Below are 57,671 nucleotides of genomic sequence, written 5' to 3'. Positions count from 1 at the left end.
GGCACGACACAGCGACGATCATCAGCGGCATGTTGAATGATCATTCGTTGAAGGTAGATACCGTTTGATCTGAGGCAGAACGACAAAACCCGCCGTCCCGATCATCGGGGCGGCGGGTTTTTTCATGCCTCAGACAGGTGACCCGTGTAGGAGCTGCCGAAGGCTGCGATCTTTTGATCTTGCTTCTAAAAAAGTCAAAAGATCGTCCGATCGCGGCCCGAGCCTTCGGCAGCTCCTACAGGGAGGTATTTGCCCTCAGGCATAAAAAAACCGCCGTCCCGTTCAATCGGGACGGCGGTTTTTTGTTTCATCACGAAACGTCAGGAATCGCGGCGCACAAGCCGGCGGATTCTGGCGTAGCTGTAGGCAACGACGCAAGAATCTGTGGCCGAAATCCGTGTCGGCAGGTTTCCTTTAAACGTTTGTTGTTTATTCCGTGTCGACCTGCCAGTTCGGCGAAATCTCCGACGAGCGGTAGCAATACCTGTAATTTCTGACAGTAGCCGCTTTCTGACGATGCGCGCTAAATGAAGCCAGCCATTCGAAAGTTGTCGCAGTGCGACAGCTTGCGAACCAGCAAGCCTCAACATTCGTCAGGGAATACGCGCGATGTCAGCTCACAAAACGCCGAACGATGAAACGACTCTCCCGAGTGGGCCGCGTGCTGATATTCCAGCCCCCAAGGTGCCCTTGGTGCTGGATCCGGATGATCCTCTGGGGCTGCTGCCGCTGCGAGCATTGGGGCGGGATCTGGAAGTTATGTTCGACGGCCTGGACTTCACGACCATTCCCAATCGCACCGATTTGGTGGAGCTGGGTTTGATGGCGCGCGGCGCTGCTTTCATCCCAGTCAATCAGCGTGAATACCCCTCCAATATTCCTGTGCAACAGCCGCAAACCCTCACTGTTCCCCAGAGCCTTTTAATCCAGGGCGCGTACGATATTTCGATCCGCTTTTCTCGCAGCATGGTCAACCCTGCGGAGTCCCTTAGAAAAAGCATCACTATTGATACCACCAAGCCCAATTTTGGCATCCAGCCCGATGCGGTCATTTTTCCTGACGAGTTGAACGGAACCCTCACAGAAAGTTATCTGACGCAACACGGACAGGTCATCGTCGAGGTGCCGTTTTACTTAGATGTCACAACGGGCGATCGAGCAGTCTATTTCTGGACGGACACGCAGGATCCGAGTGACCGCGAAGTTGAGATCGGCGAGCAGGAATTCAGCGAGCAGGAGATTATCGACGAGCGTTTGCTGATCACGGTGCATGCCGATGAGATCCGCGCGTGGGGACACGGTGATCGCTATATGTATTACCGGCTCAGGGATCGCGCGGGTAATACCGGGCCAAATGCGAGGCGGGCGGCGATCTTTGTCGATCTCTCGCCGCTTCCAGGTGCGCTGCTACCTCCCGAGGTGCCTTTGACGCGCAATTTGCTCGACCGTCAACAGGCCCGCGAAGGCGTTCAGGTGAAAATTGAACGTTATGATTTCGCGGACGCGGCGCATCGAGTCGCCATCGACTGGGACGGCACCGCACTGGCAGAGATACCGGTCGACCCCAGCGGTTTTCCGTTGGAGACCACTGTCCCGTGGACGGCCATTCACGCACGGGGCAATGGCCCTTCACGACCCAAAGTGAGTTATCGCATCCGTCTGGCAGATGGCAGCTACACCGCATCTTCGCCTGACATTTCCGTGGCACTGGACTTGACCATAGCCGGCCAGGATCACGTGGACGCCCCGGCATTGCTCAATGAAACCCTGGTCAAACTGGAAATTCGCGGGCAAAAGTCCGATCTCGCTAACCAGTTGCGCAGTGTGGACTTCGGACTGCCGGCAAGAGCGTTACTGGTGCTCTACGACAATCCTCAGCCTTATGAGGAAATCGATGTGTATTGGGGGCAGATTCCGACGCCCGTGGCGACTTATCCGGTGAAGGCGGGTGATGTATCAGGCAGCCTTGTCGAGGTTGAAATCCCCTGGGAGCACATCCTGCCAGAACTGCAGAATCCGAACTTGCCGGTTTACTACGTCACCCGCAATGGTGTGAACGAACAGTATTCACGCAAGACCGAAGTCAAGGTGTCGATTGTCATCATTGAAAACCTCAAGGAACCGACATTCCCCCATGCAGGAAAACAAGGCGTCTTGCATTGTTGTTCTGTACCTCGCTTGTGGGAGGGCGTTACGGTTCATATACCGGGCAACCCACACTTCGCAGCAAGGGATGAAGTGATTGTGCACTGGCAAGGATGTCGTGGGCTAAACGGAACTGACCCGATTGTGGACGCCTATCACGAATTTTCGAAAATCATTGATCCTGCGGAAGCTGCAAATGGCTTCGATATCGTCGTAGCTGATTACGAGAAGTTGATAGCACCTATGGTGAATAACGGTTCGGCCCTTGTCTGGTACATCTTGTACAAGCGAGATGATGGTATAGGTCGGTCGCGTCCGGATTTTGTAATTATCAATAGAACCATGCCCAGTGGTGAGATCTGTTCGCCAACGAATGAGGTTTTTTGCCCGGAAGTGAATTCCTGAGCAAATAAGCAGTAGGTAAATGCCAGGTGTTACGGATCAGATATTTATTTGATTCGAGAGTGTAGTTTTGTCGTGAGTATGGGTTTGCAAATATCTGCTTTGATAATGAGGAGAACGACAATGACTGTCTATGAAAAAAATACCAATGAAGATCCCGGTAGAGCTGCACTAAAGGCGGTGCGTGCGGCGAAGTCCGCTCGCATGGCAACGGCGCCAGAGTTACAGGGGCTATTGCCGGATGTTACAGGTGATGAAAAGAACAAACTGCCGAAGGCACGACAGGGTGTTGATAATGACGTGATTATCAACAGCGTACTGGAACTCAATCCTCCTCCTGCTCCGGGTCGCCGGGTCGAGTTGCAACTCCTGTGGGACGACGTGCCAGTCGGCATACCTGTTCCGGCAACAACCCCGATCCCCCCCATGCAAACACTAGTGTTGCCCTCTGTTTTTACAACTGCTGAAGGCCCGCACCGGTTGGGATATCAAGTGAAATATGTCAATGATGTTTGGAATTTCGATACCCCGGTCCAGATCATTATTGATAAGACAGCGCCGAATAGAGATGCTCAGGCGGCGGTAATTGAACTGCCAGCGGAGTATGCTGATTTGCGCATTACCAAAGAGCGGCTGGATGCTAATCCAGTGATTGAACTAACTATCCCTTTGCACTCCGACCGAAGAACCGGGGATGTTGCCGGCGTCTTTATGGGGGCAAGTTACCCGGGTGCGTTTATCGGCTCCTATCAGACCCCCGATGACGGCACCAGTGCGATGACGGTAAACCTGAGCAAACATCAGGTAGAAAACGGCCGTGAGGGGGAGCGGATCATTTATTACCAGTGGATTGATCGTGTCGGTAATGAGGCGCAGCAGCCTTCCGTTGGGCTCAGCGTTGTTGTCGAACTCACGGCGGCCCCGGCCAACTTGAAACCACTCGAAGTGCCTGAGGCGCCAGACCCCGACAACCTCATCTCTATTAAGGATGCCTATCCAGATGTCGCTGTAGTTATCCAGGAGTACGACAACATTGGGCCGCTGGACGAAGTGGCTTTGCTCTGGGATGGCATTCCCCAGCCCCGCAAACGATCCAGCGATGGCTTTCCGATGATTTTCGACGTTCCCTATGGGCATGTGAAACGCAACGGTCTGGGGCCAAGGCCCATATCTGTGACCTACTCGATATGGCGTGGTGCTAAGGAATATCCTGAGCTGACAGCTGTGCCGGTAAATATCGATTTGCGCCGTCCCGGTACACTGCCACCTGATCCTGAAAACCCGGAGGTCGGCAATCCGAACCTGGCGCAAGTATCGGTTCAAGCAGCAGTTACTATCGAACCAAACAAATTTGAACTGATTGATGCGGGACAGGATGGTACGGCAACTACGGTCATCGATGCAGTCCGCGAAACCGGCGATATCTATCAGTTGTATTGGGGGGGGGGCGCTGTGCCAGGTGGTCGTTATGAAGTGGACGGGTCTGAACTGGATGATGACCCGGTCATATTTACCATTCCTCACGCGTTCATAACTGCTCAGGGTAATAATCCTGTAATTCCGGTGCATTACGAAATAACTAATCCATTGATTCCGGACAGCAATCCAAACCCCTCTTTACGACAACCAGTCAGTGTCTACGTTATTGCTGTAACGCTTCCTAAACCAAAAGTAAACTTCACTGTAATGAGCGGTGGTGATGAATTTTTAACCTGTTCTTCACTGAAGAATGTTGCTGGGCACGGACACGTCGCTGTTGTAACTGTAGCGGGGGGCGAACCTTTGGCTGCTGGGCTTAAGTTGGAGTTTACTTGGGATGGTGTGGGTTGGGATGGTACGGCTCCTGTCCCATTGCCGTCTTTTAAATTTGATAAGACGTTGTCGGGTAACGAACATATTGATGGGTTTGAGGTGTATTTGCCCTACGCTACAGCCTTGGAGCCGATTCAGGATGGCAGTGGCAGTATTCGATATGTAGCTGAAATAGCCGGACGTGAAGAAAGTTCGGATCAGCACGAAGTGCAAGTCGTTGCGCGTACCAGCAGCGGGGGCGCCTGTCCAATACCTTGATGCTTAACTAAGTGGCACCTTGAAAAAGGAAGGCGTCAGTCTTCCTTTTTTTATTTCTACTGTCGTGTTTGTTTGCGATCTGGAGTTTCTGCAAAGACGTCGTGCGGAAGTAGGACGCCAACTGTGGAGAATTCGCTATTCAGTATCGGACTAATCCTACATTCGGCGGGAAGTTTTCGCATTAAGCTGCCGGCGGCTAAATAGCCATCCTCATCGGGCGGCAAAAAACTGGAGCATGTTGTGAAAATTCTACGAACGAAATTGGTGCTTTTTTCTCGAGGGCCTATAACTTTTATGGCGCTTTCACCTCTGTTGTTTATCAGTCCACCCCTGATGGCATTGACAAACGTGGGAGCGGGCGAAAATGTAACTATTGTTGACAGTACGCCTGTTGATAATTATCTGGTGCGCAACGGCGGGGTGTTAAACACCGAAAATGCGCAAACCCATGAAGTGTTTGTACAGAGCGGTTCAACCATCAACGCTACAGGCGGCGCTTTTGTGGGGCGCAATCGCAATAGCGGCATTACCCTGACCAACAGTCAGGCATCACTGACCGGGGTAACGTTGAGCAGTGATGGGTCGGCGCTGACGCTGAGGCGTGAGATAGGCTCACCCACTGGTTCTTCTGCCGTGGTCACGGACAGTGTCATACGGGGCGGTAAATCGGGTGTACTGATCACTGGATTGAGTACGCTGGAACTTAACGGCGGTGAAGTCACGGGTTTGCTGGCGGACAGCGTCGGAATCGACATTTTCGCAGGCGAGGTTCGCGCCAACGGCACAACCATCAGTGGCGGCGCCAACGGTGTGCGGATGGCTGCAAGCAGTGGCAATCTGACTGACACTCTTCTGACGCTCAATGGTGCCACGCTGGAAGGACGGGAGTCGTCGGCCATTCTCGTTCAGGAAGGCGTTCAGGCACAGATCAGCGTTCTGAATAACTCGCAACTACTGGCTGGCAACGGCATTCTGCTCGATGTTCAAGATGCATCGGCGGCGGCCATGACGGTTATCGGCAGCGCGTTACAAGGCAATATCAACGTTGCTGGCGGCAGCACTGCCAATCTCACCTTTGATCAGAGTTACATGACGGGCGACGTACTGGTCGATGACAGCTCGAAAGCCAGCCTCACTCTGGACAATCATTCGCAGTTCACCGGTCGCCTGGACAATGTCGCCAGCGTCATCCTGGATAATTCTTCCCAGCTCACCGGCCAACTGGACAACGTTGACAGTGTCACTCTGCAAAATCATTCGCAGCTCTCCGGTCACTTGAGCAATGTCGACAGTGTCATCGTGGATAATTCTTCACGGCTCACCGGTGACCTGGAAAATATCGGCAGTGTCACTTTGCAAAATCGTTCAGAGCTCTCCGGTAACCTGGAAAATGTTGACAGCGTCACCCTGGATAATTCTTCGCAGCTCTCCGGTCGCCTGGACAATGTCGACGTCCTCGCCCTGGATAATTCTTCACAGTTCACCGGTCACCTGGACCATGTCGACAGCGTCACCCTGGACAATTATTCACAGCTCACCGGTGACCTGGAAAATGTCGGCAGTGTCGCCCTGCAAAATCATTCACAGCTCACTGGTGACCTGGAAAGTGTCGACGGCGTTACCCTGCGAAATCGTTCACAGCTCACCGGTCGTCTGAACAATGTCGACAGCGTCACCCTTCAAGATCATTCCCAACTCACCGGACGCCTGGACAATGTCGGCAGCGTCAATATCAGCAGCAACTCGAACTGGACGATGACCGCCAACGGTTCGATCGGTGCCTTGAGTCTGGATGGGGGCAGTGTCACTTTTGGCGCAGCGGATGCGCCCACTTCTTATCACCAGCTGAACGTCGGTACGCTTTCGGGCAACGGCACGTTTGTCATGAAAGGCGATTTTGCCAGCGGTGAGCGTGACTTCCTGAATGTGACGGGCGCTTCGGCGGGTGATTTTGGTCTCGCAGTGGCTGCGTCGGGGCTGGATGCAGCCTCGCCACAGCAATTGATACTGGCGCGTACCGCCACGATCGATGCGGCGCAGTTTGCCTTGGCGGGCAGCGGTGTTGTAGACGTCGGTACCTGGTCTTACAGCCTGAACAGCCGAGAGAATGACGACGGCGGCAAGGATTGGTTTCTGGATCCTGCCACCGAGGTGATCAGCCCGGGTGCGAGTTCCGTGCTGGCGTTGTTCAACACCGCACCCACCGTGTGGTACGGCGAGCTAAGTTCGTTACGCAGCCGCATGGGTGAATTGCGATTCAACGGTGGCGAGGCGGGCGGCTGGATCCGCACCTACGGCAATAAATACAACGTGGCCGCCGGGTCGGGTGTGGGCTATCAGCAACAGCAGCAAGGGTTGTCCCTTGGCGCTGATGCCCGGATCGGTGAAAGTCAGGTATTGGTCGGGGTGCTGGCGGGGACGAGCAAGTCCGATCTGGACCTGGACCGTGGCACTTCAGGCACGGTGAAAAGCTACTACGTCGGTCCGTATGTAACCTGGCTCGACAGCGAGACCGGTTACTACTTTGACGGCGTGCTCAAGTTCAACCGGTTCCGCAATGAGTCCAAGGTCAATCTCAGTGATGGCAGCCGCACCAAGGGTGACTATGACAATTGGGGCGTGGGCGCATCCGCCGAGTTCGGTCGGCACATCAAACTGGCTGACGACTACTTCATCGAGCCGTTCACACAATTGTCGGCAGTGCAGATTCAGGGCAAGCAATACACCCTGGATAACGACATGGACGCCGATGGCGACCGCATGCGTTCGTTGGTCGCCAAGGCGGGGGCCACGGTCGGGCGCAACTTCGCGTTCAATGATGGCGCCATCGCCCAGCCTTACCTGCGTGCGGCAGTCGCACATGAGTTCGCGTCGAACAACGAAGTGAAGGTCAACGACAATGTGTTCAACAACGACTTGTCAGGTTCTCGTGCCGAGTTTGGTGCGGGGGTGGCCGTCGCCCTGTCCGCGAAATGGCAAGTGCATGCCGATTTTGATTATTCAAAGGGTGAGCACATCGAACAGCCTTGGGGGGCGAATGTGGGCGTGAGGTTTAATTGGTGAGGTGCAGTTAAAGGATTGGTGTGCTGGCCTGTGACAATAAAAAACAATTTATCGGGACTTTCAAAAACCGCTGCTCTTTGACCTGAGCAGCGGTTTTTTTGTGTTGCCAATGGGGCGAACCATGCCCGCGAGCAGCAGGGGACGAAGCGGGGGGAGCAGTTAAAGGCTTCCGGATGCCGTGTCGCGACTCCTTCAGAGCGGTGTCGGTTGTCGGTGGGGCGGTTTGATTGATTAGACCTTTGCGTGGAGAGTTGCACACCTGTCAGATCTGACAGACGCGTGATGATTTCCGATGAGTGGCGGGGCGCTTGCGGGGATTGTTGGAGAGTGACTCAACGCTTGCGCAGAGTTTTTTGCCGCAAAATGTAGACCGTGACAAGCACTGCGCTGGTCAACATGAACCCTCGCGCCCATGGGAGTGGCACCAGATAGCAAGAGAACAGAATGCTCGCCCACATCAGCCCGATCGCGTAGACCTTGCCCTTGAGTGGAATGCCGTTGCCATCGAGATAATCGCGAATCCATGGCCCGAGCCGGGGATGCTCGACCAGCCAACGATAGAAACGCGGAGAACTGCGGGCGAAACACGCGGCCGCGAGTAGCAGGAAGGGAGTGGTGGGCAAAACGGGGAGAAAAATCCCGATCACCCCCAATGCCACGCTGAGCCAGCCGATGGCCAGCAGGCAGTAGCGCAACATCAGGGGGCGGTTGCCTATGGGGTTGTCCATAGGCTGAATCTTAGTGGTGACGTGGCTTGAGGATCGCCGGTTTTTCGTCTGGCGCCTGGCACAGCAGGTACAGAGCTGTCAGGGCTTCCGGGATCTGCACGATCATGTCGTCCATCAGATTGGCGTCACTGGCGATGTCTTCGAACTCAGGCTGCTCGTCGAACAGGCCCGAACCGACCATGATCGGCAGGAGCATTTCGCTGACTTCTTCTTCGGCAGTTTCGAACCAGGCGGCTTCACGCAGGAACACGCCTTCCATGAAGCCGATGCACCAGCCGCGCAATTCCGAATCGTCCGGATCTTCGCCCAGATCCAGCTCGCACGGCAGTTCGAACTCTTCGTCGGACGCCAGTTGACGGGCGATGTGCGCCTTGAGGCCGATCAGGGTGGCTTCGATCTCGGCACGCTGAGCTTCGTCGCTGTAACGCGGCTCTTCAGCGAACAGGGCGTCGATCCATTCACGCTCCGGGACGTCTTCGGAGCAGATCGACAACGCGGTCAGGTAACCGTGGGCGGCCACGTAATCCAGCGCCTCGTCGTGCAGCTCGTCGGCGTCGAGGAAGACTTGCAGGCGGGTCAGTTGCTCAGCGAAGGACATTACGTTGCTACCTTGGGGAATCAATAATGCGGGAATTCTAGGCCTTCTTGCGTGCTCAAGCCAGCCGCATGGCATTTTTACAGGGCTGACCCCGTGTAGGAGCTGCCAAAGGCTGCGATCTTTTGATCTTGTCTTTAAAAACAGAATCAAAAGATTGTCCGATCGCGGCCCGAGCCTTCGGCAGCTCCTACAAGGGCGCAAAGAAACTGTCGACGGGTGTCGCCCTGTGCAGGGGAGGGCTCGGGTATACTGCCGCGTTTTGCGATCCCTGCCCGCACTGCGGTTGTCGTGCAATGCGTTCTTACGTTTTGTTTAAGCGGCCTTGGCGGTTCTGAACCAGCCTGAGCAGGGATGTATCGGTAGATTTTTGGAGTTTTTATGCTCGAACAGGCACAACGCGTCCTCAAGGACATCTTCGGCTACGACAGTTTCCGTGGCCGCCAGGGTGCAATCATTGAGCGCGTGGCCAGTGGCGGTGACGCGCTGGTATTGATGCCTACCGGTGGCGGCAAATCCCTGTGCTTCCAGGTCCCGGCGCTGCTGCGCGAAGGCCTGGCGGTGGTGGTTTCGCCGTTGATCGCCTTGATGGACGATCAGGTCGCCACCCTCGAAGAGCTGGGCGTGGCGGCCGCCGCGCTGAACTCTACGTTGAGTGCCGAACAGCAGCGTGATCTGGCAACGCGGATCAAGCGCGGCGAAGTGAAGATGCTCTATCTGGCGCCCGAGCGTCTGGTGCAACCGCGCATGCTGTCCTTTCTGCAAAGTCTCGACATAGCGCTGTTCGCCATCGACGAAGCGCACTGCGTATCGCAGTGGGGTCATGACTTCCGTCGCGAGTATCTGCAGCTCGGGCAACTGGCCGAGTTGTTCCCGACTGTGCCGCGCATCGCGCTGACCGCCACCGCCGACAAACGTACCCGCGAAGAAATCGTCGAACGCCTGCATCTGCAGAACGCCGAGCGCTTCCTGTCGAGCTTCGACCGACCGAACATTTTTTATCGCATCGTGCCCAAGGAACAGCCGCGCAAGCAGTTGCTGGCGTTTCTTGCCGAGCGACGCAGCGATGCCGGCATTGTCTATTGCCTGTCGCGCAAGAAGGTTGAAGAAGTTGCGACATTCCTGAGCGATCAAGGCTTCCCGGCGCTGCCGTATCACGCCGGTCTGCCCAACGAGCTGCGCGCCTTCAACCAAAAGCGTTTCCTCAACGAGGAAGGCCTGATCATGGTCGCCACCGTGGCGTTCGGCATGGGCATCGACAAGCCCAACGTGCGTTTTGTTGCCCACCTCGATCTGCCGAAATCCCTCGAAGCGTATTACCAGGAAACCGGGCGCGGTGGTCGTGACGGTCTGCCGGCGGATGCGTGGATGGCCTACGGTCTGCAAGACGTGGTGATGCTCAAGCAGATGCTGCAAAACTCTGAAGGCGACGAGCGCCACAAGCGTCTGGAGCAACACAAGCTCGACGCCATGCTCTCGCTGTGCGAAGAGACCCGTTGCCGTCGTCAGACGCTGCTGGCGTATTTCGACGAGCAGATGGCCGAACCTTGTGGCCATTGCGACAACTGCGTCGACGGCGTGCAGACCTGGGACGCTACCGAGCCTGCACGTCAGGCGTTGTCGGCGATCTTTCGCACCGGTCAGCGTTATGGCGTCGGCCATCTGGTCGATGTGCTGCTGGGCAAGGACAACGAAAAGGTTCGCAGTTTCGGTCATCAGCATCTGTCGGTGTACGGCGTAGGCAAGGCACTGAGCGAAAGTGAATGGCGCTCGCTGTTCCGTCAATTGGTTGCGCGTGGGCTGGCCGACGTCGACCACGAAGGTTATGGCGGCTTGCGTTTGAGCGACTCCTGCCGACCACTGCTCAAGGGCGAAGTGACCCTGGAACTGCGCCGCGATCTCAAACCGCAAGTCACCGCCAAGAGCGGCAGCAAGAGCCAGGCCAGCCAGCTGGTGCGCGGCGAGGAGCGCGAGCAGTGGGAAGCCCTGCGTGCGTTGCGGCGCAAACTGGCCGAAGAACACGGCGTGCCGCCGTATGTCATCTTCCCGGATTCGACACTGCTGGAGATGCTGCGCAGCCAGCCAACCTCGCTGGCGGAAATGGCCCGGGTCAGCGGCGTTGGTGCGCGCAAGCTGGAGCGCTACGGCGATGCTTTCCTCGAAGTGCTCGGCGGCGAGGTCGAGGCACCGAAAGTGGTGGCCGATGTGCGGCACGAGCTCATCACCCTGGCCCGCGCCGGCATGACCCCGATGCAGATTGCCGGGCAGTTGCAGTGCTCGGAAAAGAACGTCTACAGCATGCTCGCCGAGGCGATCGGCAAGCAGCAGTTGTCGCTGGAGCAGGCCCTGGACTTGCCTGAAGAGCTGATGGGCGAGGTGCAGGACGCATTCCTCGACGGCGAAGGCGAATTGCCGCCGGTCGCCGAAATCGCCGAACTGTTCGCCGGTCGTGTTCCGGAAGGCGTGCTGTATTGCGTGCGGGCCGCGCTGCAATCCGAGTTTGAAATGTAATTCGGGCCCGAGCCCCTCATCGGAACGCCGCCCGCCCAGCCCTCTCCCAGAGGGAGAGGGAGCCGACCGAGGTGTCTTGCGTCCGACATCGACCTGAAAGCCTGAGTCGATTACGGATTCAGTAAAGCCCTTTCAGGTCGACGAAATTCTCCAGCATCCCCCAATCAGTCCCCTCTCCCTTTGGGAGAGGGTTAGGGTGAGGGGCTTTTCAAGATGTAACGATTCAGTACAGAGCGACACTTGCCTATAGCTGCAGCTCATGCTTAGCTGACTAATAATTAGTTTTTCTCTATTACATCAGTCTAACCACGAGTGTTTTATGCCGTTAACCGATCAACACCGCTTTGGCATGCAGTTGGCCCAGATGTCCCGCGGCTGGCGTGCCGAGCTGGACCGGCGTCTGGCCGGCCTAGACCTGTCCCAGGCACGCTGGCTGGTGCTGCTGCATCTGGCGCGTTTCGCAGAAGCTCCGACTCAGAGTGAGCTGGCGCGAAGCGTTGGTGTCGAAGGCCCGACCCTCGCCCGCTTGCTTGATAGTCTGGAAAGTCAGGGGCTGGTGCAACGCCAATCCGTGATGGAAGACCGCCGGGCGAAAAAAATTGTCCTTTGTGCACCGGCTCTGCCGCTGATCGAACAAATCGAAACCATTGCTACCAAACTGCGCCACGAATTGTTCGACGGTGTCGACGAGGCGGATTTAAAGGTGTGCATGCGTGTTCACGGGCACATTCTGGCCAACCTGGAAAAATCTTGAGGCATAACCGCGCACCAGTTTTTTGAGAGATCGCACTGAGCAGACTATAAGAACTACTAGGCAATATCGTGTTCGTACCGGATGTGCGAACGCATAGAAGTCGGTTTTGCTTATTTAAGGGATGCTCATGCTCGCAAGTTGGCACATGGTACTGCGCGTTTACGCCAAGGGATTATTGGTGGCTGGCGCATTCGGCTATTCGACCTTGTCGATGGCTTTGGGGCTGGGCGAGATCTCGGTTCACTCAGCCCTCAATCAACCGCTCAAGGCCGATATCGCTCTGCTCGATGTCGGCACGCTGACGCAGAACGATCTGTCGGTGAGCCTGGCCACGGCTGAAGAGTTTGGCCGTGCCGGGGTCGAGCGGGTGTTTTTCCTCAACGACCTCAAGTTCACGCCGATCCTGCATGGCAATCGCCAGATGATCCGGGTGACCTCCAGCAAACCGGTCAACGAACCTTTTCTGAATTTTCTGGTGCAGCTCAATCAGCCCAATGGCCGCTTGCTGCGCGAATACACGGTGCTGATCGATCCGCCGGGCTCACCGGGTATCGTCCCGGCTACCGATGAGCCAGACCCGCGCGCGCAATCCTCTGCATTCCCCACCGTCGAACCCGTGAGCGCGCCACCACAGGCAGCACAGGGCAAACGCGTCATGCCTGCCGCGCCTCAAACTGCATCGACGCCATCCAACGATGCACTGGCCGAACAACTGGCCGCCAGCGTGTTGCAGAACCAGCAGTTGCAAAAGTCCCTTGATGAGCTGAACGCCAGACTGCAGGCGCAGGATGTGCAGATTGCCGACGGCAGGAAGCAGGTCAGTGATCTGCAAACACGCTTGATCGAGCAGCAAAAGGCACCGCCCGCGCCCGCAGCGACACCGGCGCCAACACCGATAACTGCCGCTGCGCCAATCGAGTCCGCAGAGGACGGTTGGAATTGGCCATTGCTCGGTGGCTTGGTGTTGCTGGGGGCATTGGCCGGGTTGCTCGTGCACCGTCGACGCCTGCAACAGCAGCAGGGCGATGCACCGATGCCGTTGTTACCGTTGCGCAATGAGCCCGATGTGGACGAAACCGATTCCTCACAAGAATCGGCCGAACCGGTCAGGACGCAGGCCTCCGCCGATCACCGTGAAGAGCCAGCGGCGGGTGATGTGCTGGAAGCCGTGGCGATTTACCTGGCCTATGGGCGCCTCGGCGAAGCCGCCGGACTGTTGCGCGATGCGCTGCACAAAGAGCCGGAGCGCACTGATCTTGGTTTGCAGCTACTCGAAGTGCTAGGGCGTCAGGGCGATAGTGCCGCGTTCGAGCAGCAGGAAAGTCATTTGCGTGAGCAGGGGGTTGGTGCACAAGCCTTGCAGGATATCCGCGCTCGGCATCCGAAGCTGTTGGGCACCGCGCCGTTGGCGGCAGTTTCATCAGCGGCGATAGGCATTGCTCCGGTCATCGTCACCGCCCCCGCGTTGCCCGAGGACAATTTCGAGTTGAATCTGGATGCGTTGTCGATGGACTCCAGTTGGGATCTGGAAGATAGCCGTCCGGCACAGGCTCAGTCCGCAACAGACGACTCCAGCTTCTCTTCCAGTTTGGAAGTGTTGCCGCAGGACTTTGACCTGCCGGAGACCGCGGCCAGTGAAGACGCGGAGCTTGAATGGATTCCGGAGCCCGAGGCGCAGCCGCTGGACGATGACTTCCTTGAAGCATTCACCGATCCGCTGCCGTCGCTGGCGTTGGAGCCGTTGGATTTACAGATGCCAGCGCCAGACGAGGCGGGGGCGGGGAAGCTCGAACAGGCGCAGACCTGCATCGATGACGGAGACATCGACAGCGCGATTGCGTTGCTCAATGAGTTGCTCAAGGACGGGGATGAGCCATTAAAGCAAACCGCGCGGACCCTTCTGGCAGGGATCCGCTGATCCCTTGTAGGAGCTGCCGCAGGCTGCGATCTTTTGATCTTGATTGTAAAAAGCAGGATCAAAAGATCGCAGCCTCGTTTCACTCGACAGCTCCTACAGGGTTTTGTCAGCAACGCTGAAACCTGTGGGAGCGGGCTTGCCCGCGATGGCAATAGTCCAGGCAACGTCCATCCTCAATCTTGATCAAAACGTCTGCCCCAGATTCAAATACACCGCCTGCTCATTCGCATCATTGAGCCCGTAACTGAAATTCAACGGCCCCAGCGGCGTATCGAAGCCGATAAATACACTCGCCGCATTGATGTAACCACTGTCGAACTCGTTGTCGTTGTTCCACGCTCGCCCACGTTCCAGCGATCCGCCGGCGTACAGCGGGAAGTCCAGCGGCAGATACGAGCGCGGTGTCAGTCTGCGGTAATACACCGCCCGCATCAGACTGATGTTCTGCCCGGAAATAGCATCCTCGCGGAACCCCGACAGCTGCCGCGCGCCACCGAGCAGGAAGCTCGACGTCACCACATTGGTGTCGTCGAGGGTACGGCCATAGCGACCGCCCAGAATCAATGTGTCCGGTCCGCGGCTCATGGCTTTATCGAATTTGAACTCCCACTGCCGATAACGCGTATCCGAGCCCAGGCTTGGGTCGAATTGCAGGAATGTCAGGCTGACGTCCTTGCCCTCATGGGGGTAGTAGACGTTGTCCAGTGAATCGTAGGAATACTTCAGCGAATAGAAGCCCTCGTTGAAATTCTCGCTGGGCAGATCCTGGTCGCCAATGCGCACATCGGCCTTGCCCCAGGCCTCACCGACGCCGAAGCGCACTTCGCCGTTATTGCCGATTTGCCGGCCGACATTCAGGGCCATGCCGTAACGCTCGACGCGGTACTGGGCGACCGGATCATTGTCGAGCACCGCATCGACGTTTTGCGCCTCGAACACCACCGACGGCGCGATGAAGTAACGCGAGCCAACGTCCAGCGGCTGATAGAACTCGCTGTACAGTTCCTGCTTGTCACCAATCTGCACCCGCGTCAGCCATTCCGCGCCGAGACGATTGATGCCGTTTTTGCGGTAACTGGCACCGAGGTTGAAAGCGCTGCTGCCGCGCATGTCGTCTGACAGGTTCAGGCCGACCCTCAGGTAATCGGTGCCACTGCGTTTGCCGCGGGCACTGATGACCAGGGTGTGATCCTGCCCCTTGTGCGCCACGCGGTACTGCACCTGTTCGAAGTAGTCGAGGCCGTACAAGGTGCCCATGTCCGAATGCAATCGACCCAGATCCAGCGGCTCGCCGATGTGTTGGCGAATGTAGTAGCGGATCACGTCGTCGTCGACTTTCGAATCGTTCTCGACCTTGATCGCGGTGATGATCGGCGTGCGTTGCCCCGGCGCGCGAGCGGCATTGAGTTCGGCGTCCTGGGACTCGGCTGGCTTGAGACTGGCGAGGCGCGCATCAAGGATTCGGGTTGCGCGATAACCCGCATCGATCATTTCCTGGGCGCGGCCGAAATCAGTCACGCCGAAGCTTGCCAGCGCCGGCTGGATCAATACGTCCGTCGGTTTCAGCGCGGCCAGTTGTTCTTCCGAGTTGCGCCGGGTCATCAGGGTGATCGACTGGTTCAGCACATCGACCACGGTGTTCAGTTGCTTACGGCTGCGTAGCGGCGTACCGATGTCGACCACGATGGCGATGTCGACACCCATTTGCCGCGCGACATCGAGCGGAATGTTGTCGGTCATGCCGCCGTCCACCAACAGGCGGCCGTCGAGTTCGACCGGCGCGAACACCGCCGGGATCGACATGCTGGCGCGAATTACCTGGGGCAGATGGCCCTTGCGAAACACCACTTTTTCGCCGTTGGCGATGTCGGTGGCCACAGCGCGGAAGGGGATCGGCAGCTTGTCGAAGTCTCGCGTGTCGCTGGTGTGAGCCAGCAAGCTTTCCAGCAGCAGTGCCAGATTCTGCCCCTGAATCACGCCCAATGGCAGGCCGAGGCTGCCGTCGTCGCGAAAGCTGAGTTTCTGTTTCACCAGAAAGTCGCGGTCATCCTGTTTGCGCCGAAACGGCACGTCTTCCCGGGGCGGCGCATCGGACAGCGCCTGCTGCCAGTCGATGCCAAGGGCGAGTTTTTCCAGTTCATCAATCTTGTAGCCCGACGCATACAGGCCGCCGACCACCGCGCCCATGCTGGTGCCGGCAATCGCATCGATCTTGACGCCTTGCTCTTCCAGCGCCTTGAGCACGCCGATGTGCGCCAGTCCACGAGCAGCGCCGCCGGACAGCACGAGGCCGACTTTCGGTCGCGGCGCTTCGCTGGCAATCACGAACAATGGAAGAAAACCAAGCAGCAGGCAGAACAGCAGACGGCGCATTGTGAGTCTCGGGGCAAGCGATAAAGCCGAGTATTATAGCGGCGCCCTCTGTCTCAGGAGTTTCATTGAACATGACTGTCGCAAAAGCAGAAGTTGTCATCACCTATTGCACCCAATGCCAGTGGCTGCTGCGCGCTGCGTGGCTGGCGCAGGAGCTGCTCAGCACCTTCGGCGACGACCTCGGCAAAGTGTCACTGGTACCGGGCACCGGCGGGGTGTTTCACATCACGTGTGATGGCGTACAGATCTGGGAGCGCAAGGCTGATGGCGGCTTTCCGGAAGCCAAGGTGTTGAAGCAGCGGGTGCGCGATCAGATCGATCCTGACCGCGACCTCGGTCATAACGACCGCCCTCAGTGAGACGCGGCTTCGGCGGCGACGGTTTTTTTGTCGGCATTGCCTGACATTCGCGCAGACACCACGATGGCGACGATGATCAGCGCACCGCCGAGCAGCATGCGTAACGTCGGGTTCTCATCGAAGAGCAGCCAGGCGATCGTGATGCCGTAAACCGGTTCCATGGCGAACACCACAGCGGCGGTGCGTGCCTTGATCACTGCCAGACTGGCAACGAACAGACTGTGCGCGACGCCGGTGCAGAACACGCCGAGCAGGGCGATCCACAACCAGTCCAGCGCGCGCACTTCGCTCAGTTGCGGCGCCGCCACCGGCAGCAGACACAAAGCCACCACGACGTTTTGACAGAGCGCTGCCTGCACCGCCGGGATTCGCCCGGAGCTGGCGCGATTGGTCAGCGACAACAGGGAAAACAGCAGCCCGGACAACACCGACCACAGCAAGCCTATGGTCGCGCCGCTACCGAGGTCGAACGCGGGGGTGACCAGCACCAGACCGACGCTCACCAGCACCACCAGCAGAATCTCATTGGCGCGGATGCGCTCGCGAAAGATCAGCCCTTCGAGAATCACCGTGAACGCGGGGAAACTGGCAAAGCCAAGCGTCGCGATGGCTACACCTGCGACCTTCACCGAAATGAAAAAACTCACCCAGTGCCCGGCCAGCAATACACCGCTGAGCACGAGACGCCGCCAGTCCACGGCCTGAATTTTCTGCCAGCCGTGCTGGCTGGCGAATCGGGCAAAAAATGCCAGCGCGATGACGGCGAAAGCGGCACGTCCAAACACAATCACGGCAGGGGACGCGGCGGCGAGTTTGCCGAACACGCCGGTCAGGCCGAACATCAAAGCGCCAATATGCAGGGCGCCGAGGGCGGTACGCGGAGTCATCGCAATCCTTCTATTTCAAACCCAGTCTCAATGTAGGAGCTGCCGAAGGCTGCGATCTGTTGATTTTGTTTTTCCGATCAAGATCAAAAGATCGCAGCCTTCGGCAGCTCCTACATATTGAAACGTGTAGAAGCCAATAAATCTGTCGGCAAACTATCGTCCTTTGTCGCCAGCCTCGCGCCGCAACTGGCCCGGCGATGCGCCAAATTCGCGCAGCACCGCGGCCGCAAATGCGCTTTGCGAGCTGTAGCCGACCCGACTGGCGATTTCGCCAATCGGCAACGCGGTCTCACGCAGCAACGCCACGGCCTTGTGCAGCCGCCGACTGCGGATGTAATCCATCGGGGTCTGCCCGCATTCGGCCATGAAACGTGCATGCAGACGCGCACTGGACAACCCGGCGACCCGCGCCAGATCGGCGACTTGAAGCGGATAAGCGGCGTTTTGCTCGATGTGCGCATCCAGCGCCGCGTAAGGGAGGCGCCGGGCGACGAGTTCGGCAGGTTGCGCATGATTGAGGCTGGCCAGCAGCAACACCGCGCCTTGCTGTGCAATCAGCGGATCGCTGACCGGGTTGTTCGCCAGCCAACTGACCAACTGGCTTTGCCCGGAATTCAGCGACAGGCGCGCAGGGTTGTCGAGCAAACGACGGCTGGCCTCGGCATGGGCTCCGAGTGAGTCCGTCAGCCATTGTCCGTCGGGGATATCCAGTACCAGACAATGGCTGCCTTGCGGACTGCCGCAAGCGTGATGAGCGCCGGATGGAATCACCACGAAACTCTGCTGACGCACCTGACTGCCACAGCCCTCGACCTCGAAATCCAGCGCACCGGACAAGCCGAACACCAGTTGCGCATGGTCGTGGCTGTGGACGATCAGGTCGTGAGTGTAATGACGCAGGGTGAGGATCGGTCGCATGGCAGGTCGTCTCCGAAGTGACCGACAGTCTACACCGACGCCCCCTGAGTACGTTGTCACAGGACTGACTCGCGCCTGTCATGGTCGATTAACCCGCCCGGTGCACTCTTGCGAAAACATCGCAGAGGGTTGCCCATGACCAGCGCCGAGCTCGCCAGACCCAGCCGCAAACAACGGGTGCGAACCTTGTGGATTTCCGACGTGCACCTGGGCACGCGGGATTGCCAGGCCGAGCATCTGTCGCAATTTCTCAAGGGCTATCACGCCGACAAGGTTTATCTGGTCGGCGACATCATCGACGGCTGGAAACTGCGCGGCGGCATGTACTGGCCGCAGGCACACACCAACGTGATCCGCCGCTTGCTGACCATGAGCAAGCGCGGCACCGAGGTGATCTACGTCACCGGCAATCACGATGAATTCCTGCGGCGTTACTCGAAGCTGATTCTGGGCAATATCCAGTTGGTCGACGAGGCCGTGCACGTCACGGCGGACGGTCGCCATTTGCTGGTGATACACGGTGACCAGTTTGATGTGATCACCCGCTATCACCGCTGGCTGGCCTTCCTCGGCGACTCGGCCTACGAAATTACCCTGACGCTCAATCGCTGGTTGAACCACTGGCGCGCGCGATATGGCTACGGTTACTGGTCGTTGTCGGCGTACCTGAAGCACAAGGTGAAGACGGCGGTGAGCTTTATCAGTGATTTTGAAGAAGCCATTGCCCATGAATGTGTGAAGCGCGAGTTGCACGGTGTGGTGTGCGGGCACATTCACCATGCCGAAATTCGCAAGGTCGGCGAGGTGGATTACCTTAACTGCGGCGATTGGGTGGAGTCGTGCACGGCGCTGATCGAGCATTGGGACGGCACGATCGAATTGTATCGACTGGCGGATGCGCAGGCGCGGGAGGCGCAGCTCAAAGCTGCCAAAGTTGCCGAACTCGCCTGAAAAGCAAAAGATCGCAGCCTTCGGCAGCTCCTACAGGGGGACACATTCCAATGTAGGAGCTGCCGAAGGCTGCGATCTTTTGATCTTAGGCCGTGGTGTGTTCTTCCATCGCCGCCTTGTAGATCGAATTCTTCGGCTGGGCAAACAAACGCTCCATCATCGGCTCAAAGAAGCTCAACGGCAGCGTGTCGTACTCCGGATCAAACGCCGCCGCATCGTATTTGGCGCAAAACTCGGCGGTCGCCTGAAACTGCGGGTGCTCCTTGAACTGCTCGCGCAGATGCCGATCCATGCCCAGATGATGAAAGAAGTAGTAACCCTGAAACACCCCGTGTTTCTCGACCATCCACAGGTTCTCGGCACTGACGAACGGCTTGAGAATCGCCGCCGCAATGTCCGGATGGTTGTACGAGCCTAACGTATCGCCAATATCGTGCAGCAGGGCGCAAACCACATATTCCTCGTCACGGCCATCGCGAAAGGCGCGGGTGGCGGTTTGCAGCGAGTGGGTCAGGCGATCCACCGGGAAACCGCCGAAATCACCTTCGAGTAATTTCAGGTGGGTGGTAATGCGTGCTGGCAACTGTTTGGCGTAGGCGCTGAAGTCTGCGGCGATAATCGCCCAGTCTTCCTGGGTGCCATCCTGCATATGGGTGAAGCGGGCACTGGCGTTCATTGGCAATCCTCGTTGTTGCTTGTTTTTCAGAACGCCACGCGACCCAGAATCATGTCGCGGTACATGACGAAGTCGCCGAGCAGGCTGTAGAGCGGATGCTGGAACGTCGCCGGTCGGTTCTTTTCAAAGAAGAAATGCCCCGCCCACGCGAAGCTGTAACCCGCCAGCGGCAGGGCCAACAACAGCAGCCACGCGCCTTTGGCGATGGTCAGCGCGAGAATGAAAATAACCAGGGTCGTGCCAATGAAATGCAGGCGACGGCAGGTGCTGTTGCTGTGTTCGCTGAGGTAATACGGATAGAACTCAGCGAAGCTGTTGAATTGTTTGATGTTTTCCACGACTGCGTTCTCTGTGGTTATTGTTCTGGCGACGAGTTGTGCTGCGGGTAGCTTATTTGAGTCTAGAGTGAACATTGGTGTGGGCCAGTGACAATCGGCGCCACTTTAGTATCCTTCGCAAATCAGGCCGTAGCATGCGGCCCCTCATGTAAAAGAAAAACACCATGAGCGAACGAACGACTTCTGCAAGCTGGGCGATGGGGATTGTCAAAGCATTGGAGATGGACGGCCTGGATTGCCGGGTTCTGTTCAAGCAACTGGGGCTTGATTACTCGGCTCTGGATGATCCGGATGCGCGTTTCCCGCAAGACTCCATGACCCGGCTCTGGCAACGGGCGGTGGAGGTATCCGGCAATCCGGCCATCGGTCTGAACATGGGCAAAGTGGTGCGCCCGGCCTCGTTTCATGTCGCCGGGTACGCGCTGATGTCCAGTAATACCCTGGTTGAAGGCTTTCAACGGCTGGTGCGTTATCAGCGAATCATCGCCGAAAGCGCCGACCTGAGTTTTCGTCTGCTGGATGAAGGCTACGCGCTGATTCTGACGGTGCACGGCGATCACCTGCCGCCCACCCGGCAAAGCGCCGAAGCGTCGCTGGCCTGCGCGCTCGCCCTGTGCGGCTGGCTGAGCGGGCGCACGCTGCATCCGGTCAAAGTGTTGCTGCAGGGCGATGAGCCGGCTGATCTGCAACCCTACAAACACGCTTTCCATGCGCCGCTGGTGTTCAGCGCGCCTTACGATGCGCTGATCTTCGAACGCGCTGACATGGAGGCGCCGCTGCCCACCGCCAACGAGGCCATGGCGCTGCTGCACGATCGCTTTGCGGGAGAGTACCTGGCGCGGTTTTCCGAAAGCCGCGTGACCCACAAGGCGCGGCAGGTGCTGTGTCGGTTATTGCCTCAGGGTGAGCCCAAGCGCGATACGGTGGCGCAGACTCTGCACCTGTCGCAACGCACGCTGCAACGAAGGCTGCAGGAGGAGGGCACGAGTTTTCAGCAGTTGCTCGATGACACCCGCCGCGAACTGGCCGAACAGTACCTGGCGCAGCCGAGCATGACCCTGCTGGAAATCGCCTATCTGTTGGGCTTTGCCGATCCGAGCAACTTCTTTCGTGCCTTCCGTCGCTGGTTCGACAGCACGCCCGGTGATTACCGGGCGCGGTTGGCCAAGGCGCCCAACGCCGTCAGTGACGCCAAAAGGCCGGTATACACAGTACAAACACCGTAATGATTTCCAGTCGGCCGAGCAGCATGCCGGCCGACAGGATCCACTTCGCGGCATCCGGCAGGGTGGCGAAGTTGCCCGCCGGGCCAATGGTCTCGCCAAGGCCGGGGCCAACGCCAGACACGGTGCTGGCGGCGCCGGTCAGCGCGGTCATCCAGTCCACGCCCAGCAGCGACAGGAGCAGGGCGATCACGCAGATGGTGATGGCGAAGAAGAACGAAAACGTCAGAATCGAACGCACGATCTCTTCGTCGAGCCGGTGACCGTTGTACTTCTGCTTGATCACCGCACGGGGATGGATCAGCTGATTAAGGTTGGCCTTGAGCAGGATGTAGGCGACCTGGAAGCGGAAGATCTTGATCCCGCCCGCCGTCGACCCGGAGCAGCCGCCGACAAAACCCAGATAGAAGAACAACATCAACGAGAAGTTGCCCCACAGGCTGTAGTCGCCGAGGGCAAAACCGGTGGTGGTCAGCACTGACGTCACGTTCAGCGCCACATGGCGCAGCGCATCCAGCCAATGCAGTTGGGTCGTCCACCAGTACCAGGTGCCGAGCACCAGCCAGGTCACCAGCAACATCGCCAGCATGCCCTGCACCTGCTGATCCTTGATCAACGCTTGGCGATTGCCGCGCATCGTCGCCACGTACAGGGTGAACGGCAGGCTGCCGAGAATCATGATGACGATCGCCACCCAGTGCACCGCCGGTTGCGTCCACTTGGCCAGGGATTGGTCGGAGGTCGAGAATCCACCCGTGGAAATAGCCGACATCGCATGATTGATAGCGTCGAACAGGCTCATCCCGGCCCACCAGAACGCCAGGCTGCCGAGGATGGTGATGCCGACATACGCCCCCACGATCAGCCGCGCCACCATGTGCGAGCGGGGCATGACCTTTTCCGAGCGATCCGACGATTCGGTCTGGAACAGGCGCATGCCACCAATTCGCAGCAGCGGCAGAATCGCGACGGCCATGCCGATAAAGCCGATGCCGCCAATCCAGTGCAGCAGCGAACGCCACATCAGAATCCCGGGGGACATGTTGTCGAGGCCGTTAAGCACGGTAGCGCCGGTCGCGGTAATGCCGGACATGCTTTCAAAAAACGAGTCGGTGTAGCTGATGTGCTGAGTCAGCAGGAACGGCAGCGCGGCAAAAATACACACCACCAGCCAACTGCTGACGGTCAGCAGGTACATGTCACGCGGGCGCAGGTGAATGTGTTCCGGACGACCCGGAATCACCAGTGCGAGGCCGGCAACGAAGGTGATCATGCTCGCCCAGAGGAACGACGGCAGATCGCCGGTGCGGTCGAAAATCACCAGGGTGGCCATCGGCACGACCATGGCAATTGCCAGAGTGATCAGGAAGATGCCGATGATGAAACCAATGATCCGTAAGGTCGGCAACGCCATGAAGTCTGCTCGGGCTGATAGGGGAAGGGCGCCATTCTACCCGTGGGGCAGGGCATGTAAACCGGCATCCTTTTGGCAGATACCGCTAGAATAGCCGCATATTTTTTTCAGGAGGTGGCCGATGCAGGCTCTCGACGCTTTGCTCAACCGTGTTTCCGTTCCACGACTGGTCGAACCGGCCCCCACCGCGCAGCAGCGCGAAGCCCTGTTTGCCGCCGCGTTACGTGCGCCGGATCACGGGCACTTGCAGCCGTATCGCTTTTTGACCGTCGAAGGCGCTGCGCGCGAGCAGATGGGCGAACTGTTGGCTGAAGCTGCGCAAAAGCAGGAAGGCGAAATCACCGAAGCCATGATCGACAAGGCGCGCAACGGCCCGCTGCGTGCGCCGCTGGTGGTTGTGGTGATCGCCAAACTGCAGGAACACGTCAAGTACCCGAAGGCCGAGCAGTTGCTGGCAGCCGGGTGTGCGGCTCACGGGATTTTGCTGGCGGCGTATGCGCAGGGGATTGGTGCAGTCTGGCGCACCGGGGATCTGGCGTATTCGCAGCATGTAGCGAAAGGCTTGGGGTTGGTAGAGGGCGAGGAGGTGATTGCGTTCCTGTACCTCGGCACACCGCAGAAAGAGCCGCGGGTGGCGGAGAAGGTTGATCTGGCCGAGTTTGTCAGCGCTTGGCCTGCCAGTTCCTGACACACCCCGATCATCTGTAGGAGTGAGCCTGCTCGCGATCGCGCTGTTTCAGTCACCTTTTGTACGGGCTGACACACCGCAATCGCGAGCAGGCTCACTCCTACAGGTTTTAATCAGGGCTGGACGACAGCGCCCGGCACCAACGGCAATTCCAGACTGGCCACAAACCCGCCGTCAGGATGATTGGCCAGCACCAGACTTCCGCCATGCCGCTCCGCCGCACGCCGTGCAATCGCCAGGCCCAGCCCATGACCCGCCGCCGTCTGCCCCGGCGCTCGATAAAACGGCTCACCCAACTGACTCAGGTGTTCGGCCTGAACCCCCGGGCCATGATCGCGCACACTGACCACAATCCGCTCACCCTGACGCGAGGCCTGCATTTCAATCGGCTGACCCTGCGGATTGAAGCGCTGCGCATTGCGTAGCAGGTTGTCCACGGCGCGCTCGATCATGGTCGGCCAGCCTTTCAGACTCAACTGCGGCTCGATATCCAATCGTACGGTCTGTTCCGGCGATGCCAACTGCGCATCCTTTTGCAGGGCGCTCAGCAACGTATTCAAATCCACGTCTTCAGCGCTGGCGTTGTCGGCATCGACCCGTGCGAGCACCAGAATTTCACTGATCAGCGCTTCCAGGCGATCGCACTCGCGGGTCAGTCGGGGCCAGAGTTTTTCGCGTTCTTCAGGATTGGCCCGTTCTGCCAGTGCCAAGGCAATTCGCAGCCGCGCCAGCGGAGAACGCAGTTCATGAGAGACGTCGCGCAACAACTGACGCTGACTGCCGATCAGGCTTTGCAGGCGCGCACCCATGCGGTTGAAGTCGTTGGCGAGGACGCCGAACTCATCTCGACGGTTGGCCAGTTTGGCCAGGCTGTTCTGCTGATAAGTAGCCTGCCCCAGATCATGCACCGCGCCGCGCAAACGGCTGAGCGGACGTGTGATGGAGAAAGTCACCAGCAAGCTGAACAGGGTCAGTACCACCAGCGCAATGCCCAGCGCACTCAATGGCCAGAGCAGGCTTTCGCGGTGCCAGGAGTCGAGTTCGGGGTGTGGGATGCGGTAGATGAACAGGTAGGTGTCACCGGTTTTTTCACTGGTGAACTCATCGGTCAGGCGCCGCCACGGCAGGCGTCGGTCATCGTTGTTCTGGCGGGCTTCGAAGGCTGCGGCGCGACGGGGAAAGGTACCGCGCACCACCGGGTCCCCGCTTTCGTTCAGCACTTGAACGTCGATGTGGTACTGGCGTTTGCGTTGCTGGAGGATGTCCTGAGCGGCTTCTTCGCCTTGTGCTTCGTAGCTCTGCGTCCACTCAGCCGCGAGGGTGTTGAGGCCCGGATGGCGACTGAGGATCCACGCGTCCTGATTGAGCATGTGCCCCAACAGAATGGACAGCCCGGCAACCAGAGCAATGGCCAGCCAGAAGCTTGCGAGAATACGCCAGAACAGTGACCGCACAGAAAATCCTCAATCAAACGCGTAACCCCTGTAGGCGCTGCGGCACGCTGCGATCTTTTGATCTTGTTTTTCAAAAGCAGAATCAAAAGATCGCAGCGTGCCGCAGCTCCTGCAGGGGGCGGATGTGAACAGGCCCGACGGTGTTAGCCGTCGGGCCTGTGGTTAAAACATTATTGCGCTTTTTGCGGCTGTTGCGCTTTCCACGCCTTGAACTCAGCCCATTCGGCGCGACGCTCGGCCTTTTTCTTCTGAATCTCGTCGAATTTCTTCTGTTGATCCGGTTTCAGCACGGCGCGGACATCGGCCTCGGCTTTCTTGTGATTGGCCGCCACCTCGTCCTTCATGGCTTTCTGGTCAGCCGGCGAGAGTTTTTCCAGGTACTTGTCGACCACTTGCTTACGCTCGTGCATCTGCTCGCCCATGATCTTGCGGATCTGCTCGCGTTGTTCGCGGGACAGGTCGAGTTGGCTGTACGGGCCTTTGCCGTGCATGCCGTGCATCTGACCGCCGTGGCGTGGGCCGTCGAGCGGGCCACCCATCGGACCGCCGTCTTGCGGCATGGCCATGGCGACGGTTGGCAGAGCGGCAGCGAACATCAGAGCGATAAGAGTCTTGCGCATGGTGTATCTCCTTGTCTCGTTCCCGGTACGTTCCGGATGAGTTCAGATTACGCAGATCAAGGTCAGCGGCGGTCAGCGCTATGTAAAGCTTGGGTAAACACGATTTGTCATCAGCCTTACAAACATCCCCCTGTGTAGGAGCTGCCGAAGGCTGCGATCTTTTGATTTTGCTTTTCACAAACAAGATCAAAAGATCGCAGCCTTCGGCAGCTCCTACAGGGGACGTCGTTTTATCGAGCATCCTCGTTTGTGGAGGTCAGAGGCAGTAGAAGTAACCGCGGCTGCGCAGGGCAACGATGCGCGGGCGACCGTCGGGGTGCGGGCCGATTTTTTTGCGCAGGTTGCTGACGTGCATGTCGAGGCTGCGGTCGTACAGGGTCAGCTTGCGGCCGAGGGCGATCTGCGCCAGTTCCTGTTTGTCCAGCGGCTCGCCGGGTTGCTTGAGCAACGCTTCGAGCAGACGGCTTTCGGAAACGGTGAGGGTCAGTTCTTTCTCGTCGATGCTGACCACGCCGCGCACCGGGCTGAAACTCAAGTCGCCCAGCTCAAGCTGCGTCGACACGGCGGCCGGGTGGCTGCGGCGCAGTACGGCGCGCAGGCGAGCGGTCAGCTCACGCGGATCACACGGTTTTGCCAGGTAGTCGTCAGCGCCCAGTTCCAGACCGAGGATCCGGTCCAGCGGTTCGCCACGGGCCGAGAGCATCAACACCGGCAGATCGGCGTGATCGTTGCGCAATTGCTTGAGCAGTTCCAGACCGCTGCCATCGGGCAGCATCACGTCCAGCACCACTGCCGCCGGGGCCGCTTCGGCCAAGGCCTTGCGGGCGCTCTGGCCATCGTGGCAGGCACGTACCTGGAAGCCTTCCTGGCTCAGCCAACTGCTCAGGAGCTCACACAGCTCCTGGTCATCATCAATAATTAACAGCTCGCTCATGACTCACTCAATTTAACCATTGCCGACGTTTTCGGCTTGCGCCACTGGCAAAGATACCGCAGAGCAGCGCCAATAGCGCTACTCCGGCGCCAGTGACGAACCACTGCTGCTGATCGGTCAACAAGCGCGGCAGCGGGCTGGCCTGGGCTTCCTTGAGTTGCAGCTTGAGGCGCTGGTTCTCTTGGCGCAACCGGGCGAACTGAGCGCTTTCACGTTGGTTGTCGGCATTTTGCAGTTGTTTGCTCAGTTCTTCCCGCTGCTGCTCGCTTGTTTTGAGGCGCTGTTGCAACTCGGTGATCTGGCTGCCGGCACTTAATGACAATGGCGTGGAGCTGCCGCCTTCGGTGGTTTCATCACCATGGGCGGGCGCCATGATCGACAACGTGACCAACATCAGACACAACGGACCCTTGCGCATCGCGACACCTGTTTCCAAATGGATATTGGGCAGGTTGTCGGCAGGCAAACGAGAATAATGAGCGATTGAGAGCTGCAGGAACCAGGAAGGTTCATTGCGCCGGAGCAGACGTGTTTTTGGTGCTGGTGATTTTGTGATGCAGGGGGCTTGGCAGGGCAAGGGACTTGGGGGTGCAGGTGACTTTGTGGTGCAGGTGACTTGGTGGTGCAAGGGAATTGATGGTGCAGGTGACTTTGTGGCGAGGGGATTTATCCCCGATGGGCTGCGAAGCAGTCCTGAAAAAGGAGTATGCGGTGTGTCAGGCACACCGCATCGAATGGCTTTTGGGGCGGCTTCGCCACCCATCGGGGATAAATCCCCTCACCACAGGAATCCCCTTTGCAACAGGGCTCTCCCTTGCCAAAGGAATCCCCTTTGCAACAGGGCTCTCCCTTGCCAAAGGAATCCCCTTTGTCACAGCAATCCTGTAAGGGCCTGACTCAGCGTTAGGGCAGGACTTGCTTGAACGGCTTCACGACCACGTTGGCATAAACGCCTGCCGCGATGTACGGATCGGCATCTGCCCAGGCTTGTGCGGCGCTCAGGGAGTCGAACTCGGCGACGATCAGGCTGCCGGTGAAACCCGCTGCGCCTGGATCATTGCTGTCGACGGCCGGGTGCGGGCCGGCCAATACGATGCGGCCCTCGCCCTTGAGCACTTGCAGGCGTTCCAGATGCGCAGGGCGCGCGGCCAGGCGAGCTTCCAGTGAATTGGCGACGTCGGTGGCAATGATGGCGTAGAGCATGTCAGTCCTCGGTTTTTGGTGTTGTGGTATCGGCGTCATGCAGGTGACGGGACAGGTAAATGCCCTGTGCGACCAGGAACAGCACGGTCATGCCCAGGCTGCCGAACACCTTGAAGTCCACCCAGATGCTCTGGAAGGTAAAGGCGACGAACAGGTTGGCGGCCCCGCAGAACAGGAAAAAGGCGATCCAGGCGATGTTCAGACGGGTCCAGACCGGATCCGGCAGGGTCAGCGCGTGGCCCATGATGCGTTTGATCAGCAGGCGGTCACCGATGAAGTGGCTGCCGATGAAGGCGACGGCGAACAGCCAGTTGACCACCGGGGCTTTCCATTTCAGGAAGGTCTCGCTGTGGAAGGCCAGCGTCAGGCTGCCGAACACGAGGCAGGCGATCAGGGTCAGCCATTGGCTCTTTTCCAGCTTGCGCTGTTGGATGAAAAGCGCGCCGTAGACCACCAGGGAGCTGATGATCAGCATCGCGGTGGCGCTGTAAATACCGCCTACAGTCACCTCATGGCCAGCGATGTCGACGACCCGTGGATCAAGTTTGTAAACGATGAAGAACAGCAAAAGCGGGATGAAATCGATGAATTGTTTCACAGTGAGAGCCAGAAGCTGGATGTGGCGGCATAATAACAAACATATGGGCGCGCGATAGCGCCCGCTGATTTGAGGTTACAACTCCCCGTGAATGTTGATTTGCACTGCCATAGCACGGCCTCCGATGGCGCCCTGGCGCCTGCGGTTCTGGTTGCGCGTGCGTTCGAGAACGGCGTGCGAGTCCTGGCCCTGACCGACCACGACACCCTCGAAGGCCTCGCCGAAGCGCGCACGGCCGCTACCGAACTGGGGATGCAACTGGTCAACGGCGTCGAGTTGTCCTGCACATGGGGCGGGGCGACCATTCATGTGTTGGGTTACGGTTTCGACGTCAATGCTGCACCGTTGGTCGAGGCGATCGCCAAATTGCACGATGGCCGCTGGCTGCGGTCGGAAGAAATAAGCCGCAAGCTCGCCCTAAAGGGCATGCCCGGTGCCCTTGATGGCGCCCGGCAGATCCAGCAGGAACTGGGCGACAGCGGCAACGCCCCGGCCCGTCCGCATTTCGCCGACTGGATGGTGCGTGAAGGTTTTGTAAAGGATCGCGCCGAAGCCTTCCGCAAGTGGCTCGGCGCCGGCAAGCTGGGCGACGTCAAGCAGCACTGGCCAACGCTTGAAGACACCGTTGGCACACTGCGCGCTGCTGGTGCCTGGGTCAGCCTGGCGCATCCGTGGCACTACGATTTCACCCGCAGCAAACGCCGAAAGCTGATTGCCGACTATATTCAAGCAGGCGGGCATGCAATCGAGGTGGTCAATGGCCATCAGCCCGCGGAACAGGTGGGCAGCCTGGCAATCCTTGCCCGTGAGTTCGGTCTGCTGGTCAGCGCCGGCAGTGATTTTCATGGCCCTGGAGGTTGGTCCGAGATCGGCCAGTACCGGCCGGTTCCGGAGGACCTTCCACCCCTGTGGTGTCGGTTCAAACATGACACAGTTATTGCCGCCGTCTGAACAGGTAGAGAACGTGAGTCAATTTTTCCAGATACATCCGGAAAACCCGCAAGCGCGCCTGATCAAACAGGCGGTCGAAATCATCCGCAAGGGCGGGGTAGTCATTTATCCAACGGACTCTTCCTACGCCATCGGTTGCCAAATCGGCGACAAGACGGCCATTGAGCGCGTTCGACGCCTGCGTCAGCTCGACGAAAAGCACAACTTCGCGCTGATCTGCAGCGACCTGTCGCAACTGGGCAACTACGCCAAGATCGACACCGGTACCTTCCGTATTCTCAAGGCGCATTTGCCGGGGCCGTACACCTTCATTCTCAACGCCACCCGCGAAGTGCCGCGCCTGTTACTGCACCCGAAGAAGCGCACCATTGGTCTGCGCGTTCCCAGCCATCCGATCGCGCTGGCGCTGCTGGCCGAGCTCGGCGAGCCGCTGATGAGCGTGACGCTGATCATGCCCGGTGATGAAGATCCACTGACCGATCCATACGAAATGCGTCAATTGCTTGAGCATCAAGTGGACCTGATCATCGACGGCGGTTTTGGCGGCATCAAGGCCTCCACCGTGATCGACCTGACCGGCGACGACCCTGAAGTGGTCCGCGTCGGTTGTGGCGATCCGACCCCGTTCATGGTCGAGGCCTGAATGTCCGCAGTGGAAACCGTTGCCGATCCCCAGGCCGGCGCGCAGCAGGAGCTGCCGTTCGCCATGGTCTATGGCCAGGCGGTCATGGAAATGCCGCTGGACCTGTACATTCCGCCGGATGCGCTGGAAGTCTTTCTTGAGGCCTTTGAAGGCCCGCTCGACCTGCTGCTGTACCTGATCCGCAAACAGAACATCAACATCCTCGACATCCCGGTGGCGGAAATCACTCGCCAGTACATGGGCTACGTCGAGTTGATGCAGTCGGTGCGTCTGGAGCTGGCCGCCGAGTATCTGGTGATGGCCGCGATGCTCGCCGAGATCAAATCGCGCATGCTTCTGCCACGGGCCGAAACCGTCGAGGCGGAAGAGGACGACCCGCGCGCCGAACTGATCCGTCGCCTGCAGGAGTACGAGCGTTTCAAGGCTGCTGCTGAAGGCATCGACGGCTTGAGCCGGGTTGGCCGTGATGTGGTCGTGCCCAAGCTCGACGCCCCCGAAGCCCGGGCGCGCAAGCTGTTGCCCGACGTGGCGCTGGAAGAGATTTTGATGTGCATGGCCGAAGTGCTGCGCCGTGGCGACATGTTTGAAAGCCATCAGGTCAGCCGTGAAGCGCTGTCCACCCGCGAACGCATGAGCGATGTGCTGGAGCGGCTCAAGGGCGGCGGTTTTGTGCCGTTCGTCGAGCTGTTTACCGCCGAAGAAGGTCGCCTGGGTGTGGTGGTGACCTTTATGGCGATCCTTGAACTGGTCAAGGAATCCTTGGTCGAGCTGGTGCAGAATGAGCCGTTCGCCGCGATCCACGTGCGAGCCCGAGCCGAATAACGAGTCGAAACATGAACCTGACTGAACCCCGCGAGCTGGCGCCCCTGCTTGAAGCCTTTCTGTTGGCCTCGGGAAAGCCGCAATCCCTTGAGCGCCTTTTTGAACTGTTCGAAGAAGGCGAACGACCTGAACCGGCAGTCTTCAAGAAAGCCCTGACCTTGCTGGGCAAGTCCTGCGAGGGCCGGGCGTTCGAACTCAAAGAGGTCTCGTCCGGCTATCGTTTGCAGATTCGCGAGAAGTTTTCGCCGTGGGTAGGGCGCCTGTGGGAAGAGCGGCCGCAGCGTTATTCCCGGGCCTTGCTGGAAACCATCGCGTTGATTGCCTATCGCCAGCCGATCACCCGTGGCGAGATCGAAGATGTACGGGGCGTGGCGGTCAACAGCAACATCGTCAAAACCCTGCTTGAACGCGAGTGGATCCGCGTCGTCGGCTACCGCGACGTGCCCGGCAAACCGGCGATGTTCGCCACCACCAAGGGTTTTCTCGATCACTTCAACCTGAAAAATCTGGAAGACCTGCCACCGCTGGCCGAATTGCGCGAGATGGAAGCCGACCCGATCCTCGATTTCGACGATGCCCCGGTGCCGCAAGGCTTGCAGGAACTGGCCGACGCCAGCGCCGAGCCGGAGGAAGAGAAAGAGGAGACCAGTTTCCATACGCTGTTGCTGGAGCTGGACAGCATGGAGGAGGGGATCAAGACCGACTTCGACGATTTGTTGCGCGATGGCGCCGATGTCGAAGCACCGTCAACCGATGCAGAAACCCAGATCGAGCCCGAGATCGCCGAGCCGACGATTGAAGTTGAACTCGAAGAAGAGCCGCAAGCCGAACCTGAAGAGGACATTCTGGGAGTAGCCGAAGCACGGGAAAAACTGCTCGCTGCCGTGGCGGCTCTGGAACAGTCCGCGCCAGAACCCGAACCGGAACTCAGCGAAGAAGAAGCCGAAGCCCGCGCCCTGGCCCAAGCCATCGAGGCCGAACGCCGCGAGTTCGAGGACTGAGGTGAATCTGAAAAGATCGCAGCCTGCGGCAGCTCCTACAGGGTTACGCATTCCAATGTAGGAGCTGCCGAAGGCTGCGATCTTTTGATCTTTCAACGGTGCCCTGATGAGCTCAACCAAAGACCCCTGCATCAGCCTCTGCAAATTCACCGACGACATCTGCCTCGGTTGTGGGCGCAGCAAGCGCGAAATCAAGGCCTGGAAGAAACTCGACAAGGACGACAAGCGCACCGTACTGGCCGAAGCCGCGTTGCGCCTGATCAAACTCGGTGGCGCCGGTCGGCGGAAAAAGAAATAACCTTGGTCTGATCGACTAGTCTCTGATGCGCGATGCCGCACATCCGCGTATGATTCGCGACCCTTCGCCGATCCCTTCGGTGGAGAACCCAGATTTTTATGCTTCAGACGCCCAGCTCAGGACGGCTGAACAGACCACACCGGGAGGTGCCCAGATGAGTGACATCAATCAGAAAGACGACCAGGAAATCGGCCCAGCAGGCGAAAAACTGCAGAAAGTCCTCGCCCGTATCGGCGTCGGCTCGCGCCGTGACGTGGAAGCCTGGATCACCCAGGGCCGGATCAAGGTCAATGGCAAAGACGCCACCCTCGGTCTGCGCGTCGACATTCTCGACGCCATCACCATTGATGGCAAAGTGATCAAGCGTGAAGAAGCTGCCGAATCGGTACGCCGCGTGATCATGTACAACAAACCCGATGGCGAGATCTGCACCCGTGACGACCCGGAAGGCCGTCCGACCGTGTTCGACAAGCTGCCGCGTCCGAAAGAAGGGCGCTGGATCAACATCGGTCGTCTCGACATCAACACCACCGGTTTGCTGATGTTCACCACTGATGGTGAGCTTGCCAACCGTCTGATGCACCCGTCCTACGAGATGGATCGCGAGTACGCCGTGCGTGTACGCGGTGAAGTCGATGACGAAATGATCGAACGTCTGAAGGCAGGCGTGGTGCTGGAAGACGGCCCGGCCAGGTTCACCGACATCAAGCAGGCGCCGGGTGGCGAAGGCTTCAACCACTGGTATCACTGCGTGGTGATGGAAGGTCGTAACCGTGAGGTTCGTCGTCTGTGGGAATCCCAGGGCCTGGTGGTCAGCCGTCTGAAGCGCGTGCGTTTCGGTCCGGTGTTCCTCAACTCCGATCTGCCGATGGGCCGCTGGCGCGAAATGAGCCAGTACGAAGTCGACATTCTGAGTGCTGAAGTGGGTCTGACACCGGTTGCGATGCCGCAACTGAACGCCAAGAGCAAAGACAAGCTTGAGCGTCTGCAGCGCAAATCGTCGCGCCCGATGGGCAAGACCGAGCGCGTGCGTACGCTGCGTCCAGCCGCTGGCGCTCCGACCGGCCCACGTCCATCGCGCGAGCCGCACATCGAAGGCGAGCGTCCGGCCCGCAAGCCGGTTGCCCGTGACGGCGAGCGCGCTCCGCGTCCGGCCAACGGTCGCACCGAGCGTGGCGAACGTGGTGCACCTGCCGGTCGTGGCACGCCAGTGGCGGATCGTCCAGCGGACACCACCAACAAGCGTCCGGCCAAGCCTGCACCGAAGCGTCCGGGGATCAAACTGGCCGACGACAAGCCATCGGGCAAGCGTCGCGGCGCACCGGCCGGTTCCGGCCAGCGTCCGGGTTTCGGTCGCAAGAAACCGGAATAAGGCAGCTGTGAGTTTCTAGCGACAAGCTTCAAGCTGAAGCAGAAACGCCAACCGCAGGGTTGGCGTTTTTTTTCGTCTGGCGAAAGGTATGTGGTGCTTTTGAGGGCCTCATCGCTGGCAAGCCAGCTCCCACAGGTTTTTGTTGCGTTGCATAAATCCTGTTAACACCGCAGATCCCTGTGGGAGCTGGCTTGCCAGCGATTAGGCCAATGCAGCCCGATGATTTCCAGGATCAGAACACAAACCGCCCATCAAACACCGGCTTGTCATCCAGCGCCAACACACCTCCGGAGAAGATCAGGTCCAGGTGATGGCTGCCCTTGGCCCCGCCACCGAGCCCCAGATGCAAGCCACAATGGCGTTCCTCGAACCCGGCGTTGCGCGCATACAGGTCTTTCACGCCTTCGTTGGTGCCAATCCCCAGTTCCTCGATGCGCCGGTTCGACGGATTCGCATCCAGGTATTTGTTGAAGTCATGCTCCAGGCCCGGCACATCCGTGGCGATGCGGCTGATGGTCGAGTTTTCGATCCACAGTTCCAGCGGCGACTCCAGCACGCCGTACTTGCGCGCAAACGGAATGGTGCTGAGGAAGGTGCCCTTGAATTTCACGTGGCCGTTGATTTCTTCGCTGTGGGTGGCGATTTCACCGGGGGCCAGGTCGAAGTTGCCGACGCCGTTGATGTCGGTCCACTTCTTGATGCTGCTCAGCGGCGCTTCAAACCGTGAGCCGTGGTCATCGGTAAAGCTCAGCGTGGTGGCATGCGACATGCGCTGGATCAAATGGCTGTTCAGGCCCGCGATGCGTTGCGGGGTAACGCTGAACGTATCGTAAAAATAATCGCCGTAATCCTTGAACAGCAGCGACTTCTTCCAGTTTTGCGCCATGACCGCTTGCAGCGCGCGGACAAACTCCGGGCCGTCGGGGCGCGGGTTGGGCAGGGTGGAAGAGTCGTAGAAGAAAATGTACAGATCGCTGTCGGTAATCGCCGAAGTCAGCGCTGCGGTGCTCTCCAGGTCCAGTCGCCGGGCGCTGAAGCTGAAACGCGGATGATCGCCGGCCTGTTCGGCGATCGCGCCGGTCAGGGCTTCGTAATCAGCGGTGTGGCCGAGCAATACCTTCGCCGAGTCGAGGCCGGCGAGGGCTGGATGATGTTCGAGGTAGTAAAGGAAATGCGAGATCGCGCGGGGCTTATCCATGAGTCCTCCCTGACTGACCGTGAAGAAAGTGGCAGGCACGACCGGCCGGATCGTGCCTGCCCGGTGATGTCTTTACAGAGGCCACATCGCCGTGCCGAACGGAACGACCGCGTCGGCTTGCATCATTTCTACGGCGGCCTCGTGGGTCGGTGCTTCAAACCATTCGTCCAGTTGCAGTTCGCTATCCAAGTCTTTTTCCAATGCTTGCATGGTCGATCTCCTAGATGACTTTCACGGTTGTGACTGGCCGGTCGAGTTGGCCGGCAAGACGTGAAGAACCTAGTTCAGGGATTTTTATAATGCAAAAAATCATTCATTTAATTTTTAAATAGACTTTTTATTCTGTTTTTTGACAGCGGTTTTCTTATTTAAAAACAAAAAACTAAGGCAACGGATTCGTTAGCAAGCTAGCGACCGTCAATTTGCAGACGTCTGACAGAAATTTCTGAAATGGAAACTCTTCGTTACGGACTGTAAATAAATGTTTACGAAAACAGCGATAAAGCCCAGTGAAAGGAGGCTGTTATCAAGGCTGTAAGGAAAACCTGCCGAAACCCCATCGGTCGCGGGCTGCGCAAGGCTCTGGCGCGCTTGTTTCAGAGGCGTTTGAAGGGTGAGATGCGCCTCATGCCTGCCGTGCAGGTGCATAACAAGAAGGAGGCGCAATGAACGCCGTGACTGATTTCCACTTCTCACCGTGGGACGATTTTTCCACCGTTCCCGTCGATGGCCCGCAAAGGCCTGACTCAATTTTTGCAGCCGCTCGAGCGTCTCGAGGCGGACACACGCAATCCCGGCAACCGACACGCTGATCCAGCGGGGTCTGGCGGCAGGGGGTTAGCGGTGTACAATGCGCCGCGTTTTAACTGTGACCCTCTGCGTAATCGCATGAATCTCAAGGCTATCCGCCTTGTTCACTCCGCCGCGCCACAAGCGTGTCGGGTTCGATTTCGTCACAGATAAAAACAAACAGGTGACGCATGACCGTTGTAAAAAAGCTGAACTCCTGGTGCCTGCGCTGGGGTTTGATCGGGGCTGCCTGAAATCGCAACCTTGCAGCAACGTCTACTGAACATCATCAAACCTTGCGTGAGACCTTTTTCATGAGTGGACAACCCTCGCAATCAGGCGAGCTGAAACGCGGCCTGAAAAATCGACATATTCAACTGATCGCCCTCGGTGGCGCGATCGGTACCGGATTGTTCCTCGGCTCGGCCGGGGTCCTGAAATCCGCCGGCCCGTCGATGATCCTCGGCTACGCCATCTGCGGCTTCATCGCCTTCATGATCATGCGCCAGTTGGGCGAGATGATCGTCGAAGAGCCGGTGGCCGGTTCCTTCAGCCATTTCGCACACAAGTACTGGGGCGGCTTCGCCGGTTTCCTGTCGGGTTGGAACTGCTGGATTCTGTACATTCTGGTGGGCATGTCGGAGCTGACCGCGGTCGGCAAGTACATCCACTACTGGGCGCCGGATATCCCGACCTGGGTGTCCGCTGCCGGTTTCTTCGTGCTGATCAACCTGATCAACCTGGCCAACGTCAAAGTCTTCGGTGAAGCCGAATTCTGGTTCGCGATCATCAAGGTCGTGGCGATTGTCGGCATGATAGCCCTCGGCAGTTACCTGCTGGTCAGCGGCAACGGTGGCCCGCAAGCCTCGGTCAGCAACCTGTGGTCGCACGGTGGTTTCTTCCCCAACGGCGTCAGCGGTCTGGTGATGGCCATGGCGATTATCATGTTCTCGTTCGGCGGCCTGGAAATGCTCGGTTTCACCGCGGCCGAGGCCGACAAGCCGAAAACCGTGATCCCGAAAGCGATCAATCAGGTGATCTACCGGATCCTGATTTTCTACATCGGCGCCCTGGTGATCCTACTGTCGCTGACCCCATGGGACAGTCTGCTGGCAACCCTCAACGCTTCCGGCGATTCCTACAGCGGCAGCCCGTTCGTGCAGGTGTTCTCGATGCTCGGCAGCAACACCGCCGCGCACATCCTCAACTTCGTGGTGCTGACCGCTGCGCTGTCGGTATACAACAGCGGCACCTACTGCAACAGCCGTATGCTCCTGGGCATGGCCGAGCAGGGTGATGCGCCGAAAGCACTGGCGAAAATCGACAAGCGCGGCGTGCCGGTGCGTTCGATTCTGGCCTCCGCGGCGGTAACGCTGGTGGCGGTGCTGCTCAACTACCTGATCCCGCAGCATGCGCTGGAACTGCTGATGTCGCTGGTTGTGGCGACCCTGGTGATCAACTGGGCAATGATCAGCTTCTCGCACTTCAAGTTCCGCCAGCACATGAACAAGACGAAGCAGACACCGTTGTTCAAGGCGCTGTGGTATCCGTACGGCAACTACGTTTGCCTGGCGTTCGTGGTGTTCATTCTCGGCGTGATGCTGTTGATCCCGGGCATTCAGATCTCGGTGTACGCGATTCCGGTGTGGGTCGTGTTCATGTGGGTCTGCTACGTGATCAAGAACAAGCGTGGCGCGCAGCAGGCGCTGCACGCGGCGGGTTCAGCTGCGAAGTAAGCAAGCGGCACAAACAACAAACCCGGCCAATGTGCCGGGTTTTTTGTTGCCTTTGTAGGAGCTGCCGCAGGCTGCGATCTTTTGGCTTTTAATCACCAAGATCAAAAGATCGCAGCCTTCGGCAGCTCCTACAGGGTTGATGGCGTATCCTGCACGCTCTGAATACGGACGCTTTTCCATGCTGGTGATTTCCAACAATGTGCATCTGCCGGATGCCGAGATCGAATTGACGGCCATTCGCGCCCAGGGTGCTGGTGGGCAGAACGTCAACAAGGTCTCCAGTGCCATGCACTTGCGCTTCGACATTACGGCCTCGTCCTTGCCCGAGTTCTACAAGGAACGGTTGCTGGCGCTGCGCGACAGTCGCATCACCAGCGACGGCGTGTTGATCATCAAGGCCCAGCAATACCGCACGCAGGAAGCCAACCGGGCCGATGCGCTGGAGCGTCTGGTGGAGTTGATCCTCAGCGCCACCAAAGTCGAGAAGAAGCGTCGCCCGACCAAGCCGACCCTCGGTTCAAAGAAGCGCCGGCTCGAATCGAAAACCAAGCGCGGCAGCATCAAGGCCGGGCGCGGCAAGGTGGATTTCTAGTCTTCGCGGTATTTCGCCGTGTGCTTGTACAGGTACACGCTCAGCGCCAGGCCACTCAGCGCGGCTAGGGCGGCGAACAGGAAGATCGAGGCGAAACCGAATCCGGCAGCAATGGCCCCGGCCAACGGCCCGGTGATCCCCAGCGACAAGTCGATGAACAGCGAGTAGGCGCCGACTGCCGCGCCACGGCTGGAGGCTGGTACCAGATTTACCGCTTCCACGCCCAGCGCCGGAAATACCAGCGAGAAACCGAAACCGCTCAATGCCGCGCCCGCCAATGCCCAATGCGCATCGGGCGCCATCCACAGCAGCAACAGTCCCAATGTTTCTACCGACAAACAGGCAATCGCCACGCGGAAGCCGCCGAGGCGGTTGATCAGGTTGCCGAACAATAGCCGCGCGCCGATGAAACTGGCGCCGAACAGGCTCAGGCACAACACCGCGTTGTCCCAATGCTGCGTGGCGTAATACAGGGTGATGAAGGTGGCGATGGTGCCAAAACCAATCGAGCCGAGTGCCAGTCCGCAGCCGTGCGGAAAAACCCGCCCAAGCACATGCATGAACGGCAAGCGCTCACCGGCCACCACCGGGGCGGCGGTTTTCGGCCACGCCAGCAGCAAGCCCAGCGCGGCCAGCAAGATGATGCTTACGCCCATGCTCCACAAGCCCAATCGACTGACCAGCCACACGCCTAACGGCGCACCGATGGCGATGGCACCGTAACTGGCGATGCCATTCCACGAGATGACTTTGGCGGTGTTCGCCGCGCCGACGCGGCCGATGCCCCAGCCAATCGAGCCGGAGCCAACCAGGCTTTCCGCGCTGCCCAACACCAGGCGTCCGATCAACAGGCTGATCAAGCTGAGCATCGGCAGGTTCGGCGTCCACGCGGAAATCAGCATGAACACGCCGCTAAGGCCACAACCGGCCAGGCCATACATGACGGCCAGTTTGCTGCCCTTGTTGTCGATGATCTTGCCGGCATACGGGCGGCTGAGCAGGGTAGCGAGGTATTGCACGCTGATCACCAGCCCGGCGACGACCGCGCCAAAACCCAGATCGCTGTGGACATAGCCCGGCAGCACTGCGAGCGGAATGCCAATGTTCAGATAACCGATAAAGGTGAAGAGGACGATGGAAACGACTTGCAGCGTGACCGCCAGGGGGCGCTGGGGCTCGGACATAGAGGACGACATGGGTAAAGATCCACGGGAGCAGCACAATAGATAGGCTGCTCATGATACCGGCGAGAAATAATCTGGGGCGGGAAAAGTAAAACTATTTGCCGGGCGGCGACTTCAGGGTTTGGCGGGAGCCACCAGTTGGGTGGTGACCAGTGCAGCGAGGGCATTTTCTTCGCTGCCGAAACGGGCGAGCAGGGCGGCTTGTTTCTCGGGGGAGAGGCGGCTCCAGATCTCGATCATTTTCTCGGTGGCGCCGATCAGGACAGCGGCTTGGCTTTCGGAGAATTCGTCGGTCATGGCGGGCTCGGTTCAGGCAGTGTGGAAAGCGCATATTAGCGCTTTCCACACGGTCTGTACGGCGGGTGTTGCTTACTCGTCGCTGTCGGCCGGACGGCTTTCAGCTGCTTCTTTGGGCTCGGCCTGTGCGGCGCCGGCTTGTTGCATGGTCGTCTGCTCAGGCTCGTGCAGGCTTGGGAAGGGGAGATTAGGAATCTCGTGCATGGTTGCGCTCCTCGCTAAGTCTGTTGATAGATCTGGTAGATCCGCGCTTTCAGAAAGCCTGCGCAGGATACAGCAGGAAAAATGACAATCAGACTTTTAATTCAATTTATTGCGACAAATGGCCGCAGGGGGGCGGCGGAAAGCAAAAGGCTGCTGCAAAAACACATGTAGGAGCTGCCGCAGGCTGCGATCTTTTGATCTTGTTTTAAAAGCAAGATCAAAAGATCGCAGCCTGCGGCAGCTCCTACATTGGATTGATCGTTCCCAGGCGGAGCGTGGGGACGGTCAGTACAGGGTGTTGCGGTGTCTCGCCTAGTTGCAGACTTCGGCGATGGCCTCGGCCAGCAGCGCCAGGCGTGTCGCATCGATGCCGGCAACGTTGGCCCGACCCGAACTCACCATGTACACACTGTGATGCTCGCGCAGTTGTTTCACCTGCTCCGGCGACAAACCGGTGTAGGAGAACATCCCGCGCTGCACGCCAATGTGTGCAAAACGCTCGCGCAACCCGTGCGGCTCCAGCGCTTCGACCAGGCCGCTGCGCAGCTGCGCAATACGCAAGCGCATGGCTTCCACTTCATCGGCCCAGCGGGCTTTCAGCTCTGGATCGGCGAGGATAGTCGCGACCACAGCTGCACCATGATCCGGCGGCGTCGACCACAGATTGCGGGCGATGTTGGCCAGTTGGCTGCGGATGTCGATGAGCTTGTCAGCGCTTTTCGCGCAGACGATCAGCGCACCGGTACGGTCGCGATACAGGCCGAAGTTTTTCGAGCAGGAACTGGTGATCAACAGCTCAGGCAGTTCAGCGGCGAATAACCGGGTTGACCACGCATCCTGCTCCAGACCATCGCCAAAGCCCTGATAGGCGAAGTCGATCAGCGGCAGCAAATCACGACTGCGCACCACGTCCAGCACACGCTGCCAGTCGTCGTGGCTCAGATCGAACCCGGTCGGGTTGTGGCAGCACGCATGCAGCAACACCACGTCGCCCTTGGGCACATCATTGAGCACCGCGAGCATCGCTTCGACGTCGAGACGGTTGTCGCTGCCCACATAAGGGTAGTGACTGACCTTGACCCCGGCCGCCGCGAAAATGGTTTCGTGGATCGGCCAGGTCGGATTGCTCAGCCATACGCCTTTGCCCGGCAGGCATTGGGCGATGAAGTCGGCAGCCAGACGCAGGGCACCAGTGCCGCCCGGCGTCTGAGTGGCGCCTGCACGCTGTTCGGCGAGCAGTTTCGAGTCGGCGCCAAGCACCAGCTCGTTGATGACCTTGCCGAACAACGGATTGCCGTGGCCACCGATGTAGGTCTTGGTGTCTTGGCTTTCGACCAGCCGCGCCTCGGCGATTTTCACCGCTTCCGGGATCGGCGTCAGGCCTTGGGCGTCCTTGTAGACGCCAACGCCCAGGTCGAATTTGCGCGGGTTAGGGTCCTGCGCATACGCCTCCATCAAACCGAGGATAGGGTCGCCGGGTACCCGGCCGATGGCGTCGAAGTGCATTACTTGCGCCCTTCAGCGGTCTTGGCCACTTCATCCGTGCGCGCAGCCATGATGAAGTCGTTGCGGTGCAGGCCTTTGATCGAGTGGCTCCACCAGGTCACGGTGACTTTGCCCCACTCGGTCAGCAGGCCCGGGTGGTGACCTTCGGCCTCGGAGATCTCGCCGACGGCGTTGGTGAAGGCCAGTGCGTGCTTGAAATTTTTGAACAGGAACAGTTTTTCCAGTTGCATCACGCCATCGCGAACTTCGATGTTCCAGTCAGGGATCTGCTTGATCAGGATCGGCAGTTCTTCGTCGCTGACTTGTGGCGCATCGGCGCGGCAGGCTTCGCAGTGGGCTTGGTTCAAAGTAGACATGGTGGGCTTCCTGAAATCTGGAGGTGTTTTTTTATATTGGCCGTCAATGCCGCCACGCTAAAGCAAAGTGGCGGCAACTGACAGACTCACTTGTCAGCAAAAGTGGCGGGTCACGCCGCTTTCGGTTTTGGCGGAAATTTCGGCGCATGCAGACCCAGCTGCATACCTTGTCTGACCATGGCCATGATGTCTTCATGGGCCACATCGAACAGGCGCTTGAGGTTCGGCAGGACAAAGTACAGCGGTTGCAGGATGTCGATGCGATACGGCGTGCGCATCGCTTCCAGCGGGTCGAATGCCTGATGTTCGGGCTCGTCCGACAGCGAATAAACAGTTTCTTTCGGCGAAGACAGGATGCCGCCGCCGTAGATGCGTTTGCCTTGCGGGGTGTCGACCAGGCCGAACTCGATAGTCATCCAGTACAGGCGCGCAAGATAGACGCGCTCTTCCTTGGTCGCTTGCAGGCCAAGTTTGCCGTAGGTGTGGGTGAACTCGGCGAAATACGGGTTGGTCAGCAGGGGGCAGTGACCAAAAATCTCGTGGAAAATATCCGGCTCTTGCAGGTAGTCCAGCTCTTCGCGGGTACGAATGAACGTGGCCACCGGAAATTGTTTGCTGGCGAGCAATTCGAAGAAGGTCTGGAAGGGGATCAGCGCCGGGACACGGGCAACCTGCCAACCGGTGGTCTCGCCGAGCACTTTGTTGATCTCGCCCAGTTGCGGGATGCGGTCGTGGGGCAGACCGAGTTTTTCGATACCGTCCAGGTACTCCTGGCACGCACGACCCTCGAGCACTTTCAGTTGGCGAGTGATCAGCGTGTTCCACACCGCGTGTTCTTCGGCGGGGTAGTCGATAAAACCTTGCGCATCGGGCTCGCGGGCCACGTATTGCGTCTGCTTCATACTGCTCTCCTGCTAGGGGAATTCGTTCTTGTTATGTCCAGCGATGGACTCAGAATTACCTGAGAGTGTGGCGGTGTGCAGTAGGTTGAATCGTACGGTCGTAGGAAATTTCTGTGGATTTCGTAAAGTATTCGTTACGGTTTTGCGGATATCTCGCAATTACGGCGATTCTCAGGTTTGAAAAGGTCAGCGGCTGTCACATAATCTTGACAACTATCTGCGCGCCTCGACAGAAAGTCTGGCGCCGTCCCCTGTAGGAGTGAGCCTGCTCGCGATAGAGGTGTGTCATTCAAAATCAATGCTGCCTGATGTATCGCCATCGCGAGCATGCTCACTCCTACAGGTTTCTCATCGTTAATCCGGGCCTTTTATATGCGTATCAAAGTCCACTGCCAGAACCGCATCGGCATCCTGCGCGACATCCTCAACCTGCTGGTGGCGTACGGGATCAACGTCGCGCGCGGCGAGGTCGGTGGTGAGCATGGCAACGCGATCTATCTGCATTGTCCGAACCTGATCAATATCCAGTTCCAGGCGCTGCGGCCGAAATTCGAAGCGATTGCCGGGGTGTTCGGCGTCAAGCGCGTAGGGCTGATGCCGAGCGAGCGCCGGCACATGGAATTGAACGCATTGCTCGGTGCGCTGGAGTTTCCGGTGCTGTCGATCGACATGGGCGGCTCGATCGTCGCCGCCAACCGCGCGGCGGCACAGTTGCTCGGCGTGCGGGTCGATGAAGTACCGGGGATTCCACTGTCGCGCTATGCCGAAGATTTCGATTTGCCGGAACTGGTGCGGGCGAATAAATCGCGAATCAACGGCATGCGGGTCAAGGTCAAAGGCGATGTGTTTCTGGCCGACATCGCTCCGCTGCAATCGGAACACGACGACAGCGAAGCCATGGCCGGTGCGGTATTGACCCTGCACCGCGCCGACCGCGTCGGCGAGCGCATCTATAACGTGCGCAAGCAGGAGTTGCGCGGGTTCGACAGCATTTTCCAGAGCTCCAAAGTCATGGCGGCAGTGGTGCGTGAAGCACGGCGGATGGCGCCGCTCGATGCACCTCTATTGATAGAAGGCGAAACCGGCACGGGCAAGGAGTTGCTGGCGCGCGCCTGTCACCTCGCCAGTCCGCGCGGGCAATCGCCGCTGATGGCGCTCAACTGCGCGGGGCTTCCGGAGTCGATGGCCGAGACCGAACTGTTCGGTTATGGCCCCGGTGCTTTTGAAGGTGCGCGCGCCGAAGGCAAGCTGGGTCTGCTGGAATTGACGGCGGGGGGGACGTTGTTTCTCGATGGCGTGGGTGAAATGAGTCCGCGCTTGCAGGTGAAACTGTTGCGCTTTCTGCAGGACGGCTGCTTCCGTCGCGTCGGCAGTGATGAAGAGGTTTATCTGGATGTACGGGTGATTTGCGCGACGCAGGTTGACCTGTCTGAATTGTGCGCGCGGGGCGAGTTTCGCCAGGATCTGTATCACCGCTTGAACGTGCTGTCGCTGCACATTCCACCGCTGCGCGAATGCCTCGACGGTTTGACGCCGCTGGTAGAACACTTCCTCGATCAGGCCAGCCGGCAGATCGGCTGTCCTCTGCCAAAACTGGCGCCGGCGGCGATGGATCGGCTCAGCCATTACCACTGGCCGGGCAACGTGCGGCAGTTGGAAAACGTGCTGTTCCAGGCCGTTTCGCTGTGTGACGGCGGCACGGTTAAAGCCGAACATATTCGTCTGCCGGATTACGGCGTGCGTCAGCCACTTGGCGATTTTTCGCTGGAGGGCGGGCTGGACGAGATCGTCGGGCGCTTCGAAAAAGCGGTGCTGGAGCGATTGTATTCGGAGCACCCGAGCAGTCGGCAATTGGGCAAGCGACTGGGCGTTTCGCACACGACCATTGCCAATAAATTGCGTGAGTATGAGGTGGGCAAGAACATCGAGTCCTAGGGACAAAAGATCGCAGCGTGCCGCAGCTCCTGCATTTGAAATGTAATCCCCCCCTGTAGGAGCTGCGGCACGCTGCGATCTTTTGATCTGTTGCCGCGAAGCGGCACAACACCGCCGGTTTTTCGACTTCGATACATTTCCCCTTTCCCCGCAATCCCCCTCAAGTCCTTTGTTTACCGGGCTTCGCCCTGCCAGAAAAAAGTTGGTCTGCAAATTGCTTATGGCTCAGCAGTACAGCAGTGGGCGGCAAACGTCCGGCATGCAGAGGAAAGAGCGTGGACAAGTACCTTTATGTGGCAATGACCGGCGCGAGCCAAAACGCGCTGGCGCAAAGGGCTCATGCCAACAACCTGGCGAACATTTCCACCAACGGTTTTCAGCGCGACCTGGAGCAGGCGCGTTCGATGCCGGTGTTCGGTGACAGCTTTCCGGCGCGCGCGTTTGCCATGAGCGAGCGGCCCGCCACCGACTTCACTCCGGGCTCGCTGGTGCAGACCGGGCGTGACCTGGACGTCGCCGTGACCGGCAACGGCTGGATCGCCGTGCAGAACCCGAGCGGCGGCGAAAGCTACGTGCGCACCGGCAGCCTCAACGTCGATGCCCTCGGTGTATTGCGCGCCGGCAACGGCATGCCGGTGATGGGCAATGGCGGTCCGATCGCCGTGCCGCCCGAGCAGCAGATCGAAGTCGGTGAAGACGGCACCATCAGTATTCGCGCGATGGGCGAAGGCCCGCGTGTGATGGCCGAAGTCGACCGGATCAAACTGGTCAACCCGGACATCAAGAGCATGAATAAAGGCCTCGACGGCTCGATCTACACCAAGGACGGCCAGCCGGCGCAGGCCGATGCCAACGTCAAACTGGTGTCGGGTTTCCTTGAGTCGAGCAACGTCAATGCCGTCGAAGAGATGACCTCGGTGCTGGCCCTGGCCAAGCAGTTCGAGTTGCACATCAAGATGATGAACACCGCCAAAGACGACGACCAGGCCATGGCTCGGGTCTTGCAGATCAGCTAATTATCAGAACGTCGCGCCGTAAAACAGGCGCACGAGGAGAATCGAATGCTTCCGGCTCTATGGGTTGCCAAAACGGGTCTGTCCGCTCAGGACACCAACCTGACTACCATTTCCAACAACCTGGCGAACGTCTCGACCACGGGTTTCAAACGTGACCGCGCCGAGTTCCAGGACTTGCTGTACCAGATCAAACGCCAGCCAGGCGCCCAGTCGACTCAGGACAGCGAACTGCCGTCGGGTCTGCAAGTGGGTACCGGTGTGCGCATCGTCGGCACCCAGAAAAACTTCACCGCCGGCAGCCTGCAAACCACCGAGCAGCCGCTGGACATGGCCATCAACGGTCGCGGTTTCTTCCAGATCCTGCAGCCGGACGGCACCACGTCCTACACCCGTGACGGTACGTTCCACCTCGACTCCAATGGCCAGATCGTCAACGCCAGTGGTTTTGCTCTGGAGCCAGCGATCGTTATCCCGAACGACGCGCAAACCTTCACCGTCGGCAATGACGGCACCGTTTCCGTCACGCTGCCGGGCAACGCCGCCTCGCAAGTGATCGGCAACCTGCAGACCGCTGACTTCATCAACCCGGCCGGTCTGCAAGCCGTGGGCAACAACCTGTTCCTGGAAACCGCCGCTTCCGGCGCGCCGCAGGTCGGTACTCCGGGTCTGGCCGGTTTCGGCACCACGCTGCAGAACACCCTGGAAACGTCCAACGTCAGCACCGTTGAAGAGATGGTCAACATGATCACCACTCAGCGCGCTTACGAGATGAACTCCAAGGTGATCTCCACCGCCGACCAGATGCTCTCGTTCGTAACGCAGAATCTGTAATCAAGTCTATGAGGCGGCCATGAGGTCGCCTGCAACACCGTGAGGTAGGGTCATGAATCGCTTTGTATCTGTTCTGGCATTGAGTGGGGTCGTCTCGCTCGCGGGCTGCGTCGCCCCGACGCCCAAGCCCAATGACCCTTACTACGCTCCGGTGTTGCCGCGCACGCCGTTGCCGGCGGCTGCCAATAATGGCTCGATCTATCAGGCCGGTTTCGAGCAGAACCTGTACAGCGACCGCAAGGCGTTCCGGGTCGGTGACATCATCACCATCACCCTGAACGAGCGCACCCAGGCGAGCAAGAACGCCAACTCGCAGATGGACAAGAACAGCGACAACTCGGTCGGTCTGACCTCGTTGTTCGGTTCCAGCCTGACCACCAACAATCCGATTGGTGGCGGCGACCTGAGCCTGAACGCCGGCTACAGCGCCGACCGCTCGACCAAGGGGGACGCCAAGTCGGGACAGAGCAACAGCCTGACCGGTTCGATCACCGTGACCGTCGCCGACGTTTTGCCTAACGGCATCATCGCTGTGCGCGGCGAGAAGTGGCTGACGCTGAACACTGGCGATGAGCTGGTGCGAATTGCCGGCATGGTCCGCGCCGATGACATCGCTACCGACAACACCGTGTCGTCGACTCGCGTCGCCGATGCACGCATCACCTATTCGGGTACTGGCGCATTTGCCGACACGAGTCAGCCAGGCTGGTTCGACCGCTTCTTCCTCAGCCCGCTGTTCCCTTTCTAGGTGGCTACGTTGAATTTCAAGAGCCTCATGCTGGCCGCGCTGTTGTTGCCGGTGGCCTTCACTGCACACGCCGAACGGTTGAAAGACATCGCCAGTATTTCCGGCGTGCGTTCCAACCAGTTGATCGGCTATGGCCTGGTGGTCGGGCTTAACGGCACCGGTGACCAGACGACGCAGACGCCGTTCACCCTGCAGACCTTCAACAACATGCTCTCGCAGTTCGGCATCAAGGTGCCGCCGGGTTCGGGCAACGTGCAGTTGAAGAACGTCGCGGCGGTTTCGATCAGTGCCGATCTGCCGGCGTTCGCCAAGCCGGGTCAGCAGGTCGACATCACCGTTTCGTCGATCGGTAACTCCAAGAGCCTGCGCGGCGGCACACTGTTGCTGACCCCGCTCAAGGGTATCGACGGCAACGTCTACGCCATCGCTCAGGGCAACCTGGTTGTCGGTGGTTTCGACGCCGAAGGTCGTGACGGTTCGAAGATTACCGTCAACGTTCCGTCGGCCGGTCGCATCCCTGGCGGTGCGTCGGTTGAGCGTTCGGTGCCGAGCGGGTTCAACCAAGGCAACAGTCTGACGCTGAACCTCAATCGCTCCGACTTCACCACCGCCAAACGCATCGTCGACAAGATCAACGACATGCTCGGCCCTGGCGTCGCACAAGCCATTGACGGCGGTTCGATTCGCGTGACCGCGCCGCTCGATCCGAGCCAGCGTGTCGACTACCTGTCGATCCTGGAAAACCTCGAAGTCGATCCGGGTCAGGCCGTCGCCAAAGTCATCATCAACTCACGTACCGGCACCATCGTCATCGGCCAGAACGTGAAGGTTTCGCCAGCCGCCGTGACTCACGGCAGCCTGACCGTGACCATCACCGAAGACCCGATCGTCAGCCAGCCAGGCCCGTTGTCCAACGGCCAGACCGCTGTCGTGCCGCGTTCGCGAGTGAATGCCGAACAGGAAGCCAAACCGATGTTCAAGTTCGGCCCGGGCACCACCCTCGACGAGATCGTTCGTGCGGTGAACCAGGTCGGCGCGGCACCGGGTGACCTGATGGCGATTCTTGAAGCACTGAAGCAGGCCGGCGCGTTGCAAGCCGACCTGATCGTGATCTGAGGACGGCCACTATGGATATGCGCAAAAGCGGTGTGGTCGGCAGCAGCGATTCGGGTTCCTACTCCGACCTCAATCGTCTGAATCAGCTCAAGGTCGGCGACAAGGACAGCGATGCGAACATGCGCAAGGTTGCGCAGGAGTTCGAATCGCTGTTCCTCGGTGAAATGCTCAAGTCGATGCGCTCTGCCACAAATGCGTTGGGCGAAGACAATCCGCTGAACACGCCGGCGGCCAAGCAGTATCAGGAAATGTACGACCAGCAACTGGCCGTTTCCATGTCCCGCGAGGGTGGTGGTATCGGTCTGGCCGACGTGCTGATGCGCCAGATGTCGAAGAACAAACCGATGGCGCCGGGCGAGGCTGAAGCCGCCTCCGCTGCCAAGCAGGAAGCCGCGAAAGCCGCTGCCGCCAATGTCGCCACACCGATTGCTGCCGGCACCGTCGGCACTGGCCCGTTGTCACGCCTCAATGGCGAGCGTCCGCTGTGGGCCTCGCGTTCGGTGCATGCGCCGAACACCCAGCTTGCGCACAGCAATGACATGGCGCTGATCAATCAGCGTCGTCTGGCCTTGCCGCCGAAACTGGCTGATCGTTTGCTCGCAGGGCTGGTGCCGTCGGCCACGCCTGCCGCGACAACTCAATTGCCGCAACGCGCCACGACTGCTGCCGTCACTGGCGCAGGCCCGCTGTACAACGGCGACTGGCTGGCGCGTGCCGAGGCCGAAAAAGCCTCAGGCGGCCAGATGCAGGTTTACGGCCGTGCGATGGCGCAGATTCCGCTGGCGCCGGCAAAAAAAGCCTTCAGCTCTGCCGACGAATTCGTCAACACCATGCTGCCGATGGCCAAGGAAGCCGCCGACCGTATCGGCGTCGATCCGCGTTACCTGGTGGCGCAAGCCGCACTGGAAACCGGTTGGGGCAAATCGGTCATGCGCGCGCAGGACGGCAGCAGCAGCCACAACCTGTTCGGTATCAAGGCGAGCAGCAACTGGCAGGGCGATTCGGCCCGGGCAATCACCAGCGAGTTCCGCAATGGCGCGATGGTCAAGGAGACGGCCCAGTTCCGTTCCTACGCCTCGTACAAGGACAGCTTCCACGATCTGGTGACTTTGCTGCAGTCCAATAATCGCTATCAAGAAGTGCTGAAGTCGGCCGATAACCCAGAACAGTTTGTACGCGAGTTGCAGAAGGCCGGTTACGCAACCGACCCGAACTACGCGAGCAAGATTTCGCAGATAGCCAAGCAGATGAACAGTTTTGAAAACTACGCTGCGGCGGGCGTTTCCACCACGCCTTTATAGGCACAAGGTATAAGGTCTGAACCATGAGTTTGCTCAATATCGGGATGTCGGGGCTGTCGGCTAGCCAGTCCTCTTTGGCTACGACAGGCAACAACATTGCCAACGTCGACACCGCCGGTTATTCGCGCCAGCAAACCGTGCAGGGCACCAAATCCTCGCAGCAGTACGGCAGCGTTTTCATCGGCACAGGCACAACCCTGGCCGACGTGCGCCGGGTCTACAACTCGTACCTGGAAACCCAGTTGCACACTGCGACTTCGCTCAACAGCGAATCGGCGTCGTATCTGGCGCAAGCCAAGCCATTGGATGGCACGCTGTCGGACGTCAACACCGGCCTGACCGGTGTGTTGCAGAAATTCTTCACCTCGATGCAGGGTGTATCGACTTCGGCCACCGATGACACTTCCCGTCAATCGGTGCTGACTGGCGCACAGGCGCTGACCGGTCGCTTCAACTCCATCGCAAAGCAGTTGAACGACCAGAACACCACGATCAACGGCAGCCTGAGCGACATGACCGCCCAGGTGAACAAACTGGCCAACTCGATCGCCGCGCTCAACCAGAAGATCGGTGAGATCTCCACCAGCGGCGGTGCGCCGAACGATTTGCTCGACAGCCGTAATGAGGCCGTGCGCCAGTTGTCCGAGCTGACCGGCGCGCAAGTCGTCGAGCGTGGCACCAGTTTCGATGTGTATGTCGGCAGCGGCCAGCCGCTGGTCATCGGCAACACCACCAACTCGCTCAGCACCGTGCCGAGCAAGGATGACCCGACACGCATGGGCATCCAGATGGATCGCGGCTCGAGCACCATCGACATCACTTCGGTGATCAGCGGTGGCGAAATCGGTGGCTTGCTGACTTATCGCAAAGAAGTGCTCGACCCGTCGCTCAACGAGCTGGGGCGTGTAGCGCTGGTCATCGCCGATCAGATCAACAGCCAGCAAGCCCAGGGCATCGACAAGAACGGTGACTTCGGCGCGGCGATTTTCAACAACATCAACAGTGCCGCGCTGATCAGCCAGCGCAGCATTGCGCAGTCGGGTAACAGCGCAGGCTCGGGCAACCTTGACGTCACCATCAAGGACACCGGCAAGCTGACCACCAGCGATTATCAGGTGACGTTCACCAGCGCCACCGATTACACCGTCAAGCGCTCTGACGGTACCGAGATGGGGACGTTCAGCACCAACACGACGCCACCGCCGGTGATCGACGGCTTCAGCCTGGCCCTAAAGGGCGGCGCATTGAGCGCGGGCGACAGCTTCAAAGTGACGCCGACCCGCAACGCGGCAGCGAGCATTCAGACGGTACTGACCGATCCGAAGAAAATCGCGGCAGCGGGTCCGTTGACTGGTGTGGCCAGCGCCAACGGTCTGGGCACTTTTACCCAGCCGACGCTCACCAGCAAGATCGATATCTACAACCCGACTGCCCAGGCTGACATGCAGGCGGCGCTGAAGAATTCGACGCCGGTCAAGCTGGTGTTCGGTGCGGTCTCCGGGGGCAGCCAGTCTTACACTTTCGTGGATGCCAAGGGCGGTCTCATCAGCAGCGGCACTATCGTTCCTGGTCAAGCGAACACGCTGGACCTGAAAGTCGGCATCGTTGATGCCAGCGGCAACCCGGTGCTGGACACCAGCGTTACGCCGAACGTACAGAAAACCTTCTCCATGCAGACCACCGTTGGCGGTACGCCGAAGCCTGGCGAAACCTTCACCATGAACCTGACCGGTGCGGCGTCCTCGGACAACCGCAATGCGCAATCGCTGGTTGGCCTGCAAACTGCGCAGACCGTCGATACTGGTTCCGCCAGCAAGGGCATCAGCCTGACCGACGCCTACAACAAGCTGGTGACCAACGTCGGTACCAAGACCGCCCAAGGCAAGTCCGACGTTGAGGCCACCACGGCGATCCTGACACAGGCCGCCGGTGCGCGTGATTCGCTCTCCGGGGTCAACCTGGATGAAGAAACCGGCAACCTGGTCAAATACCAGCAGTACTACACCGCGTCTTCGCAGATCATCAAAGCTGCGCAGGAAACTTTCGCCACGCTGATCAACAGCCTTTAAGGAGTCGTAATTCATGCGCATTTCCACCGCCCAGTATTACGGAACGCAAGCTGCGGACTATCAGCGTAACTTCAACAAGGCGCTGGCCAGCGCCAGCGAGGCGAGCAGCCTGCAACGCATCAACACGGCCGCCGATGATCCGGTCGGTGCCGGTCGTTTGCTGCAGCTTGGTCAGCAGGCCGCGCTGCTTGAGCAGTACACCACCAATATCAGCAGCACCAAGAGTGCGTTGACCGTGCAGGAATCCACGCTGGATGCCATCACCACGGCGTTGAGCCGCGCCAAGGAAATCTCCCTGGCCGCCAACAACGGCACGATCACCGACAAGGATCGCCAGGCTTACGCGTCGGAACTGGGCGAGATCCAGAAACAAGTGCTGGGCCTGATGAACTCCAAGGATGCCGACGGCAACTACCTGTTCTCCGGTTCGAAAACCGACACCGCACCGTATTCGCAAAACACCGACGGCACCTATTCCTACAACGGTGACCAGACCACCATCAATCTGGGCATCGGCGATGGCCTGGCGGTCGGCACCAATACCACCGGTTGGGATGCATTCCAGCAGACCATCAACACCGGTCGCACCAACACCACCATGACCGCACCTGCGGTGGATGACGGTCGCGTTGTATTGTCCAACGGTACCGTTGGCACCGCTGCCACCTATAACTCTACGTTCACCAGTGGTCAGCCGTACACCGTCGCCTTCGTCAGCAGCACGCAGATGAAGATCACCGACGCGCTGGGTAACGACGTCACTGCTGACGCCAGCAAGAACGGCGTGATCAGCAACACCAGCGGTAGCAACCAGAGCTTCAGCTTCCGCGGTGTCGACATGAAGCTGAACCTCAACCTGAAGGCCGGTGATACCAACCCGGATGCGGTCATTGCCGGGCACAGTTTTCAACTGGCGGTGACCCCGGACACGTTCACCACTTCGCGTAGCCCGGGCAACTCTTCGACGGCGGTGATCACCGGTTCCAGCATCACCGATCAGGCGGCCTACACCGCGGCATTCCCGCAGGGTGGGGCGATCCTCAAGTTCACCAGCGCCACTGCGTTCGATCTCTACGCGGCGCCGGTAACCGCTGACAGCAAGCCTGTGTCTTCGGGCACTGTGGCCGGTAGCAACGCGACGGCAGCCGGTGTGACGTTCGCTCTGGGCAGCGCCCCGGCAGCCGGCGATCAATTCTCGATTCAGCCGAATAACCACCAGACTCAGAACGTGCTCGACACCCTGGGTCAGATGATTACCGCGCTGAATACGCCGATCGATGGCGACCCGGTGGCCAAGCAGAAACTGCAGGGCGCCATGGAAGCCGGTATCGGCAACATCGACGCCGCCACCAATCAGATCGGCACTGCTGTCACGTCTATCGGTGCGCGCGGCCAGTCGCTGGATATGCAATCCGCCACCAACGACAGCCTGAGCACGGCGAACACCACGACCCAAGGCTCGATCCGTGATTCGGACCCGGCTGAAGTCATGACCCGCCTGACCTTGCAGCAGACCATGTTGCAGGCCGCGCAACTGGCGTTCAGCAAGATCAGTCAGTTGGGGCTGTTCAACAAGATCTGATCCTCAACGGGCGCATAAACGCCCGTTTACCCTGTCCCTCAGTCATGTTTTTTTGCGGTATCAAGGGCTCGCTTTTCCGGGCGGGCTCGTACCGCCTGTGAGCCCGCCGTGAATTCACTTCCTCTTGTCAGCCTTGTTATTCCTGCCTTCAATTCGCGCTTTTTCGAGCGGGCATTGCGCAGCGCCGTCAGTCAGGGCTATGGCAATCTTGAAATCATTGTGTGCGATGACAGTCGCGGCAGTGAGATCGAAGACATCGTTGCGTCGGTTGTCGAGCAGTCCGGCGTCACCGTGCGTTATGTGCGTAATCCGCACACGTTGGGAATGATCGGCAATCTGAAAGCCTGCCTCGATCAGGCGCAGGGCGAGTTCATCAAGTTCTTGTGTGACGACGATCATCTGTTTGCCAGCTGTATCGAGTATCAGGCTCGCGTGCTGGCCGAACGTGACGAGGTCAATCTGGTGCTGGCCCAGCGTCTGTTCTGGGACGCCGACGACATGGTGCTGCCTTCACGTCTGGAAAATACGCCACTGTCACCAATCAGTGGCTTGTTCAAGGGTGACGACTTGCTGGCAATCTTCGAGGCGTTCCCGGCGAACATCCTCGGTGGTTTCAGCAGTGCCATGTTCCGTCGCACCGATGTTCTGGAGTTGTTGCCGGCGCTGACGCAGCCCGAGCACTGCTTTGTGGCGAGCCTCGATTTCGCGCTGTTTGTGTGTTTGATGCGGCGCGGCAACGTGGTCGTGTCCAACCACGTGTTGAGTGTCGAACGCCTGTATCCCGATCGTCTGAGCGGCCAGCAAGCCATGAAAGACGCGCTCGAAATCGAGCGGCAATGGCTGATGCAAATGCTCAAGGCGCGCAGCGGAGAATCTGCGCCAGCAAAGGGTTGGGTACGTTATGTGCCGTTGCCCAAGGCAGATGATTCGCCACGGGTCTGGGAAGAACTGCCGCTGAGCCGCACGCTCGGCACCAAACAGAGCGCTCAGATATGGGCGGTTGGCAGTAGCAGTCTGAGTTTTTCCGAACTCTATACGCAATGGCTGGAGTGCCGCACGCTCAGTGACGTTCAGCGCAGACTGTTGCCGGACACGCTGGCAGGCTGGCCGTCCACGCCGCGAATCGTGCCCATCGTGGTTGATGATCAGGGCAGTTCTGCAGCGCTGGAACGTACGCTGGAGAGTCTCGCCGCGCAGGTCTATGCGCCCGAGCTGACACTGGTGTTGTCTTCTACTTGCGCTGAGCCGGTACTGGACGGACGTGTATTCCATTTGCCGCTGCAAGACGATCGCCTGCAGCAGATCAATGAATTGCTGCCACAGCTGCAGGGAGCCGACTGGTTTTATCTGCTGCGTGCCGGTGATCGTCTGGTGCCCCCTGCCTTGCTGATGATGGCCGAGCGAATCGCCTTCAACAGCGATTTGCAGTGTCTATACAGCGATGAAGGCAGTTTGCGGGCGGGTGAGTCGGTGGAGCCGGCGTTCAAACCCGACTTCAACCTCGACCTGATGCGCACCTACCCTTATGTCGGCCGCACCCTGGCGTTCCAGCGTAATGCCTTTGTGGCGCTCGGCGGATTCGATTCGACGTTCACTGAGTTGGCGCCTCACGACCTGTTGTGGCGGATGGTCGAAGATCAGGGCACTCAGGTGGTCGGGCATCTGGCCGAGATTGCCATCGAGTCGACATTCGATTTGGCCGAGTGGCTATCGCTGCCGCAAGTGACTGAAAACAACCCGCGATTGCTGACGGCCCATCTTGATCGTCTGGGGATCGCCCACGACATGCGTCGCGGCAGCGTCGAGCTGCTCAATCGAGTCGATTACCGGCATGTGAGCCGGCCGTTGGTCTCGATCATCATTTCTACCCGCGACAAGATTTCGGCGCTGCAGCGCTGTGTCGAGAGCCTGCTGGAGAAAACCGCGTACAGCGAGTACGAGCTGTTGCTGGTCGACAACGGCAGCGAGACAGCCGAGGCCCAAGCCTGGCTGGCCGGTATGGCGCAACTGGGCAGCGAGCGAGTGCGGGTGCTGACATACCCGCAGCAAGGCAACGTCGCAGCCTTGCGCAATTTTGCCGTTGCCCAGGCGCGGGGCGAGTACGTGCTGCTACTCAACCCCTTTGCGGTGATCACTCAGGGTGACTGGCTCGACGAGTTGCTCAACCACGCCCAGCGTCCGGAAGTGGGCATCGTCGGTGCCAAGCTGTTCAATCCCGATGGCTATGTCTTGCATGCCGGGCTGGTGCTGGGCCTGCAGGGGCCGGCCGGTGTGCCGTTTTATGGTCAGGCGATGCAGTCCGCCGGGTACATGTTCCGATTGCAAGCGGTTCAGGACCTGAGTGCCGTCGGGGCTGATTGCCTGATGGTGCGCAAGTCGGTGTTCGATGCGGTTGACGGTCTGGATGAGCAGAGTCTGCCGCGCACGCTGCATGAAGTGGACCTGGCCCTGCGCGTCGCCCGGCAAGGTTATCTGGTGGTCTGGACCCCTTACGCGGTGCTGGCGCTCGGCGCGCAGCCAGTGGAGTCGGTCATTGATGAAGCAGCCATCTCACACAGCGAGCAGGAAAAAACCTTCTACAAGCGCTGGCTGCCGGTGGTTGCCCGTGACCCGGCCTACAATCCCAACCTGTCGTTGAACGGGGCCACCCGTTCGAGTTTCACGCTCGAGCCGGGCCTGCGCAGTGGTTGGAGTCCTTTCAGCAATAGCTCCTTGCCGAAAATTCTCGGGCTGCCGATCAATGCCTCCGCCGTCGGGCACTATCGTGTCACCCAACCGCTGATCGAACTCGAAGCGGCAGGCAGGGTGCAGGGGCAGATTCGCTATAGCGTGAACCTGCCGCCAATTGTTGAAATCGAGCGTCTGTCACCTGATGTGATTGTTCTGCAGGGCCGTTATTCCGAAGCGCCGATCAACGAGATGCCAGTGCTGCGCGACTACTTCAATGCGCGGCGAATCTATGAGCTGGATGACTACGTGATCGATGTTCCCCACCGCAATGCGCATATCCGCAACATGCCGGACAAGCATCAGATGGAGCGTCTGGTTCGCCGTGCGATCGGCATGTGTGATCGCGTCGTCGTCTCGACTCAGCCGTTGGCCAACGCATTGTCGGATATGCATCACGACATTCGTGTAGTGCCCAACATGTTGGCCAAGGAATTCTGGAGCAACCTGCGCAGCCAGCGCCGGACCTCGAAAAAACCTCGCGTCGGCTGGGGCGGCGGCACCAGCCACCACGGTGACCTGGCGGTGATCGCGGATGTCGTGCGCGAACTCGCGGATGAAGTCGACTGGGTGTTTTTCGGCATGTGCCCGGACGACCTGCTCCCGTACATGCATGAGTTCCACGGGGTAATCGCCCTCGACGCGTATCCGGCGAAACTGGCCAGCCTCAATCTCGATCTGGCCTTGGCGCCGCTGGAATTCCACATTTTCAACGACTGCAAGAGCAACCTGCGTCTGCTGGAGTACGGCGCCTGCGGTTACCCGGTGATTTGCACCAACACCGAGGCCTACCAAGGCTATCTGCCGTGCACACGGATCAAGACCAACACCACGGACGAATGGCTGCAGGCAATCCGCATGCACCTGGCCGACCCGGACGCCAGCTATCGCATGGGTGACGATTTGCGCGAAGTCGTGCTGCGCGACTACATTTTGCGCGGCGATAACTTGCGTTATTGGGAAAACGGTTGGCTGGCGGATTGATCGATTTGCGTTGGCCACCATGAAGAAAACAGGCGACTTGGCAGTCGCCTGTTTTTTTTTGCTTGTGCGGTTCGTGTTTGCATCAACCTCGATACATTTTTATTACCACAGCTAAAGCTGTAATCGTTTCCTGTCGATATCAACACATTCGGCTCTTTTTGACGTTCGCTGCGACGACGTGATCGCCACGCGAATCGGTACCGGTTTCACAACAAGGCAAGGAAGAAATAATGGCTGTAATAAACGGGACAAACGGCGCGGATACGCTGACGGGTACCAGTGGTGATGATGAGATCAATGGGTGGGCCGGCAATGACATCCTCATTGGCGGCGCCGGTGCGGACAAATTAAATGGCGGTGAGGGGTTCGATACTGTCGATTACTCGGCTTCCTCGGCCGGCATCAACGTCGACATCCGACCAGGCACAGGCCTGGCAGGCGTTGGTGGTGATGCACAGGGAGATACCCTGACCGGTGTTGAAAAAGTCATTGGTACTGCATTCAACGATACGTTCACCACCGACGCCTACCTCTTCGCTACTTACGAGGGCGGCGCTGGAGATGACATCTATTACGTCAATGGCGGCGGCGTGACGGCCATCGAGCAAGTGGGCGGCGGCAACGATGAAGTGCGCGTGACCTACAAAGACCACACACTGGCAGCCAACATCGAACGCCTGACTTACACC

General features: G+C 59.0%; 52 protein-coding genes (1 of these 52 cut by a window edge). 29 read left to right on the top strand and 23 right to left on the bottom strand.

The window, feature by feature from the left end; all coding sequences use genetic code 11:
• From ICA16_RS14605 to ICA16_RS14590, 4 genes are all read left to right on the top strand, one after another.
• Positions 1-68: the final stretch of a retention module-containing protein gene (locus ICA16_RS14605; protein WP_210700876.1), read on the top strand. It extends 9,289 nt beyond the left edge of the window; only the last 68 of its 9,357 coding nucleotides appear in the window; its start codon lies beyond the left edge, outside the window; it ends in the stop codon at positions 66-68.
• A 541-nt stretch (positions 69-609) separates the two neighbouring features.
• Positions 610-2,550, top strand: a complete 1,941-nt coding sequence (locus ICA16_RS14600; protein WP_210700875.1) for a hypothetical protein — start codon at positions 610-612, stop codon at positions 2,548-2,550.
• Between the two features lie 120 nt (positions 2,551-2,670).
• The gene (locus tag ICA16_RS14595; protein ID WP_210700874.1) at positions 2,671-4,617 is read left to right on the top strand and encodes a hypothetical protein; all 1,947 of its coding nucleotides are present in this window, start codon (positions 2,671-2,673) and stop codon (positions 4,615-4,617) included.
• A 240-nt stretch (positions 4,618-4,857) separates the two neighbouring features.
• A complete protein-coding gene (locus tag ICA16_RS14590) occupies positions 4,858-7,680 on the top strand; it encodes an autotransporter outer membrane beta-barrel domain-containing protein (RefSeq protein ID WP_338049935.1) in 2,823 nt (940 codons plus the stop codon).
• A gap of 332 nt (positions 7,681-8,012) precedes the next feature.
• Here ICA16_RS14590 and ICA16_RS14585 read toward each other — a convergent pair whose 3' ends face one another.
• Together ICA16_RS14585 and ICA16_RS14580 are read right to left on the bottom strand one after the other, a co-directional pair.
• Positions 8,013-8,408, bottom strand: coding sequence for a YbaN family protein (locus tag ICA16_RS14585; protein ID WP_210700873.1), 396 nt, complete (start codon positions 8,406-8,408; stop codon positions 8,013-8,015).
• Between the two features lie 10 nt (positions 8,409-8,418).
• Positions 8,419-9,006, bottom strand: coding sequence for a UPF0149 family protein (locus tag ICA16_RS14580; RefSeq protein WP_150602977.1), 588 nt, complete (start codon positions 9,004-9,006; stop codon positions 8,419-8,421).
• A gap of 378 nt (positions 9,007-9,384) precedes the next feature.
• Here ICA16_RS14580 and recQ point away from each other — a divergent pair, with 378 nt between their 5' ends.
• The 3 genes from recQ to ICA16_RS14565 all read left to right on the top strand — a co-directional run bounded on the left by recQ (position 9,385) and on the right by ICA16_RS14565 (position 14,186).
• On the top strand, positions 9,385-11,514 hold the full coding sequence (gene recQ, locus ICA16_RS14575; RefSeq protein WP_150602976.1) for a DNA helicase RecQ: 2,130 nt from the start codon (positions 9,385-9,387) through the stop codon (positions 11,512-11,514).
• 319 nt (positions 11,515-11,833) lie between these two features.
• On the top strand, positions 11,834-12,268 hold the full coding sequence (locus ICA16_RS14570; RefSeq protein WP_150618563.1) for a MarR family transcriptional regulator: 435 nt from the start codon (positions 11,834-11,836) through the stop codon (positions 12,266-12,268).
• A gap of 127 nt (positions 12,269-12,395) precedes the next feature.
• Entirely contained in the window at positions 12,396-14,186 is a 1,791-nt protein-coding gene (locus tag ICA16_RS14565; RefSeq protein WP_210700872.1) for a motility hub landmark protein FimV, read from the top strand.
• 183 nt (positions 14,187-14,369) lie between these two features.
• On the opposite strand, the gene ICA16_RS14560 is transcribed toward ICA16_RS14565, so the two are convergent.
• Positions 14,370-16,559 carry a patatin-like phospholipase family protein gene (locus tag ICA16_RS14560; protein ID WP_210700871.1) on the bottom strand — a complete coding sequence of 730 codons (2,190 nt, stop codon included), beginning with the start codon at positions 16,557-16,559 and terminating at the stop codon, positions 14,370-14,372.
• Between the two features lie 71 nt (positions 16,560-16,630).
• Between ICA16_RS14560 and ICA16_RS14555 the strand changes: the two genes are divergently transcribed.
• The gene (locus tag ICA16_RS14555; RefSeq protein WP_210700870.1) at positions 16,631-16,918 is read left to right on the top strand and encodes an Rdx family protein; all 288 of its coding nucleotides are present in this window, start codon (positions 16,631-16,633) and stop codon (positions 16,916-16,918) included.
• Here ICA16_RS14555 and ICA16_RS14550 read toward each other — a convergent pair.
• Both ICA16_RS14550 and ICA16_RS14545 read right to left on the bottom strand, forming a co-directional pair.
• Positions 16,912-17,805 carry a DMT family transporter gene (locus ICA16_RS14550; RefSeq protein ID WP_210700869.1) on the bottom strand — a complete coding sequence of 298 codons (894 nt, stop codon included), beginning with the start codon at positions 17,803-17,805 and terminating at the stop codon, positions 16,912-16,914. The genes ICA16_RS14555 and ICA16_RS14550 overlap by 7 nt on opposite strands.
• Positions 17,806-17,958: 153 nt before the next feature.
• Positions 17,959-18,723, bottom strand: a complete 765-nt coding sequence (locus ICA16_RS14545; RefSeq protein ID WP_210700868.1) for a helix-turn-helix transcriptional regulator — start codon at positions 18,721-18,723, stop codon at positions 17,959-17,961.
• 135 nt (positions 18,724-18,858) lie between these two features.
• Here ICA16_RS14545 and ICA16_RS14540 point away from each other — a divergent pair, with 135 nt between their 5' ends.
• Entirely contained in the window at positions 18,859-19,674 is an 816-nt protein-coding gene (locus tag ICA16_RS14540) for a UDP-2,3-diacylglucosamine diphosphatase (RefSeq protein ID WP_150602970.1), read from the top strand.
• 85 nt (positions 19,675-19,759) lie between these two features.
• Here ICA16_RS14540 and ICA16_RS14535 read toward each other — a convergent pair whose 3' ends face one another.
• Both ICA16_RS14535 and ICA16_RS14530 read right to left on the bottom strand, forming a co-directional pair.
• Positions 19,760-20,350: an HD domain-containing protein gene (locus tag ICA16_RS14535; RefSeq protein ID WP_150618568.1), complete on the bottom strand. Its 591-nt coding sequence runs from the start codon at positions 20,348-20,350 to the stop codon at positions 19,760-19,762.
• Between the two features lie 26 nt (positions 20,351-20,376).
• Positions 20,377-20,688 (bottom strand): Mpo1-like protein, encoded by a 312-nt coding sequence (locus tag ICA16_RS14530; RefSeq protein WP_150618569.1) that lies wholly within the window; start codon positions 20,686-20,688, stop codon positions 20,377-20,379.
• A 164-nt stretch (positions 20,689-20,852) separates the two neighbouring features.
• On the opposite strand from ICA16_RS14530, the gene ICA16_RS14525 reads away from it, so the two are divergent.
• Positions 20,853-21,914, top strand: a complete 1,062-nt coding sequence (locus ICA16_RS14525; RefSeq protein WP_210553717.1) for an AraC family transcriptional regulator — start codon at positions 20,853-20,855, stop codon at positions 21,912-21,914.
• Here the strand turns inward: ICA16_RS14525 and ICA16_RS14520 are convergent.
• Positions 21,871-23,325, bottom strand: a complete 1,455-nt coding sequence (locus tag ICA16_RS14520) for a TrkH family potassium uptake protein (RefSeq protein ID WP_150602967.1) — start codon at positions 23,323-23,325, stop codon at positions 21,871-21,873. The two genes, ICA16_RS14525 and ICA16_RS14520, sit on opposite strands and share 44 nt — an antisense overlap.
• Positions 23,326-23,446: 121 nt before the next feature.
• Here ICA16_RS14520 and ICA16_RS14515 point away from each other — a divergent pair, with 121 nt between their 5' ends.
• Entirely contained in the window at positions 23,447-24,013 is a 567-nt protein-coding gene (locus ICA16_RS14515) for a nitroreductase family protein (protein WP_210553716.1), read from the top strand.
• A 113-nt stretch (positions 24,014-24,126) separates the two neighbouring features.
• Here the strand turns inward: ICA16_RS14515 and ICA16_RS14510 are convergent, their stop codons facing one another.
• The 6 genes from ICA16_RS14510 to ICA16_RS14485 all read right to left on the bottom strand — a co-directional run bounded on the left by ICA16_RS14510 (position 24,127) and on the right by ICA16_RS14485 (position 28,822).
• A complete protein-coding gene (locus ICA16_RS14510; RefSeq protein WP_210700867.1) occupies positions 24,127-25,467 on the bottom strand; it encodes a sensor histidine kinase in 1,341 nt (446 codons plus the stop codon).
• Positions 25,468-25,637: 170 nt separating this feature from the next.
• Positions 25,638-26,087, bottom strand: a complete 450-nt coding sequence (locus ICA16_RS14505) for a Spy/CpxP family protein refolding chaperone (RefSeq protein ID WP_047300241.1) — start codon at positions 26,085-26,087, stop codon at positions 25,638-25,640.
• Positions 26,088-26,343: 256 nt separating this feature from the next.
• Complete coding sequence (locus ICA16_RS14500) at positions 26,344-27,021, bottom strand: response regulator transcription factor (RefSeq protein ID WP_150602964.1); 678 nt, start codon at positions 27,019-27,021, stop codon at positions 26,344-26,346.
• A 7-nt stretch (positions 27,022-27,028) separates the two neighbouring features.
• Complete coding sequence (locus ICA16_RS14495) at positions 27,029-27,439, bottom strand: SH3 domain-containing protein (protein WP_210700866.1); 411 nt, start codon at positions 27,437-27,439, stop codon at positions 27,029-27,031.
• 485 nt (positions 27,440-27,924) lie between these two features.
• The gene (locus ICA16_RS14490; RefSeq protein WP_096512859.1) at positions 27,925-28,224 is read right to left on the bottom strand and encodes a YciI family protein; all 300 of its coding nucleotides are present in this window, start codon (positions 28,222-28,224) and stop codon (positions 27,925-27,927) included.
• Position 28,225: 1 nt separating this feature from the next.
• Positions 28,226-28,822 carry a septation protein A gene (locus tag ICA16_RS14485; protein ID WP_150594295.1) on the bottom strand — a complete coding sequence of 199 codons (597 nt, stop codon included), beginning with the start codon at positions 28,820-28,822 and terminating at the stop codon, positions 28,226-28,228.
• Between the two features lie 87 nt (positions 28,823-28,909).
• On the opposite strand from ICA16_RS14485, the gene ICA16_RS14480 reads away from it, so the two are divergent.
• From ICA16_RS14480 to rluB, 6 genes are all read left to right on the top strand, one after another.
• On the top strand, positions 28,910-29,773 hold the full coding sequence (locus ICA16_RS14480; RefSeq protein WP_150602962.1) for a PHP domain-containing protein: 864 nt from the start codon (positions 28,910-28,912) through the stop codon (positions 29,771-29,773).
• A gap of 13 nt (positions 29,774-29,786) precedes the next feature.
• Positions 29,787-30,416 carry an L-threonylcarbamoyladenylate synthase gene (locus tag ICA16_RS14475; RefSeq protein WP_041478985.1) on the top strand — a complete coding sequence of 210 codons (630 nt, stop codon included), beginning with the start codon at positions 29,787-29,789 and terminating at the stop codon, positions 30,414-30,416.
• 123 nt (positions 30,417-30,539) lie between these two features.
• Positions 30,540-31,238, top strand: a complete 699-nt coding sequence (locus tag ICA16_RS14470; RefSeq protein WP_181818527.1) for a segregation and condensation protein A — start codon at positions 30,540-30,542, stop codon at positions 31,236-31,238.
• 11 nt (positions 31,239-31,249) lie between these two features.
• Positions 31,250-32,239: an SMC-Scp complex subunit ScpB gene (gene scpB / locus ICA16_RS14465; protein WP_210700865.1), complete on the top strand. Its 990-nt coding sequence runs from the start codon at positions 31,250-31,252 to the stop codon at positions 32,237-32,239.
• A gap of 106 nt (positions 32,240-32,345) precedes the next feature.
• On the top strand, positions 32,346-32,537 hold the full coding sequence (locus ICA16_RS14460) for a DUF1289 domain-containing protein (protein ID WP_007919669.1): 192 nt from the start codon (positions 32,346-32,348) through the stop codon (positions 32,535-32,537).
• A gap of 154 nt (positions 32,538-32,691) precedes the next feature.
• Positions 32,692-33,909 carry a 23S rRNA pseudouridine(2605) synthase RluB gene (gene rluB / locus ICA16_RS14455; protein WP_150594291.1) on the top strand — a complete coding sequence of 406 codons (1,218 nt, stop codon included), beginning with the start codon at positions 32,692-32,694 and terminating at the stop codon, positions 33,907-33,909.
• 232 nt (positions 33,910-34,141) lie between these two features.
• Here the strand turns inward: rluB and ICA16_RS14450 are convergent, their stop codons facing one another.
• Together ICA16_RS14450 and ICA16_RS14445 are read right to left on the bottom strand one after the other, a co-directional pair.
• The gene (locus ICA16_RS14450) at positions 34,142-35,107 is read right to left on the bottom strand and encodes a M29 family metallopeptidase (protein ID WP_150602959.1); all 966 of its coding nucleotides are present in this window, start codon (positions 35,105-35,107) and stop codon (positions 34,142-34,144) included.
• Positions 35,108-35,179: 72 nt separating this feature from the next.
• A complete protein-coding gene (locus ICA16_RS14445; protein ID WP_042558177.1) occupies positions 35,180-35,317 on the bottom strand; it encodes a hypothetical protein in 138 nt (45 codons plus the stop codon).
• 893 nt (positions 35,318-36,210) lie between these two features.
• On the opposite strand from ICA16_RS14445, the gene ICA16_RS14440 reads away from it, so the two are divergent.
• Positions 36,211-37,632 (top strand): amino acid permease, encoded by a 1,422-nt coding sequence (locus ICA16_RS14440; RefSeq protein ID WP_150602958.1) that lies wholly within the window; start codon positions 36,211-36,213, stop codon positions 37,630-37,632.
• On the opposite strand, the gene ICA16_RS14435 is transcribed toward ICA16_RS14440, so the two are convergent.
• On the bottom strand, positions 37,618-37,812 hold the full coding sequence (locus ICA16_RS14435; protein WP_210700864.1) for a hypothetical protein: 195 nt from the start codon (positions 37,810-37,812) through the stop codon (positions 37,618-37,620). The two genes, ICA16_RS14440 and ICA16_RS14435, sit on opposite strands and share 15 nt — an antisense overlap.
• Here ICA16_RS14435 and arfB point away from each other — a divergent pair.
• Positions 37,811-38,224 carry an alternative ribosome rescue aminoacyl-tRNA hydrolase ArfB gene (gene arfB, locus ICA16_RS14430; protein WP_095122751.1) on the top strand — a complete coding sequence of 138 codons (414 nt, stop codon included), beginning with the start codon at positions 37,811-37,813 and terminating at the stop codon, positions 38,222-38,224. The two genes, ICA16_RS14435 and arfB, sit on opposite strands and share 2 nt — an antisense overlap.
• Here arfB and ICA16_RS14425 read toward each other — a convergent pair.
• From ICA16_RS14425 to phhA, 6 genes are all read right to left on the bottom strand, one after another.
• Positions 38,221-39,420 carry an MFS transporter gene (locus ICA16_RS14425; RefSeq protein WP_210700863.1) on the bottom strand — a complete coding sequence of 400 codons (1,200 nt, stop codon included), beginning with the start codon at positions 39,418-39,420 and terminating at the stop codon, positions 38,221-38,223. The two genes, arfB and ICA16_RS14425, sit on opposite strands and share 4 nt — an antisense overlap.
• A gap of 102 nt (positions 39,421-39,522) precedes the next feature.
• Positions 39,523-39,705: a hypothetical protein gene (locus ICA16_RS14420; RefSeq protein WP_042558181.1), complete on the bottom strand. Its 183-nt coding sequence runs from the start codon at positions 39,703-39,705 to the stop codon at positions 39,523-39,525.
• A 72-nt stretch (positions 39,706-39,777) separates the two neighbouring features.
• Positions 39,778-39,909, bottom strand: a complete 132-nt coding sequence (locus ICA16_RS28290) for a hypothetical protein (protein ID WP_263480689.1) — start codon at positions 39,907-39,909, stop codon at positions 39,778-39,780.
• A 312-nt stretch (positions 39,910-40,221) separates the two neighbouring features.
• Complete coding sequence (locus tag ICA16_RS14415; RefSeq protein WP_210700862.1) at positions 40,222-41,415, bottom strand: amino acid aminotransferase; 1,194 nt, start codon at positions 41,413-41,415, stop codon at positions 40,222-40,224.
• Positions 41,415-41,771 carry a 4a-hydroxytetrahydrobiopterin dehydratase gene (locus ICA16_RS14410; protein ID WP_042558183.1) on the bottom strand — a complete coding sequence of 119 codons (357 nt, stop codon included), beginning with the start codon at positions 41,769-41,771 and terminating at the stop codon, positions 41,415-41,417. Before ICA16_RS14410 ends, ICA16_RS14415 begins: the two co-directional genes overlap by 1 nt.
• Before the next feature lie 110 nt (positions 41,772-41,881).
• Complete coding sequence (gene phhA, locus ICA16_RS14405) at positions 41,882-42,673, bottom strand: phenylalanine 4-monooxygenase (protein ID WP_150602955.1); 792 nt, start codon at positions 42,671-42,673, stop codon at positions 41,882-41,884.
• A gap of 372 nt (positions 42,674-43,045) precedes the next feature.
• On the opposite strand from phhA, the gene ICA16_RS14400 reads away from it, so the two are divergent.
• The 10 genes from ICA16_RS14400 to ICA16_RS28195 form a co-directional block, all read left to right on the top strand.
• Positions 43,046-44,608, top strand: a complete 1,563-nt coding sequence (locus ICA16_RS14400; RefSeq protein WP_210553713.1) for a sigma-54-dependent transcriptional regulator — start codon at positions 43,046-43,048, stop codon at positions 44,606-44,608.
• Positions 44,609-44,883: 275 nt separating this feature from the next.
• Positions 44,884-45,624 carry a flagellar basal body rod protein FlgF gene (locus ICA16_RS14395; protein ID WP_150618486.1) on the top strand — a complete coding sequence of 247 codons (741 nt, stop codon included), beginning with the start codon at positions 44,884-44,886 and terminating at the stop codon, positions 45,622-45,624.
• A gap of 45 nt (positions 45,625-45,669) precedes the next feature.
• Positions 45,670-46,455 (top strand): flagellar basal-body rod protein FlgG, encoded by a 786-nt coding sequence (gene flgG, locus ICA16_RS14390; RefSeq protein ID WP_042558187.1) that lies wholly within the window; start codon positions 45,670-45,672, stop codon positions 46,453-46,455.
• Between the two features lie 52 nt (positions 46,456-46,507).
• Entirely contained in the window at positions 46,508-47,203 is a 696-nt protein-coding gene (gene flgH / locus ICA16_RS14385; RefSeq protein WP_150602952.1) for a flagellar basal body L-ring protein FlgH, read from the top strand.
• 27 nt (positions 47,204-47,230) lie between these two features.
• Positions 47,231-48,319 carry a flagellar basal body P-ring protein FlgI gene (locus ICA16_RS14380; protein WP_224450856.1) on the top strand — a complete coding sequence of 363 codons (1,089 nt, stop codon included), beginning with the start codon at positions 47,231-47,233 and terminating at the stop codon, positions 48,317-48,319.
• An 11-nt stretch (positions 48,320-48,330) separates the two neighbouring features.
• Entirely contained in the window at positions 48,331-49,620 is a 1,290-nt protein-coding gene (gene flgJ / locus ICA16_RS14375; RefSeq protein ID WP_150618487.1) for a flagellar assembly peptidoglycan hydrolase FlgJ, read from the top strand.
• A 23-nt stretch (positions 49,621-49,643) separates the two neighbouring features.
• Positions 49,644-51,689 (top strand): flagellar hook-associated protein FlgK, encoded by a 2,046-nt coding sequence (gene flgK / locus ICA16_RS14370; RefSeq protein WP_210700860.1) that lies wholly within the window; start codon positions 49,644-49,646, stop codon positions 51,687-51,689.
• Positions 51,690-51,702: 13 nt separating this feature from the next.
• The gene (locus ICA16_RS14365) at positions 51,703-53,271 is read left to right on the top strand and encodes a flagellar hook-associated protein 3 (protein WP_150618489.1); all 1,569 of its coding nucleotides are present in this window, start codon (positions 51,703-51,705) and stop codon (positions 53,269-53,271) included.
• Positions 53,272-53,379: 108 nt separating this feature from the next.
• A complete protein-coding gene (locus ICA16_RS14360; protein ID WP_210700859.1) occupies positions 53,380-56,982 on the top strand; it encodes a glycosyltransferase in 3,603 nt (1,200 codons plus the stop codon).
• 230 nt (positions 56,983-57,212) lie between these two features.
• On the top strand, positions 57,213-57,671 hold a 459-nt coding region (locus ICA16_RS28195; protein ID WP_414704743.1), incomplete at its 3' end, for a calcium-binding protein.

This window comes from Pseudomonas anatoliensis (assembly GCF_017976235.1).
Taxonomy (GTDB): Bacteria; Pseudomonadota; Gammaproteobacteria; order Pseudomonadales; family Pseudomonadaceae; genus Aquipseudomonas; species Aquipseudomonas anatoliensis.
This window is presented reverse-complemented; position numbering and strand designations above follow the sequence as displayed.

What these genes read in the sequence shown, in the direction of transcription:
- ICA16_RS14600 (WP_210700875.1), top strand. Translation starts at nt 610, where the DNA reads ATGTCAGCTCACAAAACGCCGAACGATGAAACGACTCTCCCGAGTGGG.
- ICA16_RS14595 (WP_210700874.1), top strand. Translation starts at nt 2,671, where the DNA reads ATGACTGTCTATGAAAAAAATACCAATGAAGATCCCGGTAGAGCTGCA.
- ICA16_RS14585 (WP_210700873.1), bottom strand. Translation starts at nt 8,408, where the DNA reads ATGGACAACCCCATAGGCAACCGCCCCCTGATGTTGCGCTACTGCCTG.
- ICA16_RS14580 (WP_150602977.1), bottom strand. Translation starts at nt 9,006, where the DNA reads ATGTCCTTCGCTGAGCAACTGACCCGCCTGCAAGTCTTCCTCGACGCC.
- recQ (WP_150602976.1), top strand. Translation starts at nt 9,385, where the DNA reads ATGCTCGAACAGGCACAACGCGTCCTCAAGGACATCTTCGGCTACGAC.
- ICA16_RS14570 (WP_150618563.1), top strand. Translation starts at nt 11,834, where the DNA reads ATGCCGTTAACCGATCAACACCGCTTTGGCATGCAGTTGGCCCAGATG.
- ICA16_RS14565 (WP_210700872.1), top strand. Translation starts at nt 12,396, where the DNA reads ATGCTCGCAAGTTGGCACATGGTACTGCGCGTTTACGCCAAGGGATTA.
- ICA16_RS14560 (WP_210700871.1), bottom strand. Translation starts at nt 16,559, where the DNA reads ATGCGCCGTCTGCTGTTCTGCCTGCTGCTTGGTTTTCTTCCATTGTTC.
- ICA16_RS14555 (WP_210700870.1), top strand. Translation starts at nt 16,631, where the DNA reads ATGACTGTCGCAAAAGCAGAAGTTGTCATCACCTATTGCACCCAATGC.
- ICA16_RS14550 (WP_210700869.1), bottom strand. Translation starts at nt 17,805, where the DNA reads ATGACTCCGCGTACCGCCCTCGGCGCCCTGCATATTGGCGCTTTGATG.
- ICA16_RS14545 (WP_210700868.1), bottom strand. Translation starts at nt 18,723, where the DNA reads ATGCGACCGATCCTCACCCTGCGTCATTACACTCACGACCTGATCGTC.
- ICA16_RS14540 (WP_150602970.1), top strand. Translation starts at nt 18,859, where the DNA reads ATGACCAGCGCCGAGCTCGCCAGACCCAGCCGCAAACAACGGGTGCGA.
- ICA16_RS14535 (WP_150618568.1), bottom strand. Translation starts at nt 20,350, where the DNA reads ATGAACGCCAGTGCCCGCTTCACCCATATGCAGGATGGCACCCAGGAA.
- ICA16_RS14525 (WP_210553717.1), top strand. Translation starts at nt 20,853, where the DNA reads ATGAGCGAACGAACGACTTCTGCAAGCTGGGCGATGGGGATTGTCAAA.
- ICA16_RS14520 (WP_150602967.1), bottom strand. Translation starts at nt 23,325, where the DNA reads ATGGCGTTGCCGACCTTACGGATCATTGGTTTCATCATCGGCATCTTC.
- ICA16_RS14515 (WP_210553716.1), top strand. Translation starts at nt 23,447, where the DNA reads ATGCAGGCTCTCGACGCTTTGCTCAACCGTGTTTCCGTTCCACGACTG.
- ICA16_RS14505 (WP_047300241.1), bottom strand. Translation starts at nt 26,087, where the DNA reads ATGCGCAAGACTCTTATCGCTCTGATGTTCGCTGCCGCTCTGCCAACC.
- ICA16_RS14500 (WP_150602964.1), bottom strand. Translation starts at nt 27,021, where the DNA reads ATGAGCGAGCTGTTAATTATTGATGATGACCAGGAGCTGTGTGAGCTC.
- ICA16_RS14495 (WP_210700866.1), bottom strand. Translation starts at nt 27,439, where the DNA reads ATGCGCAAGGGTCCGTTGTGTCTGATGTTGGTCACGTTGTCGATCATG.
- ICA16_RS14490 (WP_096512859.1), bottom strand. Translation starts at nt 28,224, where the DNA reads ATGCTCTACGCCATCATTGCCACCGACGTCGCCAATTCACTGGAAGCT.
- scpB (WP_210700865.1), top strand. Translation starts at nt 31,250, where the DNA reads ATGAACCTGACTGAACCCCGCGAGCTGGCGCCCCTGCTTGAAGCCTTT.
- ICA16_RS14460 (WP_007919669.1), top strand. Translation starts at nt 32,346, where the DNA reads ATGAGCTCAACCAAAGACCCCTGCATCAGCCTCTGCAAATTCACCGAC.
- rluB (WP_150594291.1), top strand. Translation starts at nt 32,692, where the DNA reads ATGAGTGACATCAATCAGAAAGACGACCAGGAAATCGGCCCAGCAGGC.
- ICA16_RS14450 (WP_150602959.1), bottom strand. Translation starts at nt 35,107, where the DNA reads ATGGATAAGCCCCGCGCGATCTCGCATTTCCTTTACTACCTCGAACAT.
- ICA16_RS14445 (WP_042558177.1), bottom strand. Translation starts at nt 35,317, where the DNA reads ATGCAAGCATTGGAAAAAGACTTGGATAGCGAACTGCAACTGGACGAA.
- ICA16_RS14440 (WP_150602958.1), top strand. Translation starts at nt 36,211, where the DNA reads ATGAGTGGACAACCCTCGCAATCAGGCGAGCTGAAACGCGGCCTGAAA.
- arfB (WP_095122751.1), top strand. Translation starts at nt 37,811, where the DNA reads ATGCTGGTGATTTCCAACAATGTGCATCTGCCGGATGCCGAGATCGAA.
- ICA16_RS14435 (WP_210700864.1), bottom strand. Translation starts at nt 37,812, where the DNA reads ATGGAAAAGCGTCCGTATTCAGAGCGTGCAGGATACGCCATCAACCCT.
- ICA16_RS14425 (WP_210700863.1), bottom strand. Translation starts at nt 39,420, where the DNA reads ATGTCGTCCTCTATGTCCGAGCCCCAGCGCCCCCTGGCGGTCACGCTG.
- ICA16_RS14420 (WP_042558181.1), bottom strand. Translation starts at nt 39,705, where the DNA reads ATGACCGACGAATTCTCCGAAAGCCAAGCCGCTGTCCTGATCGGCGCC.
- ICA16_RS28290 (WP_263480689.1), bottom strand. Translation starts at nt 39,909, where the DNA reads ATGCACGAGATTCCTAATCTCCCCTTCCCAAGCCTGCACGAGCCTGAG.
- ICA16_RS14415 (WP_210700862.1), bottom strand. Translation starts at nt 41,415, where the DNA reads ATGCACTTCGACGCCATCGGCCGGGTACCCGGCGACCCTATCCTCGGT.
- ICA16_RS14410 (WP_042558183.1), bottom strand. Translation starts at nt 41,771, where the DNA reads ATGTCTACTTTGAACCAAGCCCACTGCGAAGCCTGCCGCGCCGATGCG.
- phhA (WP_150602955.1), bottom strand. Translation starts at nt 42,673, where the DNA reads ATGAAGCAGACGCAATACGTGGCCCGCGAGCCCGATGCGCAAGGTTTT.
- ICA16_RS14400 (WP_210553713.1), top strand. Translation starts at nt 43,046, where the DNA reads ATGCGTATCAAAGTCCACTGCCAGAACCGCATCGGCATCCTGCGCGAC.
- flgG (WP_042558187.1), top strand. Translation starts at nt 45,670, where the DNA reads ATGCTTCCGGCTCTATGGGTTGCCAAAACGGGTCTGTCCGCTCAGGAC.
- flgH (WP_150602952.1), top strand. Translation starts at nt 46,508, where the DNA reads ATGAATCGCTTTGTATCTGTTCTGGCATTGAGTGGGGTCGTCTCGCTC.
- ICA16_RS14380 (WP_224450856.1), top strand. Translation starts at nt 47,231, where the DNA reads ATGCTGGCCGCGCTGTTGTTGCCGGTGGCCTTCACTGCACACGCCGAA.
- flgJ (WP_150618487.1), top strand. Translation starts at nt 48,331, where the DNA reads ATGGATATGCGCAAAAGCGGTGTGGTCGGCAGCAGCGATTCGGGTTCC.
- flgK (WP_210700860.1), top strand. Translation starts at nt 49,644, where the DNA reads ATGAGTTTGCTCAATATCGGGATGTCGGGGCTGTCGGCTAGCCAGTCC.
- ICA16_RS14365 (WP_150618489.1), top strand. Translation starts at nt 51,703, where the DNA reads ATGCGCATTTCCACCGCCCAGTATTACGGAACGCAAGCTGCGGACTAT.